42 protein-coding genes, 1 tRNA gene and 1 pseudogene are annotated in these 42,838 nt (G+C 55.1%); 13 read left to right on the top strand and 31 right to left on the bottom strand.

Features of this window, described 5'->3' with window-relative positions:
* Positions 1-35: 35 nt before the first annotated feature.
* The 3 genes from JTA15_RS19780 (at position 36) to JTA15_RS19770 (ending at position 2,831) form a co-directional block, all read left to right on the top strand.
* Positions 36-884 carry an SDR family oxidoreductase gene (locus JTA15_RS19780; protein WP_219372623.1) on the top strand — a complete coding sequence of 283 codons (849 nt, stop codon included), beginning with the start codon at positions 36-38 and terminating at the stop codon, positions 882-884.
* Positions 885-965: 81 nt separating this feature from the next.
* Positions 966-1,790, top strand: a complete 825-nt coding sequence (locus tag JTA15_RS19775; protein ID WP_025205813.1) for an AraC family transcriptional regulator — start codon at positions 966-968, stop codon at positions 1,788-1,790.
* 75 nt (positions 1,791-1,865) lie between these two features.
* Positions 1,866-2,831: a DMT family transporter gene (locus JTA15_RS19770; RefSeq protein WP_050737595.1), complete on the top strand. Its 966-nt coding sequence runs from the start codon at positions 1,866-1,868 to the stop codon at positions 2,829-2,831.
* On the opposite strand, the gene JTA15_RS19765 is transcribed toward JTA15_RS19770, so the two are convergent.
* Positions 2,828-4,477: a methyl-accepting chemotaxis protein gene (locus JTA15_RS19765; RefSeq protein WP_014168340.1), complete on the bottom strand. Its 1,650-nt coding sequence runs from the start codon at positions 4,475-4,477 to the stop codon at positions 2,828-2,830. The two genes, JTA15_RS19770 and JTA15_RS19765, sit on opposite strands and share 4 nt — an antisense overlap.
* Positions 4,478-4,722: 245 nt before the next feature.
* Between JTA15_RS19765 and ytfE the strand changes: the two genes are divergently transcribed.
* Entirely contained in the window at positions 4,723-5,385 is a 663-nt protein-coding gene (gene ytfE / locus JTA15_RS19760) for an iron-sulfur cluster repair protein YtfE (RefSeq protein WP_014168339.1), read from the top strand.
* Positions 5,386-5,451: 66 nt separating this feature from the next.
* Here the strand turns inward: ytfE and cycA are convergent, their stop codons facing one another.
* On the bottom strand, positions 5,452-6,861 hold the full coding sequence (gene cycA, locus JTA15_RS19755; protein WP_014168338.1) for a D-serine/D-alanine/glycine transporter: 1,410 nt from the start codon (positions 6,859-6,861) through the stop codon (positions 5,452-5,454).
* Between the two features lie 313 nt (positions 6,862-7,174).
* Positions 7,175-7,795, bottom strand: a complete 621-nt coding sequence (fklB, locus tag JTA15_RS19750; RefSeq protein ID WP_025205816.1) for an FKBP-type peptidyl-prolyl cis-trans isomerase — start codon at positions 7,793-7,795, stop codon at positions 7,175-7,177.
* 233 nt (positions 7,796-8,028) lie between these two features.
* Here fklB and JTA15_RS19745 point away from each other — a divergent pair, with 233 nt between their 5' ends.
* Positions 8,029-8,673 (top strand): OapA family protein, encoded by a 645-nt coding sequence (locus tag JTA15_RS19745; protein ID WP_032679427.1) that lies wholly within the window; start codon positions 8,029-8,031, stop codon positions 8,671-8,673.
* Positions 8,674-8,718: 45 nt separating this feature from the next.
* Here JTA15_RS19745 and JTA15_RS19740 read toward each other — a convergent pair whose 3' ends face one another.
* From JTA15_RS19740 to rpsF, 5 genes are all read right to left on the bottom strand, one after another.
* A complete protein-coding gene (locus JTA15_RS19740; protein WP_219372622.1) occupies positions 8,719-9,648 on the bottom strand; it encodes a DMT family transporter in 930 nt (309 codons plus the stop codon).
* Between the two features lie 150 nt (positions 9,649-9,798).
* Positions 9,799-10,248, bottom strand: a complete 450-nt coding sequence (gene rplI, locus JTA15_RS19735) for a 50S ribosomal protein L9 (RefSeq protein ID WP_014168334.1) — start codon at positions 10,246-10,248, stop codon at positions 9,799-9,801.
* Positions 10,249-10,289: 41 nt separating this feature from the next.
* Positions 10,290-10,517 carry a 30S ribosomal protein S18 gene (gene rpsR, locus JTA15_RS19730; protein WP_000135199.1) on the bottom strand — a complete coding sequence of 76 codons (228 nt, stop codon included), beginning with the start codon at positions 10,515-10,517 and terminating at the stop codon, positions 10,290-10,292.
* Between the two features lie 4 nt (positions 10,518-10,521).
* Positions 10,522-10,836 carry a primosomal replication protein N gene (gene priB / locus JTA15_RS19725; protein WP_003856035.1) on the bottom strand — a complete coding sequence of 105 codons (315 nt, stop codon included), beginning with the start codon at positions 10,834-10,836 and terminating at the stop codon, positions 10,522-10,524.
* Positions 10,837-10,842: 6 nt separating this feature from the next.
* On the bottom strand, positions 10,843-11,238 hold the full coding sequence (gene rpsF, locus JTA15_RS19720; RefSeq protein ID WP_014068637.1) for a 30S ribosomal protein S6: 396 nt from the start codon (positions 11,236-11,238) through the stop codon (positions 10,843-10,845).
* A 341-nt stretch (positions 11,239-11,579) separates the two neighbouring features.
* Here rpsF and yjfY point away from each other — a divergent pair, with 341 nt between their 5' ends.
* Positions 11,580-11,855 (top strand): DUF1471 family protein YjfY, encoded by a 276-nt coding sequence (yjfY, locus tag JTA15_RS19715; protein WP_025206244.1) that lies wholly within the window; start codon positions 11,580-11,582, stop codon positions 11,853-11,855.
* 141 nt (positions 11,856-11,996) lie between these two features.
* Here the strand turns inward: yjfY and JTA15_RS19710 are convergent, their stop codons facing one another.
* The 6 genes and pseudogenes from JTA15_RS19710 to ulaA all read right to left on the bottom strand — a co-directional run bounded on the left by JTA15_RS19710 (position 11,997) and on the right by ulaA (position 16,405).
* Positions 11,997-12,683: an L-ribulose-5-phosphate 4-epimerase gene (locus JTA15_RS19710; protein ID WP_047355594.1), complete on the bottom strand. Its 687-nt coding sequence runs from the start codon at positions 12,681-12,683 to the stop codon at positions 11,997-11,999.
* Positions 12,676-13,536 (bottom strand): L-ribulose-5-phosphate 3-epimerase, encoded by an 861-nt coding sequence (locus tag JTA15_RS19705; protein WP_219372621.1) that lies wholly within the window; start codon positions 13,534-13,536, stop codon positions 12,676-12,678. The genes JTA15_RS19710 and JTA15_RS19705 overlap by 8 nt, the downstream gene beginning before the upstream one ends.
* Before the next feature lie 9 nt (positions 13,537-13,545).
* Positions 13,546-14,196, bottom strand: coding sequence for a 3-keto-L-gulonate-6-phosphate decarboxylase UlaD (gene ulaD / locus JTA15_RS19700; RefSeq protein ID WP_008502901.1), 651 nt, complete (start codon positions 14,194-14,196; stop codon positions 13,546-13,548).
* Positions 14,197-14,209: 13 nt separating this feature from the next.
* Positions 14,210-14,677: a PTS ascorbate transporter subunit IIA gene (ulaC, locus tag JTA15_RS19695; RefSeq protein ID WP_014168330.1), complete on the bottom strand. Its 468-nt coding sequence runs from the start codon at positions 14,675-14,677 to the stop codon at positions 14,210-14,212.
* A 9-nt stretch (positions 14,678-14,686) separates the two neighbouring features.
* Positions 14,687-14,992 carry a PTS ascorbate transporter subunit IIB gene (gene ulaB, locus JTA15_RS19690; protein WP_014168329.1) on the bottom strand — a complete coding sequence of 102 codons (306 nt, stop codon included), beginning with the start codon at positions 14,990-14,992 and terminating at the stop codon, positions 14,687-14,689.
* Positions 14,993-15,004: 12 nt separating this feature from the next.
* Positions 15,005-16,405: pseudogene (ulaA, locus tag JTA15_RS19685) on the bottom strand (PTS ascorbate transporter subunit IIC).
* 358 nt (positions 16,406-16,763) lie between these two features.
* On the opposite strand from ulaA, the gene ulaG reads away from it, so the two are divergent.
* On the top strand, positions 16,764-17,828 hold the full coding sequence (gene ulaG / locus JTA15_RS19680; protein WP_020882936.1) for an L-ascorbate 6-phosphate lactonase: 1,065 nt from the start codon (positions 16,764-16,766) through the stop codon (positions 17,826-17,828).
* A 111-nt stretch (positions 17,829-17,939) separates the two neighbouring features.
* Positions 17,940-18,695: an HTH-type transcriptional regulator UlaR gene (gene ulaR / locus JTA15_RS19675; protein ID WP_219372620.1), complete on the top strand. Its 756-nt coding sequence runs from the start codon at positions 17,940-17,942 to the stop codon at positions 18,693-18,695.
* Here the strand turns inward: ulaR and yjfP are convergent.
* Entirely contained in the window at positions 18,692-19,414 is a 723-nt protein-coding gene (gene yjfP / locus JTA15_RS19670) for an esterase (RefSeq protein WP_025206248.1), read from the bottom strand. The genes ulaR and yjfP overlap by 4 nt on opposite strands.
* Positions 19,415-19,551: 137 nt before the next feature.
* Between yjfP and bsmA the strand changes: the two genes are divergently transcribed.
* The 3 genes from bsmA (at position 19,552) to JTA15_RS19655 (ending at position 22,409) form a co-directional block, all read left to right on the top strand.
* A complete protein-coding gene (bsmA, locus tag JTA15_RS19665; RefSeq protein ID WP_025206249.1) occupies positions 19,552-19,881 on the top strand; it encodes a biofilm peroxide resistance protein BsmA in 330 nt (109 codons plus the stop codon).
* A 148-nt stretch (positions 19,882-20,029) separates the two neighbouring features.
* Complete coding sequence (yjfN, locus tag JTA15_RS19660; RefSeq protein WP_025206250.1) at positions 20,030-20,305, top strand: DUF1471 family protease activator YjfN; 276 nt, start codon at positions 20,030-20,032, stop codon at positions 20,303-20,305.
* 172 nt (positions 20,306-20,477) lie between these two features.
* Positions 20,478-22,409 (top strand): methyl-accepting chemotaxis protein, encoded by a 1,932-nt coding sequence (locus tag JTA15_RS19655; protein ID WP_219372619.1) that lies wholly within the window; start codon positions 20,478-20,480, stop codon positions 22,407-22,409.
* Here the strand turns inward: JTA15_RS19655 and JTA15_RS19650 are convergent.
* Positions 22,406-24,028: an isovaleryl-CoA dehydrogenase gene (locus tag JTA15_RS19650; protein ID WP_219372618.1), complete on the bottom strand. Its 1,623-nt coding sequence runs from the start codon at positions 24,026-24,028 to the stop codon at positions 22,406-22,408. The genes JTA15_RS19655 and JTA15_RS19650 overlap by 4 nt on opposite strands.
* 194 nt (positions 24,029-24,222) lie before the next feature.
* Here JTA15_RS19650 and JTA15_RS19645 point away from each other — a divergent pair, with 194 nt between their 5' ends.
* Entirely contained in the window at positions 24,223-25,497 is a 1,275-nt protein-coding gene (locus tag JTA15_RS19645; protein ID WP_032681875.1) for an MFS transporter, read from the top strand.
* A 67-nt stretch (positions 25,498-25,564) separates the two neighbouring features.
* Here JTA15_RS19645 and rlmB read toward each other — a convergent pair whose 3' ends face one another.
* From rlmB to nnr, 14 genes are all read right to left on the bottom strand, one after another.
* Positions 25,565-26,299, bottom strand: coding sequence for a 23S rRNA (guanosine(2251)-2'-O)-methyltransferase RlmB (gene rlmB / locus JTA15_RS19640; protein WP_063157035.1), 735 nt, complete (start codon positions 26,297-26,299; stop codon positions 25,565-25,567).
* A gap of 69 nt (positions 26,300-26,368) precedes the next feature.
* Positions 26,369-28,810, bottom strand: a complete 2,442-nt coding sequence (gene rnr, locus JTA15_RS19635) for a ribonuclease R (protein ID WP_041162388.1) — start codon at positions 28,808-28,810, stop codon at positions 26,369-26,371.
* Positions 28,811-28,848: 38 nt separating this feature from the next.
* Positions 28,849-29,274: a nitric oxide-sensing transcriptional repressor NsrR gene (nsrR, locus tag JTA15_RS19630; protein ID WP_014168317.1), complete on the bottom strand. Its 426-nt coding sequence runs from the start codon at positions 29,272-29,274 to the stop codon at positions 28,849-28,851.
* Positions 29,275-29,466: 192 nt separating this feature from the next.
* Positions 29,467-30,765, bottom strand: coding sequence for an adenylosuccinate synthase (locus tag JTA15_RS19625; protein ID WP_025206256.1), 1,299 nt, complete (start codon positions 30,763-30,765; stop codon positions 29,467-29,469).
* Between the two features lie 104 nt (positions 30,766-30,869).
* On the bottom strand, positions 30,870-31,067 hold the full coding sequence (locus JTA15_RS19620; protein WP_014168315.1) for a DUF2065 domain-containing protein: 198 nt from the start codon (positions 31,065-31,067) through the stop codon (positions 30,870-30,872).
* 71 nt (positions 31,068-31,138) lie between these two features.
* Positions 31,139-32,143 (bottom strand): protease modulator HflC, encoded by a 1,005-nt coding sequence (gene hflC / locus JTA15_RS19615; RefSeq protein WP_014168314.1) that lies wholly within the window; start codon positions 32,141-32,143, stop codon positions 31,139-31,141.
* Positions 32,144-32,145: 2 nt separating this feature from the next.
* Entirely contained in the window at positions 32,146-33,408 is a 1,263-nt protein-coding gene (gene hflK / locus JTA15_RS19610; RefSeq protein WP_014168313.1) for an FtsH protease activity modulator HflK, read from the bottom strand.
* A gap of 56 nt (positions 33,409-33,464) precedes the next feature.
* A complete protein-coding gene (gene hflX, locus JTA15_RS19605; RefSeq protein WP_020882944.1) occupies positions 33,465-34,745 on the bottom strand; it encodes a ribosome rescue GTPase HflX in 1,281 nt (426 codons plus the stop codon).
* A 74-nt stretch (positions 34,746-34,819) separates the two neighbouring features.
* On the bottom strand, positions 34,820-35,131 hold the full coding sequence (gene hfq, locus JTA15_RS19600) for an RNA chaperone Hfq (RefSeq protein WP_014168311.1): 312 nt from the start codon (positions 35,129-35,131) through the stop codon (positions 34,820-34,822).
* Between the two features lie 85 nt (positions 35,132-35,216).
* Positions 35,217-36,167 (bottom strand): tRNA (adenosine(37)-N6)-dimethylallyltransferase MiaA, encoded by a 951-nt coding sequence (gene miaA / locus JTA15_RS19595; RefSeq protein ID WP_014168310.1) that lies wholly within the window; start codon positions 36,165-36,167, stop codon positions 35,217-35,219.
* A complete protein-coding gene (gene mutL, locus JTA15_RS19590; RefSeq protein WP_219372617.1) occupies positions 36,160-38,004 on the bottom strand; it encodes a DNA mismatch repair endonuclease MutL in 1,845 nt (614 codons plus the stop codon). Before mutL ends, miaA begins: the two co-directional genes overlap by 8 nt.
* Positions 38,005-38,013: 9 nt before the next feature.
* Positions 38,014-39,351 (bottom strand): N-acetylmuramoyl-L-alanine amidase AmiB, encoded by a 1,338-nt coding sequence (gene amiB, locus JTA15_RS19585; RefSeq protein WP_014168308.1) that lies wholly within the window; start codon positions 39,349-39,351, stop codon positions 38,014-38,016.
* Between the two features lie 16 nt (positions 39,352-39,367).
* Positions 39,368-39,829 carry a tRNA (adenosine(37)-N6)-threonylcarbamoyltransferase complex ATPase subunit type 1 TsaE gene (gene tsaE / locus JTA15_RS19580; protein ID WP_020882947.1) on the bottom strand — a complete coding sequence of 154 codons (462 nt, stop codon included), beginning with the start codon at positions 39,827-39,829 and terminating at the stop codon, positions 39,368-39,370.
* A complete protein-coding gene (gene nnr / locus JTA15_RS19575) occupies positions 39,822-41,345 on the bottom strand; it encodes a bifunctional ADP-dependent NAD(P)H-hydrate dehydratase/NAD(P)H-hydrate epimerase (protein WP_025206258.1) in 1,524 nt (507 codons plus the stop codon). Before nnr ends, tsaE begins: the two co-directional genes overlap by 8 nt.
* Here nnr and queG point away from each other — a divergent pair.
* Entirely contained in the window at positions 41,344-42,483 is a 1,140-nt protein-coding gene (gene queG / locus JTA15_RS19570; RefSeq protein WP_040018456.1) for a tRNA epoxyqueuosine(34) reductase QueG, read from the top strand. The two genes, nnr and queG, sit on opposite strands and share 2 nt — an antisense overlap.
* 269 nt (positions 42,484-42,752) lie before the next feature.
* On the opposite strand, the gene JTA15_RS19565 is transcribed toward queG, so the two are convergent.
* Positions 42,753-42,828: transfer RNA gene (locus JTA15_RS19565), tRNA-Gly, on the bottom strand.
* Positions 42,829-42,838 lie beyond the last annotated feature (10 nt).

The raw sequence follows: 42,838 nt of genomic DNA, 5'->3' as shown, positions 1-42,838 counted from the left end.
GTACAACATTATTGTCACTTCACAGAGGATTCATCATGATCGCAATTACCGGCGCAACCGGCCAGCTTGGCCAGCTCGTTATCGAACAGCTGTTAAACACCGTACCGGCAAACCAGATTGTGGCGATTGTCCGCAATCCGGCAAAAGCTGAAGCCCTGCGCCAGCAGGGAATTACCGTTCGTCAGGGGGATTACGCTGACGAAAGCACAATGACCTCCGCGCTTAAGGGCGTAGAAAAGCTGCTGCTGATCTCCTCCAGCGAAGTGGGTCAGCGCGCCACCCAACATCAGAACGTCATTAATGCTGCCAAAGCCGCTGGCGTGAAATTCATCGTCTATACCAGCCTGCTGCATGCGGATAAATCGCCGCTGGGTCTGCACGTTGAACACGTCGCGACGGAGAAGGCGCTGGCGGAGTCCGGCATCCCTTACGCCCTGCTGCGTAACGGCTGGTACACCGAAAACTATCTGGCGAGCGCACCACCCACGCTGGAGCACGGCGTATTTATTGGCGCGGCCGGTGAAGGCAAAATCGCCTCTGCCACCCGTGCGGATTACGCGGCTGCCGCGGCAAAAGTCATCTCCGGGGACGGCCATGCAGGCAACGTATACGAGCTGGCCGGCGACCACGCCTGGACGCTGAGCGAACTGGCGGCCGAACTCAGCAAACAGAGCGGCAAAAACGTGGCGTATCAGAACATGAGCGAAGCGGATTTTGCCGCTGCGCTGAAGGGCGTTGGCCTGCCTGCCGGGCTGGCGGAGATGCTGGCGGACTCCGATGTGGGCGCGTCTAAAGGCGGTCTGTTTGACGACAGCCATACGCTGAGCAAACTGATCGGGCGTCCAACCACACCGCTTTCAGAGAGCATTAAAGCCATCCTGTAAATGTTGCAAAATGGTTATTTTTTGTAGCATCCCCTCGGGTCATCTCTGATAATGGAGAGATGACTCATGAGGAGGTTCACCGTGCAGGGCGTACCGGAACAGTTCATTGATGAGAGAGACAGCGCGCGCTTTCGCCATCTGGCGCATTTGCCGGGCCTGGAGCTTTATCACGCGCATATTTCTGACTACGCCTTTGAGCCTCATACGCATGAAGCCTTCGGCATCGGCACCATTGAAACCGGTGCCGAACGCTTTCGCTATCGCGGTACTCAGCATCTCGCGGCGGAAAAATCCGTCGTGACCATGAACCCGGACGAGATCCACACCGGGGAATCGGCGACGGATGGCGGCTGGCGCTACCGGATGGTTTACATTGAACCCGATCTGCTGGAAGAGGTAACCGGTCTTCGCCACTGGTGGTTTAGCGACGTAACTCGCCATGACCCGCTGCGCTCACAGCAAATCGGCAGGCTTATCTATGGCCTGTGGCATACGGACGACCCGCTGGCGCAAAAAGGCTTGCTGCTGGATCTGATCGAGACCTTCCAGCCGTTAGCCCGCCACGCGCCGGTTACCCGGGAAGGTGCACACCGGTTCGAACGGGTTCGTGAGTATATGCACGACAACTATATGCACGCCCTGACGCTGGACGAGCTGGCCAACGTGGTCTCACTGAGCCCCTACCATTTTCAGCGCCAGTTCAAGGCGCATTTCCATGTCACTCCGCATCAGATGCTGATGGCTATCCGCCTGTGGCGCGCCAAAGCGTTTCTCACGCACGGCATGCCCGCCGCCGAAGTCGCCGCCGCGACCGGGCTGACCGATCAGTCCCATTTGACTCGCGCCTTTACCCGCCGCTATGGCATTACCCCCGTGCGCTACCAGAAACAGGTCGTTAAGCGCTGATGCGCAACCTCATACAATACGCGCGCCCTTCCCCCTCCTACACTGAACGCAGAATAAACCGATGTGGATGGAAAAATGATTAGTGGTGTGTTGTATGCCCTGCTTGCGGGTCTGATGTGGGGACTGATCTTTGTCGGCCCGCTGATCGTGCCGGAGTACCCGGCAATACTGCAGTCGACCGGACGTTATCTGGCACTGGGACTGATTGCTCTCCCGCTGGCGTGGCTCGGTCGTGCACGTTTGCGTCAACTCGGCCGGCAGGACTGGTTCACCGCGCTGGCGCTGACCATGATGGGCAACCTTATCTATTATGTTTGCCTGGCGAGCGCCATTCAGCGAACCGGGGCACCGGTATCTACCATGATTATCGGCACGCTGCCCGTGGTGATCCCGGTCTTCGCTAACCTGCTTTACAGCCACCGCGACGGGAAACTGGCGTGGTCAAAAATGGTACCAGCGTTGGTGTGTACCGCCGTGGGGCTGGTCTGCGTCAACATTGCCGAGCTGCAGCATGGGCTGGAGGACTTCTCGCTGTTGCGTTACGGTTCTGGCATCCTGCTGGCATTCGTTTCCGTGGTGTGCTGGGCGTGGTATGCCCTGCGCAATGCGCGCTGGCTGCGGGAAAACCCGGATAAACACCCGATGATGTGGGCGACGGCTCAGGCGTTGGTCACGCTCCCGGTTTCGCTTATGGGCTATGTGGGGGCCTGTCTCTGGTTAGGCCATCAGCAACCGGATTTCGCTCAACCGTTCGGGCCGAGACCGTGGGTCTTTGTCGGGCTGATGCTGGCGATTGCGGTGCTCTGCTCGTGGGTGGGTGCGCTATGCTGGAATATCGCCAGCCAGAAGCTGCCGACGGTAATTTTAGGGCCGTTGATTGTATTCGAAACGCTGGCCGGGCTGCTTTACACCTTCCTGATGCGCCAGAGCGTACCGCCGCTGTTAACCGCCTGCGGGATTATATTGCTGGTCGTTGGGGTCGTGATGGCGGTGAGAGCAAAGCCGGAAAAACCGATGGTCGTTCCGGCTTCAGAGAGTTAAAACGTTTCCCAGTTCGCTTCAGACGTCGCCGCGACAGGTTTAGCCGCTGGAGTGTAGCTTTTCACCGGCGCGGCGTTGACCACCGGGTTGCGGGTAATTTTAAACACCGCCACCGCTTCGTTCAGGCGTGCCGCCTGATCTTCCAGCGCGGCCGCCGCTGCCGCAGACTCCTCTACCAGCGAGGCGTTCTGCTGGGTCACGCGATCCATCTCGGCCACCGCCTGACCTACCTGATCGATACCGCGGCTCTGCTCGTCAGAGGCAGAGGCAATCTCGCCCATGATGTCGGTCACGCGGGTGACCGCATTCACGATCTCTGCCATCGTCGCCCCGGCTTCGTTTACCAGCTGTGAGCCGGCATTCACGCGCTCGCCGGAATCGTCGATCAGCGCTTTAATCTCTTTTGCCGCCTGAGCGCTACGCTGGGCAAGGGTACGCACCTCACCTGCGACCACCGCAAAGCCACGGCCCTGCTCGCCTGCACGCGCGGCTTCCACCGCCGCGTTCAGCGCCAGGATGTTGGTCTGGAAGGCAATGCCGTCGATTACGTTGGTAATTTGCGCAATTTTGCTGGAACTGGTCGCAATGTCGTCCATGGTGCGCACCACACCCTCTACCACGTTACCGCCCTTCTTCGCGGTTGAGGAGGCATCGAGCGCCAGACGGGAAGCCTGACGTGCGTTATCGGCGTTTTGTTTTACCGTGGCGGTCAGTTGTTCCATGCTGGCAGCCGTCTCTTCCAGAGAGGCGGCCTGCTGCTCGGTACGGGAAGAGAGGTCGTTGCTGCCCGCAGAGATTTCCCCTGCACCGGTGTAAATGGTGTCTGCACCTTCACGCACCACGCCCACCGTGTTTGCCAGCGAGGTTTGCATCTCCTGAACGTTGCGCGCCAGGATTGCCATTTCATTCTTACCCTCTGCCTGAATCGGCTGGGTCAAATCCCCTGCGGCAATGGCGCGGATATGGCCGATCACATCCTGCAGCGGCAGCAGCAGAACGCGGCGCATCGCAATCCAGCTGGAGACGATCACGGCAATCACCAGCAGCATGACCGCAGAGAGGATCCACAGGATACGTTTATAATCGTTTTCGTTGTCTTTAATCCCTCTGTCCGTGAGGACGGCCTGCGCTTCACGCCATTCACGGTACACGTTCTGCATCGCGGTCTGTTTCTGCTCCGCATTCTGCTTGAACATATCTTCCAGATTGCCCTGGCCCAGCAGGACGTTCATTTGCGTCAGCGTGGCGGAGTAAATGCGGTACTGCTCTTCCAGACGGTTAGCCAGATTCTCGTCCAGACCCGGAGTATTAGGCAAAGCGTAGTATTTATCGTAATGGGACTGTGCATCCGCCAGCAGGTTCTTCGCCGTGTTCACCAGTTCATTCAACTGGCCGCCGTTAATCTGAGACGCCATGCTGCTTTGCAGACGCAGCATGCCGCGGTTCAGGGTTACGCGGGCCTGGTTGAGGCTGATCCATGCATCGGTAAACTCAGCGACATTCTGGCTTGAGAGCTGCGAGACGGTGAAGTTATCTTTGTCGTTATTCAGCGCGTTGATAAAAATGCCGGCGGAAATGACTTGCATGATGCCGAGCACAAGCAGCACCGAAATAAGAAGGGTAATGACTTTTATACGTTTAAACATGCGTTGCCTTTTTTATATGCAGGTTTGTCTGACGTGGATATATCGGCAGGCACGGCGAGTTGTTTACTGTTTCCCCACGTGAAAAAACTTTCTAAAGTAATTTCCTGCATTCATTCAGCAAGTTAAAAGTCATTATTTTTTTGTGATCTAGTTCTCACTTTGCCCCTTCCCTCTAAAGGGTTATAGCGTCGCCTTAAAGATGCATTTAAAATGCATCTTATATTATTGATGACGAGGTAACTGCTATGGCCTTCCGCGACCAACCCCTTGGCGAGCTGGCGCTCTCCATCCCGCGCGCGTCCGCGCTGTTTCGTAAATACGATATGGATTACTGCTGTGGCGGTAAGCAAACCCTGGCACGTGCCGCCTCGCGTAAAGAGCTGGATGTGGGGCTCATTGAAGCGGAGCTGGCGCAACTGGCTGAGCAGCCTATTGAGAAAGACTGGCGCACTGCAGCCCTTGCCGACATCATCGACCATATCATCGTGCGTTTTCACGACCGTCACCGTGAACAGCTGCCTGAACTGATCCTGCAGGCGACAAAAGTGGAGCGCGTTCACGCCGACAAACCTTCCGTACCGCGCGGTCTGGCGAAATACCTGACCCTGCTTCACGAAGAGCTTTCCAGCCACATGATGAAAGAGGAGCAAATCCTCTTCCCGATGATCAAACAGGGTATGGGCAGCCAGGCGATGGGGCCCATCAGCGTCATGGAAAGCGAACATGATGATGCAGGCGAGCTGCTGGAAGTGATTAAACACACTACCCATAACGTTACACCGCCACCAGAGGCGTGCACCACGTGGAAAGCGATGTACAACGGCATTAACGAGATGATCGACGACCTGATGGAGCACATCAGTCTTGAGAACAACGTCCTGTTCCCGCGTGCCCTCGCAGGTGAATAAAAAAAGGCGCCCGAGAGCGCCTTCCTGAGGTTATCATTCGGCCACAGCATCTGTGGCCTTTTTTTATTAACGCATGCCTGCCATACGTTTCTTACCGATAAATAACCATCCCAGCCCCAGCGCGATGAACCACAGCGGCGTGACGATTAACGCCTGACGGGTATCGTCTTCCAGCGTCAGCAGAACCAGCACGAAGACGAAGAACGCCATGCACACCCAGCACATCAGCTTGCCCAGCGGCATTTTGTAGATCGATTTTTCATGCAGGTGCGGACGCTGTTTGCGGTACACCAGGTAAGAACACAGGATGATGGTCCAGACGAACATGAACAGGATCGCAGAGACCGTGGTGATCATGGTAAACGCACCGATCACACTCGGGTTCACGTAGAGCATCACCACACCGCCCAGCAGGCAGATACAGGAGAAGGTCAGCCCTTTCGCCGGTACCGCACGCTTAGACAGTTTGGCAAACGCGCGGGGCGCAACCCCTTCCTGTGCCAGACCAAACAGCATACGGCTGGTAGAGAACACCCCACTGTTGGCCGAAGAGGCCGCGGAGGTCAGCACCACGAAGTTAATCAGGCTTGCGGCCGCAGGCAGTCCAACCAGTACAAACAGCTCAACGAACGGGCTCTTGGTCGGTACAACGGAGCTCCACGGCGTCACGGACATGATGATAATCAGCGCGAAGACGTAAAACATAATGATACGAATCGGGATGGAGTTAATCGCGCGCGGCAGGGATTTCTCCGGATCTTTAGTTTCCGCCGCCGTGGTACCGACCAGCTCAATCCCCACAAAGGCAAACACCGCAATCTGGAAACCGGCAAAGAAGCCGCTGATGCCTTTCGGGAACCAGCCGCCGTCATTCCACAGATGCGCGAACGAAGCCTGAACGCCGGTTGGAGACTGGAAGTGCGTCAGTACCATCACCAGGCCGACAACAATCAGGGCGATAATCGCCACGATTTTGATCATCGCAAACCAGAACTCCATCTCACCGAACATTTTAACGGTGGCGAGGTTAAGGCTTAGCAGCAGAACAATCACCGCCAGCGAGGCCACCCAGTCCGATAACCCCGGGAACCAGAACTGCGCGTAGGCCGTGATGGCGACCACATCCGCCATGCCGGTCACCACCCAGCAGAACCAGTAGGTCCAGCCGGTGAAGTAGCCCGCCCAGGGGCCAAGCAGGTCGGAAGCGAAATCGCTAAAGGACTTGTATTCGAGGTTCGAGAGCAGCAATTCACCCATTGCACGCATCACGAAGAAGAGCATAAAACCGATGATCATATAAACGAAAATGATCGACGGCCCGGCAAGACTGATGGTTTTACCTGACCCCATAAACAGCCCGGTACCGATGGCACCCCCGATGGCAATGAGCTGAATATGACGGTTTGTGAGATTGCGCCGTAGCGACTGTTCAGACGACGCCTCTTCGTCGGCGACGACTTTAACCTGATCTACCATGTGATATTTTCCTGTTTATGCCTGTCTGTGTTGTTAAGGCTCTTCTGGCCTTTAAATACGTCAAAAAAATAACGGTCCCCATGAAAGGACTCATCGATATTAGGTAAGAATCGGCGGGATGAATACTATGATTTGGATATTATGTTAATAATATGTTTAAAGTGAGTGTCATATCACTCATACAACGCGAAACAGCTCACAAAAATACACGCAACAGTTTCGTTTGCAAGATAAAATGTTGATTCCGTCGTAACTATAGGTTTTATCACTATATTCCTCTCCCCCGAAGGAGAGAGGAAATAAGAAAAGCTGATTACAGAATTTCCAGCAGCTCGACTTCAAACACCAGGGTGCTGAATGGCGGGATGGACGCACCAGCGCCACGCTCGCCGTACGCCAGGTTGTGCGGGATAGTCAGTTCCCATTTGGAACCCACTGGCATCAGGGTCAGCGCTTCGATCCAGCCCGCGATAACGCCGTTAACCGGGAATTCAGCCGGTTCGCCACGTGCTACAGAGCTGTCGAACACCGTACCGTCGATCAGTTTACCGGTGTAGTGCACGCGAACGTGGTCAGTACGCGCCGGGATTGCACCGTCGCCCTGGTTGATCACGCGGAACTGCAGGCCAGACTCGGTGCTGTTCACGCCTTCACGCTCACGGTTCTCTTCCAGATATTTCACGCCTTCTGCAGCCATCTCTTCGAAACGCGCGCGACGCACGGCGTCAGCACGTTCGTGGATTTCACGCAGCGCACGGTGCACAACATCAACCGGAACCGCCGGGTTGTTGCCTTCCAGCGCATCAGCGATACCCGCCACCAGCGCTTCGGGTAACAGACCTTCCAGGCCGGATTCGCTCAGCTGCTGTCCTACCTGCAAGCCGATACCGTAACTTGCCTGCGCTTCGATAGTGTCAAAAGTCGGGGTGGTCATGGGTTTTCCTTCCATCACATTTAAAGTAGCGGGCAGCATATCAGCCATGCCCTTATGGGTAAAACTTTGTCTGAAGTTAAGGTGACAAACCGCGACGAAACAGAAACAATAGAGAGAACCAGGATTAATCCCGAACGAATGTCACGGATGTCGGGTTTGCTACGCCGTTCAGGCAGTTAGCAAACTATACTTCGGAGCACAGGATAAAAAAGACGCGGAGCAGGAGGAGAGCCATGCCCGGGCGATTTGAACTGAAACCTACCCTGGCGAAAATCTGGCAGGCGCCGGACAATTTTCGCATCATGGACCCGCTGCCGCCTCTGCATCGCAGAGGGATCATCATTGGCGCGCTGATGGTGATCGTGGGCTTCCTGCTTCCTTCCGGTGGCGATGACGCCGACACCGCGACGGTGACCCGCAATGCCCAGCTGGATATTCAGTCGCAAACGCGACCGCAGCCGGACACACAGCCTGTGCAGACGCAACTGGTCACCCCGACGAACGATCCGGGACAGGTTGCGCCTGTTGAACCGGAACCCATTCAGGATGAACAGCCACAGGAACAGGCCGCGGCCCCGGCAGAGCCACAGGCTCAGCAGCCAACCGGCATTGAGCAGCAGTGGCGTTCCTATCGCGTAGAGCCGGGTAAAACCCTTGCGCAGCTGTTCCGCGACCACAATTTGCCGCCAACCGATGTGTATGCCATGGCGCAGGTGGAAGGCGCAGGTAAGCCGCTCAGTAATTTGCAGAATGGCCAGCTGGTGCAGATACGTCAGAATGCCAGCGGTGTCGTCACCGGGCTCACGATTGATACGGGAAATGGCCAGCAGGTGCTGTTTACCCGCCAGCCTGACGGTAGTTTTATCAGAGCACGTTAATGTTCAGGCCGGGTAAGGCGAGCCAGCCCCCCGGCAATGCCCTTCTTAGTAACTCCGCTTATTGACCCACCAGATCCCCGAGCAGACCAGCACCAGCGCAATCGCATATTTGATGTCCAGAATGTTTTCACCGAGGAAAATGGCAGACAGCACCGTCCCGGCAACGGGGATCACAAAGTTGAACGGGGCAATCATACTTACGCGGTTCACTTTCAGCAGCGCGCTCCAGAGGGCGAACGCTACCGAAGAGAGTAACGTCAGATACCCCAGCACCGCGACGGCCGTCATGCTATGCACTTCCAGCGTCCCTCCCGTGAGATAGCCACCCGCCACCAGCGCCGCGCCGCCGATAGCCAGCTGCCAGCCGGTCATCACCGTCGGGTCGACGGTCTGGGAGATGCGTTTTCCGTAAAGCGTGGCGGCAGAAAGGATAAAGGCTGCCAGCACCACAAACCCGTCCCCCTTCCAGACGAAGCTGAATTCGCTTAACCCGCCGTGGAAGTTAACCAGCATCACTCCGGCAAAGCCCAGAATACAGCCAAGCGTTTTGTTATAGCTGAGCTTGTCGTTGTGGTAGATGAAGTGCGCCAGCAGCACGCTGAAGAAAGTGCCGGTGGCGTTCATGATTGAGCCGTTCACGCCTGTCGTGTAGGCCAATCCGATATAAAAGAAGGTGTACTGAATGCTCGTCTGCGTCAGTCCCAGGACGGTCAATTGGCCAAACTGCCCGGGCGTGAACCTGCCGATGGGCTTGCGCTGGGCTAATGCAAAGAGAAGCAGCAGCACACCCGCAAACAGAAAACGGTAACCGGCGAACACGACCTTTGAGGGAATATCATCGGTGGCAATCTGGAAGAGTTCATAGCCGCTTTTTATGGCCGGGTAAGAGCTACCCCAAAGCAGACAGCAGAGCGTGGCGCAGGCATAGGCCACCTTTCGACGGGCAAATACGGGCGTGGGCAGAGCGGTTTCCATGTCGAATCTCATAAATAAAATTGCGTTTCATTTTATTATCAGAGAATGCGCCAGGAATAGCGACCCTACAAGCACTAAAGCGCGAATCTGGTCCCTTAAAAAAGCAAAACGCCGGCACAAGGCCGGCGCTTCGACGTGAGCAGAGTAAAATTACTCAGCTACAACGTTAACAACCAGTTTAGCGAACACTTCGCTGTGAACCTGGAAGTCCACTTCGTGCTCACCAGTGGTACGCAGAACACCGTTCGGCAGACGAACTTCGCTCTTAGCCACTTTAACGCCAGCTGCAGTTACTGCATCAGCGATATCGCGGGTACCGATGGAACCGAACAGTTTACCTTCGTCGCCAGCTTTGGAAACGATGGTAACAGTGCCCAGTGCGTTGATTGACTCAGCGCGAGCATTAGCAGCCGCCAGAACGTCAGCCAGTTTGGCTTCCAGTTCAGCGCGACGTGCTTCGAAAAACTCTACGTTTTTCTTGGTAGCTGGAACAGCTTTACCCTGTGGAACCAGGAAGTTACGAGCGTAGCCCGCTTTAACGTTTACCTGATCACCCAGGCTGCCCAGGTTTGCTACTTTATCAAGCAGAATAACTTGCATTACCTTATCCTCTTAAAGTCGTATTAATGGACCGTGCCCGATTACTGATGACGATCAGTGTACGGCAGCAGGGACAGGTAGCGAGCGCGTTTGATAGCGCGAGCCAGCTGACGCTGGTATTTTGCACGAGTACCGGTGATACGGCTTGGGACAATCTTACCGCTTTCGGTGATGTAGTTTTTCAGCGTTGCGATATCTTTATAGTCGATCTCTTGAACGCCTTCCGCGGTGAAACGGCAGAACTTGCGACGACGGAAATAACGTGCCATATGGCTAGTCTCCAGAATCTATCAAATCAATCTGCTCGGCATGCAGAACCATTTTGCTCAGGCCGTTCTTTGCCTTGTGGCAAGAAATGAACCCCTGAACGATTACTGCGCTACCGACCGTTAAACTGTGAGTAATGGCCTGGTTTTCGTGTCCGCTAATAATAACGGGCATTTGGCACCACGCCTGCCGGTGAAAGCCGGCTTCCTCTTGCACAGAACGATGCTCAAGCACGAACTGGCAATGCGGAATTCCTGATGGACTGACCTTACGAAGGGGGGTCCTGCACACGGTACCGGACAACACCAGACGGTTGGTCATCAGAAATTACTCTTCAGAATCCCCAGCATCAGAATCATCTGCGGTTTCGTTTGCGAAATCATCGCGACGCTCACGGCGCTCGTCTTTCGCTTTAACCATCGGAGATGCTTCGGTCACTGCGTTTTTGGTACGCATAACCATGCTGCGGATAACGGCATCGTTGAAGCGGAAGGTAGTTTCCAGCTCATCGATCACTTCCTGCGGCGCTTCAACGTTCATCAGAACGTAGTGTGCTTTGTGCAGTTTGTTAATCGGGTAAGCCAGCTGACGGCGGCCCCAGTCTTCCAGACGGTGGATCGTACCTTCTGCACCAGTGATGGCAGCAGAGTAGCGCTCGATCATGCCCGGAACCTGTTCGCTCTGGTCAGGATGGACCATAAAAACGATTTCGTAATGACGCATCGAATTGCTCCTTACGGATTATTCAGCCTCCTGTCTGGGTCAGCCGAGGCCCGGGGAGGCAAGGAACGTGTTAAAGGTCGGCTGAAAAATTGACGCGTCATAATACTTGCGCGCCCCTGGAAACTCAAGCTGATTGCACAAATAATTCGCACAAAGCGTAAAGCTGGTCTAAGTGGGTGATTTAAAATTAATCACATCAGGAAGCGTTGTTTTTTTGAACAACAGCATCAGAAATGGTCACGCATCCCCGCCGGATAAGTGATTACACTTTAATCAGAGACCTTATTTATAAAAGGAGAGCAACACCCCCTTTCACAGCACGCAGTCGTGGAGCGCATATCATGAAAAAAATCGCATTTGCCGTAATGGCTGCACTTTTGCTCAGTGCAAACGCGATGGCAGCCATCAAGATAGACGGCCGGCAGGCCCAAAACATGGATGATGTGCAGAGCTTAGGCGTAATCTACATCAATCATAATTTCGCCACTGAAAGTGAAGCAGATCAGGCACTCAATCAAGAGACCGATGCTCAGGGTGCACAATATTATCACGTCATACTGATGCGTGAGCCCGGCAGCAACGGCAATATGCACGCCAGTGCAGATATCTACCGATAACGCTTTAACGCTAGCACCAGGAAAGCCAACAAAGAGAACATAGCCATAGTTTAACTTGCCCCCTGCCCGGGGGCTTTTTTTTGCTAATGGCTCTGAAATACCACCGGTTACAACTGTTTTTCGGTATTCCAGAGCACTTATTCACTTCTGCCCGTAATAGGCGTTGGGCCCATGTTTACGCATGAAATGTTTATTCATAAGGTAATCATCAATGCCCTGAAGCTGCGGATTGATGCTGCGGGCGATCCACGCCATTCGCGCCACTTCCTCCATCACCACCGCGTTATGCACGGCATCGTGAGCGTCTTTTCCCCACGAGAATGGACCGTGCTGATACACCACAATACCCGGCGTATGCAGCGGCTCACGCTCAGCCAGCGTGTCGATAATGACGCGACCGGTGTTGAGTTCATACTCCCCTTCCACTTCGGCCTGCGTTAATGCCCGCGTGCAGGGAATATCGCCAAAGAAGTAGTCTGCATGCGTGGTGCCAAGAGCCGGAATGGGCAGCCCTGCCTGCGCCCAGGCCGTGGCATGAGTCGAGTGTGTATGCACAACGCCGCCCAGGGAGGGATAACGCTGATACAGTGCCAGATGGGTGGCGGTATCAGAAGAAGGACGCCACTTTCCGTCAACCACGTTGCCATGAAGATCCACAACCACCATGTCGTCGGCGGTCATGGACTCATAGGGCACACCGCTGGGCTTAATCACGACCCGCCCCTGCTCACGGTCGATGGCGCTGACGTTACCCCAGGTAAACGTCACCAGACCGTAGCGAGGTAGATCCATATTGGCCTCAAAGACCTGCTGCTTAAGCTTATGCATGCTCAGCCTCCATCAACCCAGCCCGCGCCATACGTTCACGGACCCAGTCCCGCGCCTTCGCCACTTCGGCTGCCGGGTCGTCCGACGTTTCACTCCACATCTCAATCAGGTAAGGCCCGCAATACCCTGTCTGTTTGAGCGTCTGGAAGCACCGTTCGAAATCCACCACCCCGGTGCCGAACGGAACATTTTTGAATACACCAGGCCGGGTATCTTTGACATGAACCGCCACGATATGACCAATACCCGCCTGCAGTTCCATCTGCACGTCGTTATCCCAGGCTGACAGATTGCCGATATCAGGGTAGAGCTGGAACCACGGATTATTCAGGTAGTGCGCGTAACCCAGCGCCTTGCTGATGGAGTTCATTAACGGATAATCCATGATCTCCATCGCCAGCGTCACCTGAGCACGGCTGGCCATGTCGACGCTCTCTTTCAGGCCGTCACGAAAACGACGGCGCGTTTCATTATTGGCGTCCTTATAGTAAACGTCATACCCCGCCAACTGGATCACACGGATGCCGACATCCTGGGCAAAGCGAATGGCTTTACGCATGATCTCCAGCCCCTGAGCACGCACAGCATCATCTTCACTGCCAAGCGGAAAACGACGGTGGGCGCTGAGGCACAGGGAAGGCACACGTACCCCCGTTTCAGCGATGGCGCTTACCAGTGCCAGACGCTGTTCGCGGCTCCAGTCCAGGCGAGACAGGCGTTCGTCCGTCTCATCCACTGACATTTCGACAAAATCGAAACCGAGTTGTTTCGCCAGTTGCAGCCGCTCCAGCCAGCACTCCCCCGCAGGGAGTGCCTTTTCATAGATGCCGAGCGGGACTTGTTTAGACAACATACCCGCTCCTTAGCCCCAAAGCTGAGCGATTGAGCGTTTGAACTGACGCGCGGCTTCTACCGGAGAGGCGGCATCACGGATGCTACGGCCTGCGATAAAGACATGAATTGGGATACCTTTGAACAGCGGCAGATCTTCCAGCGCCAGGCCTCCGGTCACGGTCACTTTGAAGCCCATATCGGCCAGACGCTTAATCGCGCTGATATCCGCTTCCCCCCACGCTACCCCAGCGGCCTGCGCATCACGGCTGCGGTGATAAACCACCTGTTGAATGCCCGCGTCACGCCACTCCTGCGCCTGCTCCCAGGTCCAGAACCCGGTCAGCTCAATCTGCACATCACCGTTGAACTCTTTTGCCACATCCAGCGCACCTTTAGCCGTGTTGATATCCGCACAGCAAATAACGGTGACCCAGTCAGCATTGGCTTCAAAACACATACGGGAAAGAATTTTGCCCGCATCGGCAATCTTGGCATCCGCCAGCACGATTTTATGCGGATACAGCGCCTTCAGGTCGCGGACGGCGCGAACGCCTTCGCCCACACACAGAATGGTACCGACTTCGATGATGTCCACTTCTTCCGCAATCAGGCGGGTGGTTTCGTAAGCGTGAGACAGAGTCTGGTTATCCAGCGCGACCTGCAACATTGGTAATGACATTTTCAATTCCCTCTTAAACTGCCGCCGCAGTGGCGTTATCAATTAAATCCAGCACGTCCTGCTCGGTGCGGCAGGCGCGTAAACGGTCGAAGTTGGCCTCATCATCAAACAGATTCACGATCTGCATAATGCCCACCTCCTGGTGAGTGTTGGCATCAACAGCCGCCATGGTGATGAGGATGTCGACCGGGTCGTTATCTTCGTGGTTGAAAGCCAGTGGTGTTTTCAGCGTAACCAGCGCAAAGCCGGTTTTTTTAACGCCCTCTTCCGGGCGGCCATGCGGCATCGCCAGCCCTGGTGCAATCACGAAGTAAGGGCCGTGCTCTGCAACACCATCCAGAATGGCCTGGTAATAACGCGGCTCGACAACATCAGCTTTTACCAGCAGATCTACGCTAAGTTTCACCGCCTCCTGCCAGGTGCTGGCGTCGGCCTGTAAAAGGATGGAGCTGTTCTCTGCCAGCGAATCACGTAGTTTCATGTTGCGTCCTTACTTCACATCTTGTGGGAAATGCGCGTTGATCACTTCCAGCAGCTTTGGCCCAAAGTCGGCTGGCGACAGCATGTTGCGCACGCCTACCACATATTTGTTGCCTGTCACGGTGATCTCACCGGCGATGTGGGTAGAGGCGATGATGATGTCCGCGCCGTTCAGTTCACTTTTGTATTCGCCCACTGCGCAGCTGTTCACCGTGTGGTCGATGTTTGACTGGGTTAAAAACTGGTCCACTTTCATCTTCATGATCATGGAACTCCCTTGCCCATTGCCACACACAGCCAGGATACGTACGGTCATAATCGAAACTCCTTAATGAGCAGAAACTTCTGCTGTTTGTTTTTCTGCATCTTCTTCAGCCCGCAGAGAGCGACCAGCGAAGAACATATAAGCCAGAGCAATGAGGATGATGACGGCCATAAAGATCAGGCCAACAGAGGCGAAGCCCTGCATCATCGGAGGTGCCAGAATTGACCAGTCGGCCATGCCCATCCAGGCGCTCATACCGGTGAGCTTGACTGCCCACACACATCCGAAGATTTCCACCATCCCCATCACCAGGCAGATCTTGAGCGCCGCGCGCCAGCCACCAAAGTGGTTCGCAAAGACGCCGATGGTGGCGTTGGAGAAGAACATCGGGATAAAGCCAGGAATGATCAGAATGGAAGAGCCGCAGCCCACCAGGATACCCACCGCAATCAGCTGGCCGATGGTGCCCCACATAAAGCCCCAGACCACCGCGTTTGGCGCGAAGCTATAGATAGCCGCGCAGTCAATCGCCAGTACCGCACCTGGAATCAGACGCTGAGAGATACCGTTGAAGGCTTCGGACAGCTCGGCAACGAACATACGCACGCCCTGGGTGATAATGAAAATCGCCACCGCGAAAGAGAAACCGGTCTGCAGGATATAGACAGTCCAGTGGGTTTTACCCGCCATCGCCTGTACGACGTCAATGCCAAAGGAGAGCAGAATGGCACCGAAGAAGAGGGTCATCACAATCGCCGTAGAGACGATATTGTCGTGGAAAATATTCAGCCAGCCCGGCAGTTTAAGATCTTCGACGCTCTCTTCTTTTTTACCCAGATACGGCGCGACTTTATAGGCAATCTAGGAGGCAAACTGCTGCTGGTGGCCGATGGAGAAGCCGCAACCGTCGGTGACGTCCTGCGTGGGCTTGTACATCATGTTGGAGGTGATACCCCAGTAGAGCGAGACCAGCACCGCGGTGCAGATAATGGTCGTCCACATTGGGTAGCCAAAGATAAAGAAGGAAACCGCAATCAGCCCTGCCTGCTGGAACATGATATGACCAGTCAGCATGATGGTGCGAATACCGGTAATGCGGCGCAACAGAACGTAAATGATGTTCAGCGCCAGCGCGAGCAGAACCGCATACCCTACCCAACTGTAGGCATCGCCCATGCGATCGATGGTGGCCATCATCGAGGCGTAGGTGTCAGAGATGGCGCCGTTGATGCCATAGACTTCCGACATTTTGGCCACTACCGGCTTGAAGGTGCCGGTCAAAATGCCTGAACCCGCCTGCAACAGCATGAAACCGATGATGGTTTTAATGGTGCCTTTAATAATAACGCTGACGCTTTTACGCAGCAGGATATAGCCAAGGCACGTCACGATGCCCAACAACAGCGGGGCATTAGTCATTACCTGATTAAAGAACACGGTAAAGACGTTGTAGAGGATCTCCATAACTCTCTCCAGAAATGAGAACACGAGGGGCAATCCCTGTGCGGTTGGTGACAACACTCTATTAATCACAAATAATCATCACAAGATTAAATCTGATTATTTGTGACGCATCACGCAAATTATTTCCCTGGTGTTAGTAATGATTTTCACTTCGGCATGCCACATAGAATTATTTCCATATAATTCATGCAATTAATGATTAATACGGTAAAAGATAACAAGAAGCGAGAAGAGCGTCCGTGACGTCAGGCAGATAAAATTACACATTTTGATCGTTGCAATGCGCGTGAAATGGTGCCAGCATTAATCACAACAAATCACCAGTTGATTACTTTTGATTAAACCAGGAGTCAAAACGATGAGTAAAGTGAACACCATTACCCGTGAATCATGGATTCTGAGCACTTTCCCGGAATGGGGTAGCTGGCTGAATGAAGAGATTGAGCAGGAACAGGTTGCTCCTGGTACCTTTGCAATGTGGTGGCTGGGGTGCACGGGGATCTGGCTGAAATCAGAAGGTGGCGCGAATATTTGTGTCGATTTCTGGTGCGGCACCGGCAAACAGAGTCACGGTAACCCGCTGATGAAAAAAGGCCATCAGATGCAACGCATGGCGGGCGTGGAAAAACTTCAGCCAAACCTGCGTACCACACCGTTTGTTCTTGATCCGTTCGCCATTCGCCAGATCGATGCCGTTCTCTCTACGCACGATCATAACGATCATATTGATGTCAACGTGGCGGCAGCGGTCATGCAAAACTGTGCCGATGACGTACCGTTCATCGGGCCGCAAACCTGCGTGGATTTATGGATCGGCTGGGGCGTACCGAAAGAGCGCTGCATCGTCATGAAACCGGGCGATGTGGTCAAAATTAAAGACGTTGAGATCCACGCGCTGGATGCCTTTGACCGCACTGCACTGATTACCCTTCCGGCCGATCAGAAAGCCGCAGGCGTACTGCCAGACGGTATGGACGAACGTGCGGTGAACTACCTGTTTAAAACGCCCGGCGGTTCCCTGTACCACAGCGGTGACTCTCACTACTCAAACTACTATGCAAAGCACGGCAATGAGCATCAGATTGATGTGGCGCTCGGCTCATACGGGGAGAACCCACGCGGCATTACAGATAAAATGACCAGCGCCGATATGCTGCGCATGGCGGAAGCGCTGAACACCAAAGTAGTGATCCCTTTCCACCACGATATCTGGTCAAACTTCCAGGCCGACCCGCAGGAGATACGCGTACTGTGGGAAATGAAAAAAGATCGCCTGAAGTATGGCTTTAAGCCGTTCATCTGGCAGGTAGGAGGCAAGTTCACCTGGCCGCTGGACAAAGACAATCTCGAGTATCACTACCCACGTGGCTTTGATGATTGCTTTACTCTTGAGCCAGACCTGCCGTTCAAGTCATTCCTCTGATTATTAAGGCCCATCGCCAGACCCGAGTGTCTGGCGGTTTCATATTTCTTTTAGTAATTTCACGCTATTTCAAATATCATCTTTTAAAATCAATTCTTATCGGAATAGCTCATGACGGAAGCGCAACGGCATCAAATATTACTGGAACTCCTGGCGCAAACAGGGTTTGTCACCGTTGAGAAAGTGATCGAACGTTTAGGGATTTCCCCGGCAACAGCGCGGCGGGATATTAATAAGCTGGATGAAAGCGGTAAGCTGAAAAAAGTCCGCAACGGTGCGGAAGCGATTAGCCAGCAGCGTCCACGCTGGACGCCGATGAACATTCATCAGGCGCAAAATCATGATGAAAAAGTCCGTATTGCCAGAGCGGCATCGCAGCTGGTGAACCCCGGCGAGAGCGTGGTGATCAACTGCGGCTCCACGGCGTTTCTGTTAGGTCGGGAGATGTGCGGAAAGCCGGTACAAATCATCACGAACTACTTGCCGCTCGCCAACTATCTTATCGATCAGGAGCATGAAAGCGTGGTCATCATGGGCGGCCAGTACAACAAGAGCCAGTCCATTACGCTCAGCCCGCAGGACAGCGAAAACAGTCTTTATGCCGGACACTGGATGTTTACCAGTGGCAAAGGCCTGACCGCGGAAGGCCTCTACAAAACCGATATGTTGACCGCCATGGCAGAACAAAACATGCTTAACGTGGTGGGCAAGCTCGTTGTGCTGGTCGACAGCAGTAAAGTGGGCGAACGCGCAGGAATGCTGTTCAGCCGTGCTGAACAGATAGACATGGTGATCACCGGCAAAGGTGCCAACCCTGAGATCCTCCAGAAACTGAAAGATCAGGGTGTCAACGTCCTGTGCGTTTAAAGGTGCTGGCGGAAGAAGTCCACCGTGGCGTCCAGCGCCGTTGGCGTAATGCGGTGGCGAACGCCCGCTTCCCACAGGCAGGTCAGGTTGCCATCCAGCCCCTCGTGCTGCAGCGCCTGCTGAAGCCGGAACGTTTCTCCGGGTGGGACGACATCGTCCGCATCACCATGCCACAACAGCAAAGGACGATCGGCCAGACGCGGTAACGCCCGGGTAACCTCCCACTCTGCAAGCGCCGCCTCAACCTCTGTGAGTGCCTGAGGTGGAAAAAGCGTCTTCGCCAGTGAGGTGAAGTAGCCCGAGCCCATCAGACAAGCCACTGACTTCACTTCTGGATGGTGCGTCATGATCCCCAGCGCCGCCATCCCGCCCATCGATGCCCCAGCCACGGCCAGCCGATTATCAGCCACCAGCCCTGCCTGATAAAGCGCATCGCGCAGTCCGGCAAACTCGGTCAGGCTACCGTGCAAAATGTGCCAGAACTGCCCAAGTCGCGCCTGTTCGTTGCCGGTAAAACGTGCGCCGTGATCGGGTGCATCCGGCATGACCACACGAAAACCGGCCTGCGCGAGTGCCACCGCAAAATAGCTGTAGACCAGCTTCGATGAGGTAAATCCATGATAAAACACTATAACAGGCAGTGGTTCCTCACGTTTTCCGGCGGGTGTTGCGTGTAATATTTCACGATCACCCAGATGGCGTATTTCAATTTCAATCATTGTCGACCCTGTAATGATGAATGATTCATAATGTTGAGAACTGGGTTACGATTTCACGCTATTTTCATTCGAAAATTACGCCCCAGCTAACACTTCGGGAACATTCCCCCAAAACTAAATTCACAGACAACTACACTATGGCTATCAGGAAACGAGATATGGTTATGCGCAGGTTTGCTGCTTTATTGCTGATGTTACTGCTCAGTGGCTGTAGCGCGCTGCAGGGAACGCCACAACCCGCTCCCCCGGTCGCCGATCACCCGCAGGAAATCCGTCGTAATCAGACGGAAGGATTACAGCGTATGGGTACCGTCTCTGCGCTGGTTCGCGGCTCCCCGGATGACGCGGAAGAAGCAATAAAGGCACAAGCCGTCGCCGCCAAAGCAGATTATTACGTCATCATTATGATCGACGAAACCATCATTACGGGACAGTGGTACTCACAGGCCATTCTGTATCGTCAATGATCGTCTTCATTTGAACGACATTTACACTGCTTTGCGTCCATAGACACTTTCCTGTCCACAATAAACTCCATGCCCGCAACAATGGAAGTGAGTTTATTCGCGATGGATTGCCCGGCGGATACCGGAGACATGTGAAATGGAGCTGACGATGAAACGAACTCTTGCTTTGACCACACTGTTGCTCTCAGCAGGTCTTGTGAGCACAACCGCGCAGTCAGCTGAATTTGCCAGTGCTGATTGTGTGACTGGCCTGAATGAAATTGGCCAGATCTCCGTGAATAATATTTCGGGGAGCCCGCAGGACGTTGAACGTGTCGTTGCATTAAAGGCCGATGAGCAGGGTGCTTCATGGTATCGCATTATCCAGATGCAGGAAGATCAGTACATCGATCACTGGCGGGTACAGGCCATTCTCTACGCGTAATCCCCCCTCCGATAAAAGCCACTTACTTTTAGTGGCTTTTCGTTTTTGCAAATTTTTTATCTTTTAGCAAACCATTTAAAAACAATTAAATAACATTTTGTTACACTAAAACAGTAAACGTTATCTCTGCTCTGCCGTTGAAAAGCCATACCTTTTCAATGATGAGCAATTTATGATCAACTTTTTCCGTCGTGCAGGTCTGGGTGCAAAGCTGTCGCTGCTTACCGGTGCCAGTGTCGCCATCCTGTTTCTGTTTTTCACTTTTCTGCTCAGCCAAAAAGCCAGCCAGCAGCTTGAAGCCCTCGCGATAGAAGACCTGCATAATCAGTCCACCGGCATGGTCGATATGGTGCAGATGTTTAACACCAGCCTGAGTGAAGAGGTCGAGAGTTATACCCGGCTGTTTACCACCTTTTTGCCCCAGCCACTGAGCGTTGATAACACTCAACCCCAGACGATTAACGGGATTAACGTTCCGCTCCTGAAAGGAGGGGAAACCGGACTGCATGAAAACAATACCCTTTCAGACGATTTTCTGAGCCGGACAGGGGCAATTTCTACCCTGTTTGTGCGTAGCGGTAACGACTTTGTGCGCGTCGCCACATCGCTGCGCAAAGAGAACGGCGAGCGGGCAATGGGCACCGTTCTGGATACCACCAGCCCGGCTTTTGCTGCCGTCACCCGGGGCGAGGTTTATCGCGGTCTGGCGCTGCTGTTCGGCAAGCGCTATATCACCCAATACCAGCCGGTTAAAAACGCGGACGGCCAGGTCATTGCAATCATCTTTGTTGGTGTGGACATCACTCACTCCTGGAATGTCATGCGCGAGAAAATCCTCAACCGTCGACTGGGCGAGAGCGGTCACTTCTTTGTTCTGGATCGCAGCCACGGCAAAACGCGCGGGCAGTATCTGTTCCACACCAGCGCGGAGGGAAAAGTACCGGAGTGGGATAGCGCTATCCAGCAACAGCTGTTGAGTGATAAATCCGGCACGCTGGAGCGCGTCAGTGCCGATGGCCGCACGCTGACCATGGCGTATACGCCGCTGCCAGGCTGGAACTGGGCCATTGTCGGCGAAGTGGATAAATCGGTACTGCTCTCAAGCGTGACCGCCATGCGCGACCGCTTCCTGCTGGCAGGGGTGGTGCTGTCAGTGCTCTTCGCGGGTCTGTTTGTGGTCATTATACGACGCATACTGACGCGCCCATTGCGCAATGTGATCCACCTGGCCCGACAGTATGCCGCAGGCGATCTGCGCTCCAGCCTGCCCGTGACCCGCCAGGATGAGGTCGGTCAGCTCATCGATGCCATTAACGGTATTGGAGGGGGACTACAGAAAATTGTTCTTCAGGTGCGCGAGGCCGCAGCGGAGATCCATATGGGCACCAACGCGCTGGCATCCGATAGCGAAGAAATATCCGGGCAGATTAACAAGCAGGCCAGCAGTGTAGAAGAGACGTCAGCCAGCATGGAGCAACTGGCCGCGACCGTGCAGCAAAATGCCGCCAACATGGAACAAACGCAGCAGCTGGTAGGCGAAACGTCGCGCGCGGTACACCAGGGTGGTGAGACGGTCACCCACGCTGTCGCTACCATGGATGATATTCGCGAAGCATCAAAGCGAATCGAAGACATCACGCGCGTGATTGAATCCATCGCTTTTCAGACCAACATTCTGGCGCTTAACGCAGCGGTTGAAGCAGCCCGCGCAGGCGAGCACGGAAAAGGTTTTGCGGTGGTGGCGCAGGAGGTGCGCGCGCTGGCAGGACGCAGCGCCAACGCGGTGAAGGAGATTGAACAGCTCATCGGTGATACGCTCAGAAAAGTCAGCGAAGGCCATGCGCTGTCTGAACAAACGCGTCTGGCGATGGATTCCATCATCGTGCACATCGATAACATCAACAAGCTGGTCACGGAGATTAACCATGCGTCCCGCGAGCAATCCGCGGGAATAGGCCAGGTTAATCTGGCCATGACCCACATTGGCGAAGCGTCGCACATCAACGCCGACCGCGTCTTACGTAGCGAACAAACCGCACACACGCTGCGTGAGAAAGGCTCACACCTCACCCAACTGGTGAGCCTGTTCCAGCTAAAGAGTTAGCCAACCCTGCCCGTGGCACGCAACAGCAGGTCATTTTGCACCTGCTCGCTCATCAGCGTACCGCCGCGGGTATCAAGCATCTTGCGGCACCACGCCTGCGCCACGGGTGGCGATGCGTACCGCAGCATCTGACTTCCGGCCCCCAGCAGGAAAAGCTGTTGCGTGATCTCCCGTCCCTGCGCCTCCTGCGGTTTTCGCAGTTTTTGCTGAAGCTGACGCCAGCTGCGATCGAAGTGCCTGTCCTGCCCTTTTACTTGGGCAAAATCATCCACAAGCAGGTCGAGGATGCCGGATTGCTTCGTCAGAACACGCAGAACGTCCAGGCACATAATATTGCCGGACCCTTCCCAGATGCTGTTCACGGGCATCTCACGGTACAAACGGGGAAGCTCACTCTCCTCGCAGTAGCCTGTGCCGCCGAGCACTTCCATGGCTTCCGCCACAAACGGGATACCCGCTTTGCAGACGCTGTATTTCGCCGCGGGGGTGAAAAGCCGTGCCCAGGTGGCCTCCTGAGGATCGGCACGCCTGTCCCACGCCCGGGCCAGACGAAACAACAGTGCCGTCTGGCCCTCCAGCATCAGCGCCATGCGGCTCAGCACATCGCGCATGAGCGGCTGGTCGATAAGGTTTTTACCAAACGTCTGGCGTTGATGCGCATGGTAAAGCGCCACGGATAAAGCCCGACGCATCAGCCCATGGCTGCCCAGCGCGCAGTCAAACCGCGTCAGCCCGCCCATTCGGAGGATCTGGCGTACCCCTTCTCCTTCCTCCCCCAGCAGCCAGCCGGACGCATCCAGGAACTCCGCTTCGCTGCTGGCGTTAGAGCGGTTGCCGAGCTTCTCTTTCAGCCGCTCCAGACGTACGGCATTGCGTTGCCCGTCAGGCAAAAAGCGTGGAACAAAAAAGCAGGACAGCCCCCCTTTCGCCTGGGCCAGCACCAGATGCGCATCGCTTTGCGGCACAGAGAAAAACCATTTATGCCCGATAAGCCGGTAGCTGCCGTCACTGCACTTTTCCGCTTTGGTGGTATTGCTGAGTACGTCCGAGCCGCCCTGTTTTTCTGTCATCCCCATGCCAATCAGCAGGCCACGCTTTTGCGCCCCTGGGGCAAGATGAGGATCGTAACGATCGCTCATTAACGGCGTGATCCAGTCACGGAACGGCTCGGGCAGCGCCTGTTGCAGCAGCGGTGTAGCAGCAAAGGTCATGGTAACAGGGCAAAGCGTGCCCGCTTCTACCTGAGCGTGCAGGACAAAACGTGCAGCTCTGGCGACAAACGCGCCTTTGCGCGCCTCCTCTTCCCACGCCAGGTTATGGACACGGTTGGCGCAAAGTCCCTGCATTAAGAGGTGCCATGCGGGATGAAAGCGAACGTCATCCAGTCGCTCCCCGGTGGCGTCATAGCGTAATAACTCCGGCGGATTAACGTTTGCCAGCCTGCCCAGCTCCAGCGATTCCGCGGTTCCTAACTGCTGGCCGATGCTGGCAAGAAGCTCGATATCCCACTCGGCGCCTTCGCGAACAACCGCGTCACGCAGAGCGCAATCAGAGAGGAAAAGGTTGCTGTTTGAGAGCGGTGCAGGTTGATTAAAAACGGTATGGGTCTGCCAGTGCATGCTGTCTCCCTCCTTCAGTGGCAATGAAGATAAGTATGGACAGGCCACGTGCACGCTGCATGGGAGTGAGGTCACACGATGACGATCCCGCTGATATCATTCGTGAAATAGCTCACAGAACATAAGAATAAACTATTTCGCGCATTCGCTTTTGTTGAATAATTTATTCTTACCCCCTTTCAGTGAGGAACGTTATGCAACCGGACGCGCACAAGCGTGCATTAATTGCAGGCTCCATTGGTAACTTTATCGAGTGGTATGAGTTTGCGGTCTATGGTTTTCTGGCGACCGTAATTGCGAAGAACTTCTTCCAGCTTGAGGGGGACGCGGGGCTGACCAGCCTGATCCTTACCTACGCTTCCTTTGCCATCGCCTTCTTCTTTCGCCCACTGGGCGCGGTGGTGTTTGGCAGAATAGGTGACCGGATAGGCCGAAAACCGACGCTGATTATTGTACTGGTGCTGATGACGCTGGCCACCGCCGCAATCGGTATTGTGCCGGTCTATGCCAGCATCGGTATTGCCGCCCCGCTGATTATCACGCTGCTGCGCATCCTGCAGGGATTGTTCGCCGGTGGTGAGTATGGCGGCGCCGTCTCGCTGATGACGGAGTTTGCCCCACGCGGCAAGCGGGGCCTCTACGGTGCATGGCAGTCATTTACCGTCGCGCTGGGCCTGTTAGCAGGCGCTGGCATTGTCGCACTGCTCTCCGCCCTTCTGACACCGGAAGCCCTGCATGACTGGGGCTGGCGCATCCCGTTCTTCCTGGCATTACCGATGGGCGTGGTGGCGCTGTGGCTGCGGGTGAGTATGGAAGAGACGCCAAGCTTTGTGCAACAACAGGAAAAGCCGGTTGCCACTCAGGCTGATACCGTCGCCACGCTCAACGCCATTGCGATGGGCATTGGCCGGGTGATGGTCTGGTCAGCGGCGGGTTATACCTATCTGGTGATTATGCCCACCTATCTGCAGTCGGCGCTGCATACCGGATTTAATCAGGCGCTGTTGATTGCGGTGATTTCGAACATCGGTTTTGCGCTGACGATTATTCCGTCCGGGATCCTGAGCGACAAAATCGGACGCCGCACGGTGATGATCGTCGCCACCACGTTGCTGCTGCTCCTTGCCCTGCCGCTGCTGAAGGTTTTACAGGCGGAGTCCAGCACGCTGGCCATCAAAGCGCTGGTGGTGCTGATTGCGGGTGGTCTGGTGGGGATGCTGGCAGGCCCCGGGCCGGCGATGCTCTCAGAGATGTTCCCGACGCGCGTACGGTATACCGGGCTTGGTCTGGCTTATTCCCTGTCGAACGCCCTTTTCTCGGGCTGCGCGGGGCTGATTATTACCGGGCTGATTAAAGAGACGGGCAACCTGGATATTCCGGCTTATTACGTCATGGCGACGGCGGTAGTGAGTATCTTCGCGCTGATGACGCTCAGGAAGGATGACCATTTGCGGTCACTGGAGGAGTGAGTTTTTCACCGTCTGGTGACCCTCCCACAGAAAATACGAAAAGCCGTCCTCAGGACGGCCTTGCTGTTTATTCCCCGCGCTGACGTACCGCTTCAAACAGGCAGATACCTGTTGCCACGGAGACGTTCAGAGACGACACGCTGCCCGCCATTGGAATGCTGATCAGCTCATCGCAATGTTCACGGGTCAGACGGCGCATACCTTCGCCCTCGGCACCCATCACCAGGGCCAGACGGCCGGTCATCTTGCTCTGATACAGAGTATGATCCGCTTCACCCGCGGTACCGACGATCCAGATATTCTCTTCCTGCAGCATACGCATGGTGCGCGCCAGGTTGGTGACGCGGATCAGCGGTACGTTTTCCGCTGCGCCACAGGCCACTTTCTTCGCCGTCGCGTTAAGCTGTGCAGAGCGATCCTTTGGCACGATGACCGCATGAACACCTGCCGCATCTGCGCTTCGCAGACATGCGCCAAGGTTGTGCGGGTCGGTCACGCCGTCAAGGATCAGGAAGAATGGATTTTCCAGCCCGGCGATAAGATCCGGCAGATCGTTTTCCTGATACTGACGACCTGGCTTAACGCGGGCAATAATGCCCTGGTGAACGGCACCTTCACTTTTCTCATCCAGGAACTGGCGGTTCGCCAGCTGGATCACGACACCTTGTGCTTCCAGGGCGTGGATCAGCGGCATCAGACGTTTGTCTTCACGCCCTTTCAGAATAAACACTTCCTGAAAACGCTCCGGTGCGCGCTCCAGCAGGGCCTGCACCGCGTGGATGCCGTAAATCATTTCACTCATTGATGGTTCTCGTTCTGTCTTTTCTTTTCCCTCTCTCCGCAGGAGAGAGGGTCAGGTTGAGGGGGAGAATTACTCCGCCTGCTGTTTCTTCGCTGCGCGCTTTGCCCTGGTGGCAGCCGCAATTTTCTGCGTTTTGGTGGACGGCTTTTTCGCCTTCCGGGCCTCTTTCTTTGCGGCCTTCGGCTTCTGTTTCTTCTCACCGCGGAACGCGCTGTCTGGCTCGAAGTTTACCTTCTTACCCGCCTGACGACGTTTGCCACCGCTGTTGCCGTTGCCCCCTTTTTTCGTCTTTTCACGCGCCGTTTTACCCACATTACGCGGGGCACGCTCGCTGGAGATCAGGCTAAAGTCGATTTTACGGTCGTCCATATTAACGGCTTCGACCTTCACTTCCACGCGATCGCCAAGACGATAGGTCTGGCCGCCAGATTCACCAATCAGGCGCTGCCCGACCTGGTCGAAACGGTAGTAGTCGTTATCCAGGCTGGAGACATGCACCAGACCGTCGATAAACAGTTCATCCAGACGGACGAAGAAACCAAAGCCGGTGACGCTGGCAATCACGCCTTTAAAGACGTTACCCACCTGGTCCAGCATAAAGTCACACTTCAGCCAGTCTGCCACGTCGCGCGTCGCTTCATCTGCACGACGTTCGGCCATGGAACAGTGCTGACCGAGTTGCAGCATCTCTTCCATTGAATAATGGTAGCCACCGGTTTCGGTCGTATTACCTTTATGACCCTGCTCCTGCGCCAGCAAATACTTGATCGCGCGGTGCAGGGAAAGGTCCGGATAACGACGGATCGGCGAGGTAAAGTGGGCGTAAGACTGCAGCGCCAGACCGAAGTGGCCGCGGTTTTCCGGATCGTAAATCGCCTGCTTCATGGAACGCAGCAGCATGGTCTGCAGCATTTCCGCATCCGGGCGATCGCCAATCGACTCCAGCAATTCAGCGTAATCACGCGGCTCTGGCTTGTTACCGCCAGGCAGTTCCAGACCCAGTTCAGCCAGCACGGAGCGGAACGCAGTGATGGCTTCGGTCGACGGTTTATCGTGAATACGGAACAGCGCAGGTTCTTTGGCTTTCTCAACGAAACGTGCCGCCGAGATGTTTGCCAGAATCATACACTCTTCAATCAGCTTATGGGCATCGTTACGCTGGGTCTGCTCAATACGTTCAATGCGGCGTTCAGCGTTAAAGATGAACTTCGCCTCTTCGCTCTCAAACGAGATCCCGCCGCGCTCTTCACGCGCCTGATCCAGCGTTTTGTAGAGGTTATGCAGCTCTTCGATGTGTTTCACCAGCGGCGCATACTGCTCACGTAGATCCTGATCGCCCTGCAGCATATGCCAGACCTTGGTGTAGGTCAGGCGCGCATGGGAGCTCATTACCGCTTCGTAGAATTTGTAACCCGTTAAGCGCCCTTTGGTGGAGATGGTCATCTCGCAGACCATGCAAAGGCGGTCAACCTGCGGGTTCAGGGAGCACAGGCCGTTAGACAAGACTTCCGGCAGCATCGGGATTACCTGCGACGGGAAGTAGACCGACGTTCCACGGCTGCGCGCTTCGTTATCCAGCGGAGTATGCGGGCGCACGTAATAGCTTACGTCAGCGATGGCAACCCACAGACGCCAGCCGCCGCCGCGTTTTTTCTCGCAATAAACGGCATCATCGAAGTCGCGGGCATCTTCACCATCAATAGTCACCAGCGGCAGATCGCGCAGATCCACGCGGCCCACCTTGGACTCTTCCGGCACGTCTTCTTTCAGGCCGACAACCTGCTCTTCAACCGCTTTCGGCCAGACGTAAGGAATTTCATGAGTACGCAGCGCCATATCAACGGCCATGCCGGTGCCCATGTTATCGCCTAACACTTCGACGATCTTCCCGACCGCCTTGGTGCGGCGGGTAGGACGCTGGGTGAGTTCAACCACCACCACAAAGCCCATACGGGCGCCCATCACCTCTTCAGGCGGGATCAGGATATCGAAGCTCAGGCGGCTGTCGTCCGGCACCACAAAGCCCACGCCAGCGTCGGTAAAGTAGCGGCCAACAATCTGGCTGGTTTTAGGGACCAGGACACGCACCACGCGCGCTTCGCGGCGACCTTTACGGTCCGCGCCCAGCGGTTGCGCCAGGATCTGGTCACCGTGAATGCACATCTTCATCTGCTCAGAGGAAAGATAAAGATCGTCTTTACGGCCTTCTACGCGCAGGAAGCCATAGCCATCACGGTGGCCGATGACGGTGCCTTTCAGCAGGTCAAGACGTTCGGGAAGCGCATAGCACTGACGGCGGGTAAAGACCAGTTGCCCGTCGCGCTCCATCGCGCGCAGGCGGCGGCGAAGGGCTTCAATTTGCTCTTCACCTTCAATGTTTAATTCAACGGCAAGTTCTTCACGATTGGCGGGTTTTTCGCGTTTTGTTAAGTGTTCAATGATGAACTCGCGGCTGGGGATAGGATTCGCGTATTTTTCGGCTTCGCGTTCCTGGAAAGGATCATGTGACATATCGGTTCCTCCGTTGTCAGCTCCGGTGGAAATTTTCTTCATTCCACCAGCAATAATTTATAAAGTGGTTGATTCTCTTCAACCAAATCGGCCAGCGTGTAGTTATCCAGTTCCTTGAGAAAACTTTGCACGGCCAGAGAAAGTGCCTGTTTAAGGCGACAAGCGGGCGTAATGTGGCAGAACGCGCTGCTGCAATTCACCAGAGACAATGGCTCCAGTTCACGTACCACATCCCCAACACGAATACTCTGCGCCGGTTTACCGAGACGGATCCCACCATTCTTCCCGCGGACGGCAGCAACGTATCCGGCACGACTAAGTTGATTGATTATTTTGACCATATGATTACGGGACACACCGTATACCTCTGTAACCTCAGAGATACTGGTCATTTTCCCATCGGGTAACGACGCCATGTAAATCAGCGCGCGTAAGCCGTAATCGGTGAAACTTGTTAACTGCACATCAACCTCAGGAAAAAGGGAAAACGCGGATAAACCGCACAGATATTCATTAATGATGATAAACCAGCCAGATAGTAAGCGGCTAATTTATTTGACAGACGGGGCGAAAAAGCGGAGATCGAGGAGCGTTCGCCGGATGGCGCGACGCGTATCCAGCCTGCGGGTTGTCCCGCAGGCCAGCAGTCACGAAGATTATGCGTCGAACGGGTCGCGCAGGATCATCGTTTCAGTACGATCAGGGCCGGTAGAGATAATGTCGATCGGCACTTCGGTCAGTTCTTCAATACGCTTGATGTAATTCAGTGCTGCCTGTGGCAGACCGCTACGCTCTTTCACACCGAACGTCGTTTCAGACCAGCCTGGCATGGTTTCGTAGATTGGCTCGATGCCTTTCCAGTCATCCGCAGCCAGCGGAGTGGTGGTCACTTCGCGACCATCAGGCATACGGTAGCCTACGCAGAGTTTCACCTCTTTCAGACCGTCCAGCACGTCCAGTTTGGTCAGGCAGAAGCCAGACAGGGAGTTAATCTGTACTGCGCGACGCACGGCTACCACGTCCAGCCAGCCGGTACGACGACGACGACCGGTGGTCGCGCCAAACTCGTTACCCTGCTTGCACAGGAACTCGCCGGTTTCATCAAACAGCTCAGTCGGGAATGGACCCGCACCCACGCGAGTGGAGTAAGCTTTGATGATGCCCAGAACGTAATCCACATAACGTGGACCCAGACCAGAACCGGTCGCAACGCCACCTGCGGTGGTGTTAGAGGAGGTGACGTACGGATAGGTACCGTGGTCGATGTCCAGCAGCGTACCCTGCGCACCTTCGAACATGACGAAATCGCCACGCTTGCGCGCCTGGTCCAGCAGATCGGACACATCAACAACCATACCGGTCAGAATGTCAGCAATCGCCATGACGTCATCCAGCACTTTCTGGTAGTCAACAGCGTCAGCTTTATAGAAGTTCACCAACTGGAAGTTGTGATATTCCATCACTTCTTTCAGTTTTTCAGCGAACGTCTCTTTATCAAACAGATCGCCCACGCGCAGACCGCGACGAGCAACTTTGTCTTCATAAGCCGGGCCGATACCACGACCGGTCGTGCCGATCGCTTTCGCGCCACGCGCTTTTTCACGCGCTACGTCCAGCGCCACGTGATAATCAAGGATCAGCGGGCAGGCTTCGGAGAGCAGCAGACGCTCGCGAACGGGGATACCACGGTCTTCCAGACCTTTCATCTCTTTCATCAGAGCAGCCGGAGACAGCACAACGCCGTTACCGATGATGCTGGTGACGTTTTCGCGAAGAATGCCTGATGGAATAAGATGGAGGACGGTTTTTTCACCGTTGATTACGAGAGTATGGCCTGCGTTGTGACCGCCCTGGTAGCGTACAACATATTTAGCCCGTTCAGTCAGAAGATCAACAATCTTCCCTTTACCTTCGTCACCCCATTGGGTGCCCAGTACGACGACGTTGTTACCCATTTTTTTCAAAATCACCGTTTGCTTAAAAATGGATTCTACCATCGCTTTTTCAGATATACAGCACTTTTTGACCTCAAAATACGCCAAACCAGATTACTTTTTGATCAGCCAATCGTTTTCCTCAACATGTAGTAGATAACGATGCCGGCAACCACAAGTCCGCCCCCAAATCGACGCAAAATATTATCCGGCAACTGGCTCAGAGAGGCTATCATCCGACGCCATGCACGCGGATAAAGCATCGGTCCAAGGCCTTCCAGCACCAGAACCAGGGCCAGCGCAAGCCAAATCGTTGAATTCATTTTTCATCCTTATAAAAGAAAACCACCGCTCCGTTGAGAGCGGTGGTTTGAATACTCAAACTGGCCTGAGTTTATCGCGTTGCGTTAGCCGGCGTCTTCATGTAACGGAAGAAATCGCTGTCCGGGCTGAGCACCATCACATCCTGGTTGCTCTGGAAGCTGTTCTCGTAAGCACGCAGGCTACGGATAAAGGCGTAGAAGTCGGGATCCTGGCTGAAGGCATCGGCAAACAGTTTTGCCGCTTCGGCATCCCCTTCACCGCGCAGAATACGGCCCTGACGCTCAGATTCTGCCAGCGTCTTGGTCACTTCGTAATCCGCTGCCGCACGCAGTTTCTCCGCCTCTTCCTGACCTTGTGAACGATGACGACGGGCTACCGCTTCACGCTCGGCGCGCATACGGTTGTAAATCGCCTCGGACACTTCCGCTGGCAGGTTGATCTGCTTGATACGGACATCGACCACTTCGATACCCAGAGCAGCCATACTGTTCGGGTTGATCACCGGCACTTTGCCGTTGGTTTCAGCCTGAACGCGTTCTGCCGCTTTGGCAATGGCATCATCCGCTGCCGGGGTGGTGACTTCGTCTTCGGTTCCTGCAGAACCGGAGTTCAACGCATCACGCACTTCCAGCGTCAGACGACCACGGGAGTCGGTGACGATGTCTTTCACATCCAGACGACCAATCTCAGAGCGCAGACGGTCAGAGAACTTACGTTTCAACAGCACTTCCGCCTGAGAAACGTCGCCACCGCCCGTTGCCAGGTAGTAGCGGCTGAAATCACTGATACGCCATTTGATGTAGGAATCAACGATCAGGTCTTTCTTCTCTTTGGTCACGAAACGGTCGGCCTGGTTATCCATGGTCTGGATACGGGCGTCGAGCGTTTTCACCGATTCAATCAGTGGCATTTTAAAGTGCAGGCCCGGCTCAAACACCAGCGGCTTGTTCTCGCTGTCGCGCAGAACTTTACCAAAACGCAGGGTAATTCCACGCTCGCCCTCTTTCACCACAAAGATAGAGGTATAAAGCACGACCAATACGATGATGATGATCGCAATAACTGACTTACGCATCCTTATTCCCCCTGACGCTGGTAGTCGTTACGCTGCGCGTTAGCACGGCGTTGGTCCATAATGTCACCATCGTTCGAAGAAGGCGTGGTTGTGGCGCTTGAGCTACCGGATGCCGCAGGTGGCAGACGCAGCAGGTTGTTGGCACCACTGGTATCCGCCTTTGCCGCCGGCGCCGAACCGCCTTTCAGCATCTGATCCAACGGCAGTACCATCAGGTTTCCACCTTTGCTGTCGTTAACCAGTACCTTACGCGTATGGCTCAGCACTTTTTCCATGGTCTCAATATAAAGACGTTCACGGGTAATCTCCGGAGCCGCTTTATATTCTGGCAAAATCTTCGCGAAACGCGCCACTTCACCCTGAGCTTCCAGGACGGTCTGGGTTTTATACGCACGCGCTTCTTCAAGAATACGCTGCGCCTGACCGTTAGCACGTGGCTGAACTTCGTTGGTGTACGCTTCCGCTTCACGGATGTACTGTTGTTCGTTTTCACGGGCGGCAATCGCGTCATCAAACGCGGCCTTCACCTCTTCCGGTGGACGAGCAGCCTGGAAGTTGACGTCCAGCAGGGTGATACCCATGTTGTACGGGCGAATGGTCTCTTCCAGCTCACGCTGGGTATCGCTACGAATAACGGTACGACCTTCGGTCAGAATGCGGTCCATGGTGTATTTACCGATCACACCGCGCAGCGCACTGTCTGTGGCCTGGCGCAGACTGTCATCCGCACTGGTCACGCTAAACAGGTAGTGCTGCGGATCGGTGACGCGGTACTGGACGTTCATCTCAACGCGCACAACGTTCTCGTCGGAGGTCAGCATCACGCCGGAGGCCGCCAGTTCACGGACAGACTCCACGTTCACCGCGGTCACGTCGTCAATGAAAGTCGGTTTCCAGTTCAGACCTGGCTCAACCAGATGGCTGAACTTCCCGAAACGGGTGACCACACCGCGTTCCGCTTCTTTAATGGTGTAGAACCCGCTGGCAGCCCAGATGATCACCACGGCAGCGGCAACAATGCCCACCACGCGGCCCCCTAACTGCGGGCGCGGCCCCTGAGTGGAACCTCCACCAGAGCCAGAACCTTTACCTCCGCCAAGGCCACCAAGCTTCTTGCTTAGCTTGCGGAAGATATCATCCAGATCCGGCGGCCCCTGCTCGCGACCACCTTTGTTGCCATTTCCCCCAGAGTTGCCGCCTTGATTATTGCTGCTTCCCCACGGGTCGCGGTCTTGTCCGTTATTACCGGGCTGATTCCACGCCATGTATATGCTCCATATTTGTTATGCAAGGGCGAATTATTCAGGCATCCCCTTTCTGATCAGACGATATAGTCGACCAGCGCAGGTTCTTGTTTACAGAGGCGACGCCAGTCAACGATCGGCAAACGCACCTGCATCCCCACGCTGCCGTCATCCTCCATCCACTCTTTTTCTATCGCCTGAAGCTGATAAAACCGGCTGCGCAGCCTGCCTTCCTGTGGCGGCAATCGCAGCGTGTGCTGGGCTACCTCACCGGAAAGACGTTCTGTCAAAGCCTGGAAAAGCAGTGGCACACCAATACCGGTCTGAGCGGAAAGCCAGACCCGAATCGGTTTGTTCTCTTCATCTCGGTCGATACGCGGCTCAAAATCCTCCAGCATATCGATCTTGTTCATCACCAACAGCGTTGGGATGTCGTCGGCGTCGATCTCGTCGAGCACCACGTTTACCGCGTCGATGTTCTCCTGCAAGCGAACGTCTGCAGCATCAATGACGTGCAGCAGCAGGGTCGCCTGACGCGTCTCCTGCAGGGTGGCTTTAAACGCAGCCACCAGGTCATGCGGCAGGTGACGGATAAACCCTACGGTATCCGCCAGCACCGTTTCACCGACGTCGGCGACGTCAATACGACGCAATGTGGGGTCCAGGGTCGCAAACAGCTGGTCTGCGGCATAAACCTGGGCCTCAGTAATCTGGTTAAACAGGGTGGATTTACCGGCGTTGGTATACCCCACCAGCGACACCGTCGGGATGTCAGCTTTCGATCGCGCCCGACGTCCTTGCTCACGCTGTTTTTCAACGCGTTCCAGACGTGAAAGGATCTGGGTAATACGGCCACGCAACAGACGGCGGTCGGTTTCAAGCTGGGTCTCACCCGGACCGCGCAAACCAATCCCGCCCTTTTGTCTTTCAAGGTGGGTCCAGCCACGCACAAGCCGCGTTGCCAGATGGCGCAACTGCGCCAGCTCAACCTGCAGCTTACCTTCGTGAGTACGCGCACGTTGAGCGAAAATATCTAAAATCAAACCCGTGCGATCGATAACACGGCATTCGCAAAGACGTTCCAGGTTACGTTCCTGAGCCGGAGACAGCGCATGATCAAACAACACGACTGACGCGCCGGTTGCTTTTACGGCATCCGCAATTTCAACTGCTTTACCTTCACCAACAAAATACTTTGGGTGCGGCGCTTTACGGCTACCGGTAATCACCTGCATTGCTTCGACACCGGCGGAAGAGACCAGAGATTCAAACTCCTGGAGGTCTTCCATATCTTTGTCTTGCGTAAAATAGATGTGTACCAGCACCGCCTGCTCACCGGCATCATAACGGTCAAACAAGCGTAAATTCCTCAAAAAAGATCAGCGGGGAACGCAGGATCCCTGGCTCCCCGTGTGGATAACAGCCCGAAACCTTATTCGGTATCTTCGCTGTCCTGCGCAGGAGAAGAAGAACCCTGCGCGCTGCTGCCATGATGGTAGTTACTACCCGTGCCGCCGCCAGTGTTATTGCTGTGATGGGATACCGGACGAGACGGAACAACTGTAGAAATAGCGTGCTTATAGACCATCTGACTGACCGTGTTTTTCAACAGGATCACGAACTGATCGAAAGATTCAATCTGACCTTGCAGCTTAATACCATTCACCAAATAAATAGAAACTGGAACACGTTCCCGACGCAATGCGTTCAGGAACGGATCTTGTAAAGATTGCCCCTTAGCCATTCTATCTTTTCCTTATATGCTTGTTTTGTACTTAGAACCTTGCGATTCTGAAAAATTGCGCACGATACGACTCAATTGTACACATTCAGTGAGCGATATCACCAACAACCTCAATCACTTCGTTTAACGCCTGTTGCGGTTTTTCACTGTCTAACCAGTGAACACCGTCCCAACCGCGCAACCAGGTGATCTGGCGCTTCGCTAACTGTCTCGTGGCGCAAACACCTCGATAAACCATTTCATCATATGAAATCTCGCCTTCAAGATATGACCACATCTGGCGGTATCCCACACAACGAACGGAAGGCATATCCGTATGCAAATCTCCACGGGCAAATAGCGCCCGCACTTCTGCTTCAAAATCTGAAGCTAACATCTGATGAAAACGCTGCTCAATTCGTTGATGGAGCAGTTCACGGCTCGCCGGGGCGATGGCGAACTGATGCACCTGATACGGCAGAGCGTCTCCTGACGTTTGCGTCAGTTCCGTTAAAGTTTTACCCGAAATGAAAAAAACTTCCAGTGCCCGGGAAAGCCTTTGCGGATCATTTGGATGGATCCGTGCTGCGGCAACCGGGTCAATCTCGGCCAGTTGCTTATGCAAAACGTCCCATCCCTGCTCTGCCGCCTGCTGCTCAATTTTTGCTCTTACTTCCGGATCCGCTGATGGCAGAGGTGAAAGCCCCTCCAGCAACGCCTTGAAATAAAGCATGGTTCCGCCAACCAACAGCGGTATACGTCCCGCCGCCGTTATCTCGGCCATTTCGGCTAATGCATCGCGGCGGAAATCCGCTGCGGAGTATGCCTGAGCCGGGTCGAGAATATCCAGCAAACGATGCGGTGCCGCACGCAGTTCGTCTGCGTCAGGCTTCGCCGTGCCGATGTCCATCCCTCGGTAGATAAGGGCAGAATCGACACTAATCAACTCTACAGGCAAAACTTTACGCAACTCAATGGCCAGTGCCGTTTTGCCGGAGGCCGTAGGGCCCATTAAAAAAATCGCCTTTGGCAGGCTCGCCTTGCTTACGTCAATCATGTTTCAGGGCATTCATCGCCGTTTGTAAATCAACAGGTTGTAATAACCCACCTGGCGGTGTCTTCACCAGATGCGGACAAAGGCGTTCAACCTCCGCCAGCACGCTAATGGCCTGCGCCATACTCCACGGCGTATGTTCGCTTGCCAGATGGCGGGCGATCCACTGCGCGGTGTTGGCGGCATCAAACGACGTTTGCTGCGCCAGGTAGCCTATCAGTTCAGGAATCAAGTTTTGTAAATTTTGTTGGCGTAAGGGTAAAGGCACTGCGCGAATGGTCACATGTTGTGGTTCGAGCACCATTTCAATGCCCATCTGCGCCAACAGGGCCTCTGCGCGACGCAGTACCCCTGTTTCTTCAGGGGATATTTTTAGCCGGACGGGGATCAGCAGCGGTTGCGCACAGGCCGCGTTTTCACCCGGCGTAAGCTGCACTTGTTTAAGCCAGCGTTCCGCCACCGGCAATGCCAGAAGCATCACGTGGCCTTCGCGCTCCAGCAACGCCATATCCGGTGCGATAATCGTCAGAACCCGGCCAAAACTCTGGCTGTGGCCGTCCAGTGAAGGCGCTGGCACCGCGACAGGCGCTTTGCGCTCCACCGCGGGGGTTTCCAGCAATTTCCGGTACAACGCGCCCTGCTGTTTTTGATAGCCAGGTTGGGCATTCGGATAGTTCGCTCCCGTTGGGCGCGGTGTGCTACCCGCAGCAGAGAAACGCGGGGCATCCGGCTCACGCGCCACGGCAGGTTCAGCAAAATGGTTCCGGCCCGCTGCAACACGGTTTTCCGGAAACGCGCGCGGGGCGGGTTCTTCTTTTTCCAGCGGCAGCATCGGTTCAGCCTGCTGTTGCAATACGCTCAGCACGCCCTGATAGATAAAATCATGCACCAGACGTGACTGGTGGAACCGCACTTCATGCTTGGCAGGATGGACGTTAACGTCCACCTGGTGTGGATCGATTTCTAGATAGAGCACAAACGCCGGTTGCTGATCTGCGCCCAGTTTATCTTCACAGGCCTGACGAATGGCGTGGTTGATGAGGCGGTCACGCATCATGCGGCCGTTCACGTAGCAATACTGGATCTCAGCGAAGGCGGCGCTGCTCGCGTTGGGGTCAGCCACCCAGCCGCGCATGGCCAGATCGCCATGCTGCCACTCAATGGCCAGCGCGTGCTCGAGGAAGGGTACGCCGCAGATAGCGCCCAAGCGGCGCTCTTTCTGCCCACCTTCTGCCACGGCACGGTACTGGCGCATGACTTTGCCGTTATGGCTAAGGTTAATGGTCACGTCAAACCGCGCCAGGGCAATGCGACGAATGATCTCATCGATATGCCCAAACTCGGTTTTTTCGGTACGCATAAACTTGCGTCGGGCGGGGGTGTTATAAAACAGATCCAGCACTTCCAGCGTCGTACCGACCGGATGCGCCGCTGGTTTAATCGTCACGTCCATATCACGCCCTTCGGCGTACGCCTGCCAGGCTTCCTGCTGTTCAGCGGTACGGGAGGTGAGCGTGAGACGGGAAACGGAGCTGATACTGGCCAGCGCTTCCCCGCGAAAACCGAGGCTGATGATCGCTTCCAGGTCATCAAGAGAGGCAATTTTACTGGTGGCATGACGCGCCAGCGCTAACGCCAGCTCGTCTTTTTTAATTCCACAGCCGTTGTCACGAATGCGAATCAGCTTTGCGCCGCCGCGTTCGATATCAATATCAATGCGGGTGGCCCCCGCATCAAGGCTGTTTTCTACCAGCTCCTTCACCACCGATGCAGGGCGCTCCACCACCTCACCGGCGGCGATTTGGTTCGCGAGCTGCGGCGGTAGAACCTGAATCGGCATGAATTCTCCTTAGTTGGTCGCGGTCATCTCACCTGGCTGCGCTGCGCTGGCCGTCTGGGCGGCACCGCCCTGTGGCGCGGACTGCAGCGGATGCGCATCAAAGTATTTACGCAGACCGTTATAGATCGCTTCGGCAATTTGCTGCTGATAGCTGTCGCTGCCCAGCAGGCGTTCTTCAGCGTTATTACTAATAAAGCCTGTTTCCACCAGAATCGATGGAATATCCGGCGATCGCAGAACGCCAAGGCTCGCATGCTCCGGACGGCGCTTGTGCAATGACCCGATGCCCTGCAGCTGATTCAATACATTTGTGGCGACATCATACCCGACGCGCTGGGAATGACCGAATTGTAAATCCAGCACCGCCTGGCTGAGATACGGATCGGCCTGGCTGTTTGCCAGCACATCACCCGCGCCACCTAACAGTTCGGACTGTTTCTCGTGCTCTTCAAGCCAGTTTGCCATTTCACTGTTCGCCCGACGGTTTGACAGCACCCACACTGAGGCTCCCGTGGCGTTACGGTTTGGCGCGGCATCCGCATGAATGGACACCAGGAAATTGGCATTTTGCTTACGTGCCACATCCGAGCGGCCCATCACCGAGATAAAGTAATCGCCGTCGCGCGTCAGCACGCCTTTAAACATAGGATCGTCGTTTAGCAGCGTCCGCAGCTTACGGGCAACCGCGATGGTGACATTTTTCTCCCGCGTACCGCCCGGGCCAATTGCGCCGGGATCCTGACCGCCGTGCCCCGCATCAATGGCGATAATCACTTTATCACCGCTGACCGCGCGACGTGCGCTGGCCGCCGGCCGCGTCACGGTATTGCTGCTGGTAACGCTGGTAATGCGGTCGCTGTCCGTTTTAAACGGATTACGTGCCGGTTCAGATGGGCGCGGGGTATAAACCGGCTCTTCCACGCGTTTCGCCACCACCGGTGGAGGCGGAGGCGGTGGAGGGGCGTCAGCGTTGATGGTAAAGACCACCGTATAATTCGCACCGTTTTGCTGCTTAACCGCTCTGGTTTTACCCTTTTCGGTTAGGTCGACCACCAGACGCAATGACTGGCTATCTTTTGGCGAGCCGGAACGAATGCTTTTAACCAGATTATTGCCGCTGAACTGGAGCGGTAACCCCTGGATAACCCCGGTTTGTTTGATATCCAGCGCCACGCTGTGGCTGTCTGGCTGTGAAAAAGCATATTCCGGATCGCCCATAAAGCTGAACGTGATCCTGGCCTGGCTTTCGCCGTTCGACACCTGAATATCCGAGAGGCTTGCCGCCCCGGCCTGCGCGCACAGCAGCACCGTGGCAGCCAATAACCAACCTTTAACGCGACTAATCATCCCGTCATCCCTACGCTTAACCGGCCAGACGCGCCAGTAAGGAACTACCTGATGAGGAAACAGCACTGATGCGTGCCTCACGCCCTTGTGCCTGGTAATCTAAGTGAATTTCGACATCCGGGTCAGGCAACACACCCGCACCTTGTTGCGGCCACTCCACCAGGCAGATGGCATCATTGGCAAAATAATCACGGATCCCCATAAATTCCAGCTCCTCGGGATCCGCAAGGCGGTATAAATCAAAGTGGTACACCATGAGATTTTCAAGGGTGTACGGTTCTACCAGCGTGTAGGTTGGGCTTTTCACATTGCCTTTATGGCCTAACGCCTGCAGAAAACCCCGGCTGAAGGTGGTTTTACCCGCACCTAAATCACCATACAGATAAATGACGGTTGCCCCCTGACAGGCCTGTGCCACGCGTTTGCCAAGATCTAAAGTGGCTTGTTCATCAGGTAAAGAAATCGCTCGATTAGTCATTTTCTACGTCAATCACATCCGGGTTAACAACACGCCGTAGCGTGCAAAAAAGATCGGTGGCCAGCATTCCGCGTGTACCGTAACGTGCCGCCAGCTTATCCGCCGCGACACCATGGGCCACACAGCCAGCGCAGGCTGCATCATAAAGGGGAAGTTTCTGTCCAAGCAATGCGCCAATGATGCCGGAAAGCACATCGCCCATTCCGCCGCTCGCCATGCCCGCATTTCCGGCATCGACAATGCCCAGTGCCTCGTCGCTGGCGACAACGGTTCCTGCCCCTTTCAGAACGGCAACACCTCCGTAACGTTTTACCAGACGCCGGGCAGAAAGTAAGCGATCGCTTTCAATTTCTGCCACGCTGCAGTTAAGCAGGCGCGCGGCTTCGCCGGGGTGCGGCGTCAGAATGCGATTGTGACGCTTATCAGGATTGATTGCCAGAAGGTTCAGCGCGTCGGCATCCCACAGCATCGGTTTACGAAAATTCTCGACCTTCTGCAGGGCCTGTTTCCCCCAGGCCTGCTGCCCAAGCCCCGGGCCAATGACCACGACATCCGCCCATTCGAGACTCTCTTCAAGCGACTGCGGCGTCAATTCATGCACCATCAGCTCCGGACGGGCCGTAATAATTGGCGCACTATTTTCGATGCGCGTCAGCACCCGCACTAAACCGGCACCGCAACGTAATGCCGCTTCCCCCGTCATGCGGATAGCCCCCGCCGTGCCGTGGTCACCTCCAATGATCACCAGCCTGCCGTGATCGCCTTTATGGGACGTCGGGCGGCGCGGCGGTAGCCACTGTGCCAGCAGCGAAGCATCAACGCGCGAAACGTGGGTTTCCTGTCCGGCAAGCCAGCTCTCCAGCCCCAGTGCGTTATGGTGCAACGTTCCCGTGACATCCCGTGCTTTACCGGTAAGCAGCCCCGGTTTCAGGGCGATAAAGGCAACGGTGTGCGCGGCCTGAATCACCGCGCCCGGCGTCGTGCCGGTTTGCGCCATCAGGCCAGAAGGTATATCCAGGGCCACCACCGGCGCGCTGTGGGCATTGGCACGTGCAATCAGGGTGGCAACCGGGTCGCGCGGCGCACTGCGAAGCCCGGTGCCCAGCAGGCCATCAATAATCACATCAATCTCTTCCGGCCAGACGATATCGGTGGCATGTATAACACCGCCCGCGTTCAGCCAGGCTTCCCGCGCCGCACTGGCCTCTTCTGGCAGCGGTTTATCGCTCTCCAGCGCCAGCAACGTCACGTGGATCCCGGCGGCAACCGCCAGCCGGGCAACGACATAACCGTCACCGCCGTTATTGCCGTGTCCGCATAAAATCAGCCAATGCGACGATTCAGGGTAAGCCGTGCGGGCAACGTTAAACGCCGCTTCGCCCGCGCGTTGCATCAGTTCATACAGGGTAATGCCGAGGCTGTCTGCGGCCTCTTTTTCGGCGTGCCGGAGGTCATCCGCATGCCAGATGGAATGTGGTATACTTTCGGGGTTTTTCTTCACAGTATGGTCCGTCATGTCACAGCCCCTCGATCTCAATGAATTAGCGCAAAAAATTAAACAGTGGGGTGCTGAGCTTGGCTTCCAGAAGGTGGGTATCACCGATACCGACCTCTCCGCCAGCGAGCCGAAACTGCAGGCATGGCTGGATAAACAATACCATGGCGAAATGGAGTGGATGGCGCGTCATGGCATGATGCGTGCCCGCCCACACGAGCTGTTACCCGGTACATTACGCGTCATCAGCGTACGCATGAACTACCTGCCCGCCAACGCGGCGTTTGCTCGCACGTTAAAAAATCCCGCACTTGGTTACGTCAGCCGGTACGCCCTGGGTCGTGATTACCATAAGCTTCTGCGTAACCGTTTAAAAAAACTCGGGGAAACTATTCAGCAGCACTGTGTGTCGCTGAATTTTAGACCGTTTGTAGACTCTGCGCCTGTTCTTGAGCGCCCGATAGCAGAAAAAGCCGGGCTTGGCTGGACAGGTAAGCACTCACTTATCCTTAGCCGCGACGCCGGATCGTTCTTTTTCCTCGGCGAACTGCTCATAGATTTGCCGCTGCCGGTAGATGGTCCGGTAGAGGAAGGTTGCGGGCGCTGCGTGGCCTGCATGACCATCTGCCCGACGGGTGCCATCGTTGAGCCTTATACGGTGGATGCGCGCCGCTGCATCTCCTATCTCACCATTGAACTCGAAGGGGCGATACCGGAAGAATTCCGTCCGCTTATCGGGAACCGTATCTACGGCTGCGATGACTGCCAGCTGATCTGCCCCTGGAATCGTTACTCGCAGCTTACGGATGAAGACGATTTCAGTCCTCGTAAAGCGCTTCATGCGCCTCAGCTTATCGAGCTCTTCGCCTGGAGTGAGGCCTGGTTCCTGAAAGTCACCGAAGGATCCGCCATTCGGCGTATTGGGCATCTGCGCTGGTTACGAAATGTCGCCGTTGCGCTGGGCAATGCGCCCTGGGATGAAGCCACTATTCAGGCGCTCGAAAGTCGCAGAGGTGAGCACCCACTTCTTGATGAACACATAGAATGGGCGATTGCGCAGCAAATCGAGAAGCGCAATGCCTGCGTTGTCGAGGTGCAGCTGCCGAAGAAACAACGGCTGGTGAGAGTGATTGAAAAAGGGCTTGTACGGGATGCTTGATATATTCACAGCCTGTGAATAAAAATAAAAACTCAAGCGCCATCGGGGCTGGCAATGAGGTCAAGTGATCTAAATAACATTTTGAAATGAAATTTACTTCATTAAATTCAGTATGTTAAGAAGATATTATTCACCCTGCTAATTTTCTTCTGGTCTGTAACTGAGTAGGGCTTCTGTGGATAACTCTGTTCACAAGAGTATTTCAGATGCAATAGAAAATGTCCCCAACGAAGCATTCCGCTGTGGATAATCTGGAGATGATAAGAATTTGGAGCGGGAAACGAGACTCGAACTCGCGACCCCGACCTTGGCAAGGTCGTGCTCTACCAACTGAGCTATTCCCGCTTGGGTGGTC

The sequence above is a fragment of the Enterobacter sp. BIDMC 29 genome, assembly GCF_019378755.1.
Classification (GTDB): domain Bacteria; phylum Pseudomonadota; class Gammaproteobacteria; order Enterobacterales; family Enterobacteriaceae; genus Enterobacter; species Enterobacter ludwigii.
Note: the sequence above shows the minus strand (reverse complement) of the source record. Positions and strands in the feature narration are given on the sequence as shown.

What these genes read in the sequence shown, in the direction of transcription:
- JTA15_RS19780 (WP_219372623.1), top strand. Translation starts at nt 36, where the DNA reads ATGATCGCAATTACCGGCGCAACCGGCCAGCTTGGCCAGCTCGTTATC.
- JTA15_RS19770 (WP_050737595.1), top strand. Translation starts at nt 1,866, where the DNA reads ATGATTAGTGGTGTGTTGTATGCCCTGCTTGCGGGTCTGATGTGGGGA.
- JTA15_RS19765 (WP_014168340.1), bottom strand. Translation starts at nt 4,477, where the DNA reads ATGTTTAAACGTATAAAAGTCATTACCCTTCTTATTTCGGTGCTGCTT.
- ytfE (WP_014168339.1), top strand. Translation starts at nt 4,723, where the DNA reads ATGGCCTTCCGCGACCAACCCCTTGGCGAGCTGGCGCTCTCCATCCCG.
- cycA (WP_014168338.1), bottom strand. Translation starts at nt 6,861, where the DNA reads ATGGTAGATCAGGTTAAAGTCGTCGCCGACGAAGAGGCGTCGTCTGAA.
- fklB (WP_025205816.1), bottom strand. Translation starts at nt 7,795, where the DNA reads ATGACCACCCCGACTTTTGACACTATCGAAGCGCAGGCAAGTTACGGT.
- JTA15_RS19745 (WP_032679427.1), top strand. Translation starts at nt 8,029, where the DNA reads ATGCCCGGGCGATTTGAACTGAAACCTACCCTGGCGAAAATCTGGCAG.
- JTA15_RS19740 (WP_219372622.1), bottom strand. Translation starts at nt 9,648, where the DNA reads ATGGAAACCGCTCTGCCCACGCCCGTATTTGCCCGTCGAAAGGTGGCC.
- rplI (WP_014168334.1), bottom strand. Translation starts at nt 10,248, where the DNA reads ATGCAAGTTATTCTGCTTGATAAAGTAGCAAACCTGGGCAGCCTGGGT.
- rpsR (WP_000135199.1), bottom strand. Translation starts at nt 10,517, where the DNA reads ATGGCACGTTATTTCCGTCGTCGCAAGTTCTGCCGTTTCACCGCGGAA.
- priB (WP_003856035.1), bottom strand. Translation starts at nt 10,836, where the DNA reads ATGACCAACCGTCTGGTGTTGTCCGGTACCGTGTGCAGGACCCCCCTT.
- rpsF (WP_014068637.1), bottom strand. Translation starts at nt 11,238, where the DNA reads ATGCGTCATTACGAAATCGTTTTTATGGTCCATCCTGACCAGAGCGAA.
- yjfY (WP_025206244.1), top strand. Translation starts at nt 11,580, where the DNA reads ATGAAAAAAATCGCATTTGCCGTAATGGCTGCACTTTTGCTCAGTGCA.
- JTA15_RS19710 (WP_047355594.1), bottom strand. Translation starts at nt 12,683, where the DNA reads ATGCATAAGCTTAAGCAGCAGGTCTTTGAGGCCAATATGGATCTACCT.
- JTA15_RS19705 (WP_219372621.1), bottom strand. Translation starts at nt 13,536, where the DNA reads ATGTTGTCTAAACAAGTCCCGCTCGGCATCTATGAAAAGGCACTCCCT.
- ulaD (WP_008502901.1), bottom strand. Translation starts at nt 14,196, where the DNA reads ATGTCATTACCAATGTTGCAGGTCGCGCTGGATAACCAGACTCTGTCT.
- ulaC (WP_014168330.1), bottom strand. Translation starts at nt 14,677, where the DNA reads ATGAAACTACGTGATTCGCTGGCAGAGAACAGCTCCATCCTTTTACAG.
- ulaB (WP_014168329.1), bottom strand. Translation starts at nt 14,992, where the DNA reads ATGACCGTACGTATCCTGGCTGTGTGTGGCAATGGGCAAGGGAGTTCC.
- ulaG (WP_020882936.1), top strand. Translation starts at nt 16,764, where the DNA reads ATGAGTAAAGTGAACACCATTACCCGTGAATCATGGATTCTGAGCACT.
- ulaR (WP_219372620.1), top strand. Translation starts at nt 17,940, where the DNA reads ATGACGGAAGCGCAACGGCATCAAATATTACTGGAACTCCTGGCGCAA.
- yjfP (WP_025206248.1), bottom strand. Translation starts at nt 19,414, where the DNA reads ATGATTGAAATTGAAATACGCCATCTGGGTGATCGTGAAATATTACAC.
- bsmA (WP_025206249.1), top strand. Translation starts at nt 19,552, where the DNA reads ATGGCTATCAGGAAACGAGATATGGTTATGCGCAGGTTTGCTGCTTTA.
- yjfN (WP_025206250.1), top strand. Translation starts at nt 20,030, where the DNA reads ATGAAACGAACTCTTGCTTTGACCACACTGTTGCTCTCAGCAGGTCTT.
- JTA15_RS19655 (WP_219372619.1), top strand. Translation starts at nt 20,478, where the DNA reads ATGATCAACTTTTTCCGTCGTGCAGGTCTGGGTGCAAAGCTGTCGCTG.
- JTA15_RS19650 (WP_219372618.1), bottom strand. Translation starts at nt 24,028, where the DNA reads ATGCACTGGCAGACCCATACCGTTTTTAATCAACCTGCACCGCTCTCA.
- JTA15_RS19645 (WP_032681875.1), top strand. Translation starts at nt 24,223, where the DNA reads ATGCAACCGGACGCGCACAAGCGTGCATTAATTGCAGGCTCCATTGGT.
- rlmB (WP_063157035.1), bottom strand. Translation starts at nt 26,299, where the DNA reads ATGAGTGAAATGATTTACGGCATCCACGCGGTGCAGGCCCTGCTGGAG.
- rnr (WP_041162388.1), bottom strand. Translation starts at nt 28,810, where the DNA reads ATGTCACATGATCCTTTCCAGGAACGCGAAGCCGAAAAATACGCGAAT.
- JTA15_RS19625 (WP_025206256.1), bottom strand. Translation starts at nt 30,765, where the DNA reads ATGGGTAACAACGTCGTCGTACTGGGCACCCAATGGGGTGACGAAGGT.
- JTA15_RS19620 (WP_014168315.1), bottom strand. Translation starts at nt 31,067, where the DNA reads ATGAATTCAACGATTTGGCTTGCGCTGGCCCTGGTTCTGGTGCTGGAA.
- hflC (WP_014168314.1), bottom strand. Translation starts at nt 32,143, where the DNA reads ATGCGTAAGTCAGTTATTGCGATCATCATCATCGTATTGGTCGTGCTT.
- hflK (WP_014168313.1), bottom strand. Translation starts at nt 33,408, where the DNA reads ATGGCGTGGAATCAGCCCGGTAATAACGGACAAGACCGCGACCCGTGG.
- hfq (WP_014168311.1), bottom strand. Translation starts at nt 35,131, where the DNA reads ATGGCTAAGGGGCAATCTTTACAAGATCCGTTCCTGAACGCATTGCGT.
- miaA (WP_014168310.1), bottom strand. Translation starts at nt 36,167, where the DNA reads ATGATTGACGTAAGCAAGGCGAGCCTGCCAAAGGCGATTTTTTTAATG.
- mutL (WP_219372617.1), bottom strand. Translation starts at nt 38,004, where the DNA reads ATGCCGATTCAGGTTCTACCGCCGCAGCTCGCGAACCAAATCGCCGCC.
- amiB (WP_014168308.1), bottom strand. Translation starts at nt 39,351, where the DNA reads ATGATTAGTCGCGTTAAAGGTTGGTTATTGGCTGCCACGGTGCTGCTG.
- tsaE (WP_020882947.1), bottom strand. Translation starts at nt 39,829, where the DNA reads ATGACTAATCGAGCGATTTCTTTACCTGATGAACAAGCCACTTTAGAT.
- queG (WP_040018456.1), top strand. Translation starts at nt 41,344, where the DNA reads ATGTCACAGCCCCTCGATCTCAATGAATTAGCGCAAAAAATTAAACAG.
- nnr (WP_025206258.1), bottom strand. Translation starts at nt 41,345, where the DNA reads ATGACGGACCATACTGTGAAGAAAAACCCCGAAAGTATACCACATTCC.